Source organism: Geodermatophilus sp. URMC 63, assembly GCF_053502565.1.
The window spans coordinates 2,043,460-2,099,829 of the sequence record NZ_CP199956.1; the positions used below are offsets into that span (position 1 = coordinate 2,043,460).

Genomic DNA, 56,370 nt, shown 5'->3' on the forward strand with positions numbered 1-56,370 from the left:
CAGCCCGCCGGCCCCCTGCAGCTTCACCACGGCGAGGTCGGAGGTCGGGTCGGTGCCGACGACGGTGGCGTCGTAGAGCGTGCCGTCGGACGTGCGCACCTGGATGGTCGCGGCGTCGGTGCTGCTGTCGAGGGTGACCACGTGGTTGTTGGTCAGCACGTAGCCGTCGGCGGAGAGCACGACGCCCGAGCCGCTGCCGGCGCCCGAGCCGCCGGTCACGTACACGGTGACCACGCTGGGCGAGGCCTTCGCCGCCGCGGCGGTCACCGCGGTGGCCGACTCCGGGTCCTTGATGACCACGCTCTGCGCGGCGGCGGGAGCCGCCGTCCCGCTGCCGCTGCCGTCGTCGGTCAGGGCGACGACACCGGCCCCGGCGCCACCGCCGATGAGGGCCCCGGCGAGCAGGGCCGCGACCCCGAGGCGCAGCCGGCCCCCGCGGCGCGGGGCGGGCGCGGGCGCTGCCGCCGGCGGCGGCAGGGTCGCCGTCGCCGCGCCACCGGCCGGGTACCAGGTGCCGGGGGGCGGGGACGACGGCGGGGTCCACCCCGGGGTCGCACCGGTCGGCTGGTGGGCCGGGTTCGGGTACGGGGTTCCGTCGGTCACTGTCCTGCGCCTCCTCCGTGGGCGGCCGTCCGCCGCCCTGCACCCACGACGGTGCGCCGGGCGTCTGGCGGGGCCCTGGAGGATGCCTGTGAGGTCTCTGGACGGGGTCCCCGGACGGGTCGTCAGCGGGGCAGGTCGGGCAGCACCCGCCCCCGGGCGACCAGCTCGGTGACCAGCCACACCGCCGTCACCTCGGCGGCCAGCAGCCCCACGAGCACGAGCAGCTGGGCGGCACCGGCGGCCAGCGGGCTGCCCCCGCCGAGCAGCACGCCGACGAAGGCGCCGGGCAGGGTGACCAGGCCCACGGTGCGGGTCTGGTCCAGGGGCGGCAGGAGGGCGGTGGCGGCGGCCGGGCGGGCGATCTCCAGGACGGCGTCGCGGGGGAGCAGCCCCAGGGCGAGAGCCGCCTCGACCTCGCCGCGCCGGGTGGTCAGCTCCTCGCGCAGCCGCCGTCCGGCCAGGGAGGTCGCCGTCATCGCCCCGCCGACCAGGATGCCGGCCACCGGGATCACGGCCTCCCCGCGCAGCGGCACCGTCCCGCTGGCCAGCACCAGCGCCACGACCGGCCCGGCACCGCCGACCACCGCCAGCCCCGCCGACAGCACGCGGCGCGGGGCGCCGGAGGAGCGCAGCGGCCGGCCGCTGACCCGCCCGGCCGCGGTGAGCGCCGCGACGGTGACCATGAGGACCACGAACGCCGTCGACAGCCACAGCGAGCCGACGACGAGCAGCAGCACCGCCGAGACCACGCCGAGCTGCACGGTGGCCCGCAGGGCCGCGACGACGACCGGCCGCTCCTGCCCGAGGCCGGAGAGCCGGCCGGCCGCCGCGGCCAGTGCGGTGAGCAGCACCAGGACCACGGCGAGGGACGGGCCGAGGTCGACGACGGAGGTGCCCACGGACGCCGATCCTGCCGTGCGCGACCGAACGGTCCCGACACGCCCGGACACGGTGTGCGATCGAGTGGCCGCTGGGTAGGGTGCCAGCCCGGTCGCCCTCTCCAGCGGGACGGCCGGACCTCGTGCCCGGCCTGCGCTCTCTGGAGGCTGCTCGTGTCGACCCGCGGTCTGCCCGCCCGCCTGCTCCTCGGCCTCGCCGTCCTCGCCGGGACGGGAGTGGCCGGCGTCGGCGGTCTGGCGCTGCGGCCTGCCGGGCTGCTGGCCGTCGGCCTGGCCGCCGTCGTCACCGCCTGCCTGGCCGCGGGGGTGGCCCGCGAGTCCACCGGAGAGGGCACCCTCGCGCCGCTGGAGGCCGCGTGGCGGGCCGGCGCGGCCACGATCGGCGTGCTGCTGTTCCTGTCCGGCACGGCCGCGCTCGGGGGCCCCGCACTCACCGCCTCGGTCGGCGCGCTGCTCGTCGTCGCCGGGTCGGCCGTCTGGCTGGTGCGCGCAGGCCGGCGGACCGGGCGCCGGGCGGGGAGCGCGCCCGCCGGGTTCGCGCCGGCGTCCCCGCCGGGGGTGCCGCGGACGGTGACCGGGGAGCGCCCGGGGGAGTCGGGCGCGCGGGTGCTGGCCCTGCCGCCGGTGACCACGATGTCGACCGTCGCGCTGGGCCGGGAGTGGCTGGGCACGACGGCGGCCCTGGCCGGCCGGCTCGACCCCGCGTCGCGGCAGGCGGTGGTCCGCCGCCGTCAGGAGACCCTCGACGAGCTCGAGCGCCGCGACCCCGAGGGCTTCGGCCGCTGGCTGGCCGAGGGCCCGCTGCCCGGCAGCGACCCGGCCGACTGGCTCTGCCAGGGCCCGGCCGCCGGCACCGACGCCGCCTGAGCCCCGCACGGTGCCGCCGGCGGCACCTGGCCCGCGCGGGAGGTGGTTGACCGGTCCCGGCCCGGATCGGACACTGGCTGGGTCACGGAGGGGACCGGCCATGGCATGGAACCTCAGGGGCGGCTACGCCGAGACGTGCTCGTGTGAGCTGATGTGCCCCTGCAACCTCTCGCTCGACCACGGTGCCACCTACGACTTCTGTCGGGCGGCCCTCGCCTTCGACATCCGCGAGGGCCAGGTCGACGGCACCGACGTCCGGGGCCGCAGGGTCGTGACGATCATCGACACGCCCAAAGTCATGACCGACGGCAACTGGCGACTCGGGATGTTCGTCGACGACCAGGCCACCGACGAGCAGTTCGACAAGCTGGTCCAGGTCTTCGGTGGGCAGCTCGGGGGGCCGATGGCCGCGCTGGGCCCGCTCGTGGCGGAGATCGCCGGCGTCGAACGGGCGCCGATCGAGTTCCGCGACGACGGGCTGCGGCACAGCGTCCGCGTCGGCGACGCCATCGACTTCGAGATCGAGGACGTCGTGCCGTTCAACAAGGAGGACGGTCGGCCGGCCAGGCTGGAGGGTGGGGGCCACCCGGTCGCGTCGGACCTGACGATCGCCGAGGCGCGGCGCTCCCGGATTGACGCCTTCGGCATCCGCTACGAGGGCAGGAGCGGCGTCTCGACCGCGGAGTTCTCCTGGTCGGCGTGATCCGGTGAGCGCCCCGGCGCAGGAACGTCCCGGAGGCGGGGGCCTGGCTCCCGCGTTCGCCGCCGCCCGCGTCCGCCTCGGGCTGATCGCCGTGCTGTTCGCCCTCGCCGCCGCCGGCTGGTGGTGGACCGTGCGCCGGATGCGCGGCATGGACCAGGGGCCCTGGACCGAGCTGGGGACGCTGGGCTGGTTCCTCGGGACGTGGGTCGTGATGATGGCGGCGATGATGTTCCCGTCGGTGGCGCCGACGGTCGCGCTCTACGCCCGCATGACCAGGCGGCGGTCGCCGCTGTCGCCGCTGCTGTTCGCCGCGGGCTACCTGGTGACCTGGGCGGGCGCGGGGCTGGCGGCCTTCGCGCTGTGGGCGGTCGTGGGCCGGGTCGGGGGCGACGTCCTCGCCTGGGACCGCGCGGGCCGGTGGGTCGCCGGCGCCACGCTCGTCGTCGCGGCGGCCTACGAGGTGTCCCCGCTCAAGGACGTCTGCCTCGGCCGGTGCCGCAGCCCGCTGGGCTTCCTGCTCGGCGCCTGGCGGGACGGCCCGGGAGGAGCGGTGCGGATGGGAGCGCGGCACGGGGCCTGGTGCGTGGGCTGCTGCTGGGCGCTGATGGCGTCGCTGTTCGCGCTGGGGGTCATGAGCGTCGCCTGGACGGCCGTCGTCGCCGGGCTCATCGCCGTCGAGAAGACCCTGCCGTGGCGCCGGGTCGCGGTCTGGGGGACGGCGGCCCTGCTGCTCGTGCTCGGTGTGCTGCTGGTCGTCGCTCCCGACGCCGTCCCGGCGCTCCCCGTCCCCGGCGCGATGGACCCGATGGTCTGACCACCGTGCCCCCGCGGGGCGCCGGCGGACGACGCGGCGCCGCCCGATCCGAGGAAGGTGGTCGACTCCGCGCCGCTCCTCGGTGACACTGCGGCGTGCTCGTCACCCTGTCCACCACCCACGTGCCCGCGACCGACCTGGGCTTCCTGCTGCACAAGAACCCCGCGCGGGCCCAGCAGGTCGACGTCTCGACCGGCACGGCGCACGTGTTCTACCCGGAGGCGGACGAGCACCGCTGCACTGTCGCGCTGCTGCTCGAGGTCGACCCGGTCGGGCTGGTGCGCACCGCGCGCGCCGGCGGTGCCGAGGGCGCCGCGCTCGCCCAGTACGTCAACGACCGCCCCTACGCCGCCTCCAGCCTGCTCGCCGTCGCCCTGGGCAAGGCGTTCGCCAGTGCCCGCCGGGGCGTGAGCAGGGAGCGCCCCGACCTCGTCGACGTCGCCCTCCCCCTGGAGGTGCGCGTCCCCGCCCTCTCCTGCCGGGGCGGGGCGGAGATGGCCTCCCGGTTCTTCGCGCCGCTGGGGTGGCGGGTGGAGGCGACGGCGGTCCCCCTGGACACCACGTACCCGGAGTGGGGCGACTCCCGGTACGTGGACCTGCGGCTGACCGGGGAGCTCCGGCTCGCCGACGCGCTCAACCACCTCTACGTCGCCCTGCCCGTCCTCGACGACGCCAAGCACCACTGGATCGGCACCGACGAGGTCGACAAGCTGCTGCGCGCCGGCTCCGGCTGGCTGGCCACCCACCCGGACCGGGACCTGATCACCCGCCGCTACCTCAAGCACCGCGCCGCCCTCACCGGCCGGGCCCTCGAGCGGCTCGCGGAGGTCGACGACGCCGAGCCGGACACGCTGGACGACGCCACCGCGCCGCCCGTCGGTGCCGCCGGCGGACCGGCCACCGGGGACGAGGCCACCGGGGACGGGGGCACCGACCGGCCGGTGCCCCTCGCGGTGCAGCGGCACGCGGCGGTGCTCGCGGCGCTGCGCTCGGCCGGCGCGTCACGGGTCGTCGACCTCGGCTGCGGCGCCGGCGCCCTGCTGCCCGCGCTGCTCGCCGACCCCGCCGTCACCGAGGTGCTCGGCGTGGACGTCAGCGCCCGGGCGCTCGAGGTGGCCGCCCGCCGGCTGCGGCTCGACCGCATGCCCGAGCGGCAGCGGGCCCGCATCCGGCTGCTGCAGAGCGGCCTGACCTACACCGACGCCCGGTTGCGCGGCTACGACGCGGCCGTGCTCGTGGAGGTCGTCGAGCACCTCGACCCCGACCGGCTGCCCGCGCTCGAGCACGCCGTCTTCGGCGCCGCGGCGCCGGGGACCGTCGTCGTCACCACGCCCAACGCCGAGTACAACGTGCGGTTCGAGGGGCTGGCCGCCGGCGCGTTCCGGCACCGCGACCACCGTTTCGAGTGGACCCGCGCGGAGTTCGCCGCGTGGACCGCCACGGTGGGGGAGCGCCACGGGTACGCCGTCCGGCTGCTCGGGGTGGGGGACGAGGACCCGGACGTCGGCCCGCCCACGCAGCTGGCCGTGTTCACCCGCGGCGCCGCGGAGGTGGTCTCGTGACCGCCGGGGCCCGCACCCTCGCCGTCCCCGACCTGTCCCTCGTCGTGCTGGTCGGGGTGAGCGGCTCGGGCAAGAGCACCTTCGCGCGCCGGCACTTCCGGCCGACCCAGGTGCTCTCCAGCGACTCCTGCCGCGGCCTCGTGGCCGACGACGAGAACGACCAGTCGGCCACTCCCGAGGCGTTCGCGCTGCTGCACCACATCGCCGGCATCCGGCTGCGCGCCGGGCGGCTGACCGTCGTCGACGCCACCAACGTGCGGCCCGAGGACCGCGCGTCCCTGGTGCGGCTGGCGCGCGAGCACGACGTGCTGCCGGTGGCGATCGTCCTCGACGTCCCGGAGAGCGTGTGCCTCGCCCGCAACGCCGGGCGGCCCGACCGCGACCTGCCGCCCGGCGTCGTCCAGCGGCAGCGCGCCGACCTCCGCCGGGGGCTGCGCGGGCTGGGCCGGGAGGGCTTCCGCAAGGTGCACGTGCTCGACGGCACCGAGGAGGTCGAGCGCGCGGTCATCAGCTACGAGAAGCAGTACAACGACCGGCGCGAGGACACCGGCCCGTTCGACGTCGTCGGCGACGTGCACGGCTGCCGCGCCGAGCTCGAGGAGCTGCTGAGCGAGCTCGGCTACGCCCTGCGGCGCGACGAGCTCGGCCGCCCGGTGGACGCCGTCCACCCGGCCGGACGCCGGGCGGTCTTCGTCGGCGACCTCGTCGACCGCGGGCCGGACTCGCCGGGCGTGCTGCGCCTGGTCATGGGGATGGTGGCCGCCGGGCACGCCCTGTGCGTGCCGGGGAACCACGAGAACAAGCTGGTGCGCGCGCTGCGCGGCCGCACCGTGCAGGTGACGCACGGCCTGGAGCGCACCCTGGCCCAGCTCGAGGCCGAGGACGAGGACTTCCGGCGCGAGGTCGAGGCCTTCTGCCACGGCCTGGTCAGCCACTACGTGCTCGACGGCGGGGCGCTGGTCGTCGCGCACGCCGGGCTCCCCGAGTCGCTGCAGGGCCGGTCCAGCGCGCGGGTGCGCAGCTTCGCGCTCTACGGCGACACGACCGGTGAGACCGACGAGTTCGGCCTGCCGGTGCGCTACCCGTGGGCGACGGAGTACCGCGGCCGCGCGATGGTGCTCTACGGGCACACGCCGGTGCCGTCGCCGGAGTGGGTGAACGACACGCTGTGCCTGGACACCGGCTGCGTGTTCGGCGGGCGGCTGACCGCGCTGCGCTACCCGGAGCGGGAGCTGGTCAGCGTCCCGGCCGGGCAGACGTACTACGAGCCGGCCCGGCCGTTCCTGCCCGTGGAGGACGCCGCCCCGGCGGCCGGGGCGCACCGTCCCGACGGCGTCCTCGACGTCGAGGACGTGCTCGGCAAGCGGGTCGTCGAGACCCGCCTGGCCGGGCGGGTGACCGTGCGCGAGGAGAACGCCGCGGCGGCGATCGAGGTGATGAGCCGCTTCGCCGTCGCACCGGAGCAGCTGCTGTACCTCCCGCCCACGATGAGCCCCTCGGCGACGTCGGAGCGGCCCGGGCTGCTCGAGCACCCGGCGGAGGCGTTCGCGTACTACCGCGGCGAGGGCGTGACCGAGGTCATCTGCCAGGAGAAGCACATGGGCTCCCGTGCGGTGGCGCTGGTGCGGCGGGACGGCTCCGGGGTGCTGCACACCCGGACCGGACGCTCCGTCCTCGCCGGCGACCTGACCGGCGCGTTCTCCGCCCGGCTCTCGACCGCGGCGGAGGAGGCCGGGCTGTTCGAGGAGCTCGGCACCGACTGGCTGCTGCTCGACGCCGAGCTCCTGCCCTGGTCGGCCAAGGCCGGCGACCTCGTCCGCTCCCAGTACGCGGCGGTCGGCGCCGCCGCGCGGACGGCGCTCCCGGTCGCCGTGGCGGCGCTGGAGCAGGCGGCCGCGCGCGGCCTCGAGGTGGCGGACGTGCTCGACCGGCAGCGGCGCCGGGCTGCCGACGCCGAGGCCTTCACCGAGGTCTACCGGCGGTACTGCTGGCCCACCGAGGGGCTCAGCGGCGTCTCCTTCGCGCCCTTCCAGCTGCTCGCCTCCGCCGGGACCACGTACGCCGACCGGCCGCACGCCTGGCACCTGGCCGTCGCCGACCGCCTCGCCGCGGCCGACCCCGAGCTCGTCCGCGGCACCCGCTCGCTCCCCGTCGACGTCACCGACCCGACCGGCGAGGCCGCGGCGACGGCGTGGTGGGAGGAGATCACCGCGGCCGGCGGCGAGGGCGTGGTGGTCAAGCCCGCGGCCAACCTCACCCACGGCCGGCGCGGTGTGGTGCAGCCCGGGCTGAAGGTCCGGGGACGCGAGTACCTGCGGCTGGTCTACGGCCCGGACTACACCGAGCCGCAGCACCTCGAGCGGCTGCGGGAGCGCTCGCTCGGCCGCAAGCGCGGACTCGCCCTGCGGGAGTACGCGCTCGGGATGGAGGGGCTGGAGCGGCTGGCCCGCGGCGAGCCGCTGTGGCGGGTGCACGAGTGCGTCTTCGCCGTCCTCGCGCTGGAGTCCGAGCCGGTCGACCCCCGGCTGTAGGTCGGCCGGTCAGCGCCCGCCGACGGTCCTGGGCGCAGCGCGACGGTCGACCGTCGTCCGGTGCCGGTCCGGGGCCGCCGAGCTCTCCCCTGTGTTGTCCCTATCCTGGTCCCGGGGCTGGTCCCCGTGTCCCGCCGGCGTGGCGCAACTGGTAGCGCACCCGACTTGTAATCGGGCGGTTGGGGGTTCGAGTCCCCCCGTCGGCTCAAAAGTCCAGCTCAGAGGCGTGCGAGCTGAATATGGCCCAGCATGAGCCATGAAAAACCCCTGATCTACGCGCCAGTTCTCAGCACGAACCGCTCGACCTACGACGTCGCCGATCACAGGCTGCGCCGCCGGGATTCCGCGGTCGTCGACGACGATGCGGGCGGCCTCGAGTGCACTACAGCCAGGGCCCCGGTCGTCCGCCCCAAGGCTCAACCGGAGGTCGGTCAGGCCGCGCTGTTATTGACGCGGTCGAGGAGGGCGATGTGCCAGTCGACCTGCACGCGGCGGCCGATGTGCCCGCCGGGTCGGACCAGGTCGAAGCGGGTGAGGGTGGCGCCGGTGTCGGCCCACAGCAGCGCCAGGTGCCCGCGCGCCCTCCGAGCCCCGGTCGGGTCGTCGTCGAGGATCAGTTGCAGTTGTCGGCTGGGGGCCTGGCGGTAGAAGGCGCGTAGGCCGTCAGTGGCGGCGTCGGGCAGGCTGCCGTCGTCGGACCGCCAGACGCGCAGCACGTCGGTAGGCGTTCGCAGCAGCAATCCGCTCATCGGTAGGCCCAGGTTGGCCGTGCTGGCGTTGACGAGCTCCAGCTGTCGGACCATGAGTGGGTCGCTCAGCTCGTCGGCCAGGTCGTCGGGGGAGGCGCCCCAGGGCTTGAGTCGTTCCATCGCCTCGCGACGGACCAGCTGGTGGTCCAGGTGGCGGTCGGCTGCGGAACTCCAGCCGTGGGCGGTGTGGATGGCCGCACTGACGGCCACGCCGGCGGACAGGGCCCGGTGGACGGCGACCAACAGGGGCCACAGTCGAGCGGTCACGGCCGCGGGAGAGTGCTCCACGAGCGCCGAGTCTGCCGCCGACGTCCGACAACACCCGATGTGGGCTGAGCATCCCGGGCGCGGGGGCTCGTCGGCTCGCGGACGAGGCCTTCGGGGACCGTCCGGGCAGTAGCCGAGCGTCCTCCGGTTCCGCTCCTGTAGTTCTCTGGTTCGCGAGGTCGTGTCCGGCCGACGGGGCTCCCGGACGGGCGTGGGGATAGCGGCTAGGGTTCGACGTCACACGAGCGGGTGTCCACCGAACAGGTGACGTGGGGAGCTGCCATGGCGCGGCCACTGCTTCGCGGCGACCGCCTGCGGGCTGCCCGTGAGGCCATGGGGCTGACCCGGGACGAACTGGCGACGAGACTCGAGCTCTCGAGCCCCTCGCGCATCCGGGTGTGGGAGATGGGACTGGAGCGTCCGCGGCCCCGCTATGTCCCCCGGCTGGCGGCTGCGCTGGGTGTCGACCCGATGTATCTGCTCGACGTCGATTCAGGGGACCCGCCGCTGGCGGCTCTTCGCCTGGCCGCCGGACGCGCCACCAACGAGGTGACGGCTCCTGGCGTGTCCGTCATGACCTACGTGCGACTGGAGGACGGGCGCCCCAGTGTGGATCCCTCCGCCAAGGTGATCGCCGCCATCGCCGAGATCCTCGGGGTGGACGCCCCGCGGGTGGAGGCCGCCGTCCGCCGTTCGCGCAGCGATCACCCAACCTTGGCGTCCTTCGGAGGCTGAACAGGAGATTTACCGGAGGAGGGCCTTGCTCCCACGGGCGACTTCGGTGGTAATTTCCCGCAGCCGCTACCCGGGGAGGTGCCCATGGTCCGCACGACAGAGCCGAGGATGGCATGGGTCGGCGCGCCCTCGAGCTCCGTACACCGGCCGGTGGCGGACGTCCACGTGCTTGAGAGTGGCCTGTGGACCCGGCGAGGCACACGAGATGACTAGACGGCGGTGGACGGCTGGGGCGCTCCTCACGCTGCTGGCCGTCACCGGTTGCACCGAAGGTGAGGCCAGCTCGGACAACTTGCCGCCAAGCGCAACGGCGTCGTCGTCTTCGCAAACTTCGACGCCGGCTCCTGCGACGAGCAGCGCGCCAACCCCCGAGGAAGAGGCAGCAGAAGCTGCCACCGCGGTCGTCACCGAGATGCTGCGCGTCACCGACGCGGCCAAGAAGGACCCTGGTGCCAGGGACTGGGAAACCGAGATCCGGCGATTTGCGGGCGACCCCGCCGCCCTGCTCGCCGTCACGGCAGTACGGGACTACGCGACGATCGGCCTCCGCCAGGAAGGCGATACCGCGGTCGACCTGGAGGTCGCCGGCGTCGACCTGGCGTCTCCCGAAGGGCCGACCGTGAAGATCACGGGCTGCTACGACAGCCGGAGCACGCAGGTGGTGAAGGTGCAAACCGGCGAGGTCGTGCCACCCGGGACTCCGCCGCGGTACGTATGGGACATCACCGTGACCCGCTACGAGCCCGAACCGGGATCCCCGTGGCTGGTCAACCAACTCGATCCGCTGACGAACCAACCGTGCTGAGAGCGTCCCGCGTGGCCTTGGTGGCCGCCCTGATGCTCGCCATCTCCGGCGGGTCGGATGGCGCGATGGCGGCCCCACCCGTCGACTGCGCCAAGCAGGATGCGCAGACCGGCATCTGCTTGGTTGAAGCGACGTCCCCAGGGCAGACAGCGGGCGGATCGACTGACGTCGGCAGTGACGACGCCGGGGAAAGTCAGACGACGACCGGGGACGGCTCTGCGCCCGACCCATGTATGTACAGCGTGGCCGAGCCGCAGCCGCCACCGGACAGCGTGGTCTGGGCGGGCAAGACCGCGGCCGACGGGGTGGTCTATGTAAAGGCGTGTCCCCGCATCGACGGGTCGGGGATGGCCGCGGTCCTCGTCTTCGTCGGGAACGGCGCCGCCCTGCCGGCAGGTCCCCCCGTGGACCCGCGCGTCCTGGCGGAACAAGCGATCGCATCGCTCGTGATGCGCGCGCCGGAGATCCGGATGGCGCCGCCTCCAGGCTCAACCAGCGGGCTGGTCGGGCTGCCGGTGTGGATGTGGACCGAGCGCGGGGAGGCGTTCCTGGGGCCCACCCGGCAGTCGGTGTCGGCCGGCGGCGTCACGGTCACCGCCGTAGGCGAGGTGAGCCGCATCGTCTGGGACATGGGCGACGGGACAACGGTCGTCTGTGGCGCCGGGACGCCCTACACGCCAGGAAGTGAGAGGGAGTCGCCGGACTGCGGTCACGTCTACGCGCAGGCGTCGACCAGGCACGTCCCCGATGGCGCCTGGCCGGTCACGGCGACGAGCACCTGGACGATCACCTGGTCCGGTGGCGGCCTGTCGGGCACGGAGACGCTGGAGCTGTCGTCGTCGGCGGAGCTGCTTGTCGGTGAGCTGCACGTCCTCAACCAGGACGGCGGCAGCCGATGACCCGCACCCAGCCTCCGCGCACCGGCACGCCGGGTTCCGCCGCGGCACTCAACGGGTCGGCGGCGGCGCTGCTGCCACCGCGCCGCCGCCGTCGCCCGGCACTGCTGGCACTGGCGGTGGCGATGGTGGTGCTCGGTGCGCTCGGTGCCGCCTACCTGGCCACGTCGCTGGGACGGACCTCGCCGGTGATCGCGGTCGCCCGTGAGGTGCCCTGGGGGCAGTCGATCACCGCCGCCGACCTGGTGGAGGCGCGGGTGTCCGCCGACCCGGCGCTGGATCCGATCCCGTACGGCGAGCGCGACCGGGTGATCGGCATGGTCGCCGCCACCACGTTGACGCCGGGATCGCTGCTCACCCGCGAGGCGCTGAATGAGCAGCCGCTGCCGCCTCCCGGTCAGCAGCTCGTCGGTGTCGGCGTCTCGGCCGTCCAGCTGCCCGCGACGTCGCTGCGACCTGGAGATGACGTGCTGCTGGTGCCGGTGGCCGGCAGCGGTGCGACGGGGGCGCCGGACGCGGCGGGGACGCCCGGCCCGGTGGAGGCGACGGTGGTGCGGTCCGGGCCGCCGGGCACCGACGGGTTGCGGGTGGTCGACGTGCTCGTCGATGCCGCCGACGGTCCGGACGTCGCGGCCCGCGCGGCCGCCGGCCTGGTCGCCATCGTCGTCGTGGCCGGCGAGTAGGGGAGGGCGGCCGCCGTGTTGATCGCCCTGTGCTCGGCCAAGGGTGCGCCCGGCGTGACCACCGGCGGGTTGGCGCTGGCGCTGTCCTGGCCGCGCGCCGCGGTGCTGGCCGAGCTGGATCCGGCCGGTGGCGACGTGCTGGCCGGCTACGGACGGGCACGGTTGTCCGCCGGCGGGCTGGCGGAGCTGGAGCTGGCGGCGCGGCGCGGTGGGCTGGCCGGGCAGCTGGACGCCCATCTCGTGCAGCTGGACACCACCGGCCGGGCGCGGCTGCTGCCCGGCCTGTCCGAGGCGGCCATGGCCCGCCACGTGGACTGGGACCGGCTGGCCGCTGCGCTGGCGTCGGTGGAGGACGGCGCGGTCGACGTGCTGGCGGACTGCGGACGGCTGCGGGCCGAGCACTTCCCGGCCGCCGTGCTGCGGCGGGCGGCCGCCGTGATCGTGGTGACCGGGTCGACGCTGAGGGCGGTGCGCGCGGCGGCCCAGGCGGTCGCCGAACTCCGCGACGAGGGGACGGGGCCAGGGGCTGGAGCGCTGGCCGCGCTCGTCGTGGGGCCGGGGGAGCCCTACGGCGAGCGGGAGATCGGCGAGGCGCTGGGCGTGCCGGTCGTCGGGGTGCTGCCGCGGGACGCCAAGGCGGCGGCGGTGCTCAGCGACGGCGCACCGGCCGGCCGGCTGTTTGCACAGTCGGCCCTGCTGCGTGCCGCCCGGTCGGTGGCGGTCCGGCTGGCCGACCTCGCCGCCGCGCACGAGGACCGGCTGACGCCGCCGCCATCGATTTCAGTGCCGTTGCCCTCGTCCGCGTCGGCGATGACCGTCGGTGGCGGCCGTGGTCGCTGACCCCATGACCGGGAGCCGCACCGCCGGGCGCAGCTTCCGAGGGCTCGACGCGCCACCCGGCTCCCTGGACTGGGCGTTGGTGCGCCGGCTGCACGAGACGACGGCGACGGCGCTGGCCGGAGAGCTCAAGCGCCGCCCGACCCTGACGACCGTGGCGCAGCAGGAGCTGGCCCGCACGCTCATCCAGGACGGCATCGACGAGCTGGTCCGAGAGCGGATGCGGACCGGGCAGGCGGTACCCACGGCGGCCGAAGAATCCGCGATCGCTGAGGCGGTGTTCGCCGCGCAGTTCGGGCTCGGCCGGCTGCAGCCCTACATCGATCACCCGCAGGTGGAGAACATCGAGGCGCACGGGCACGACAACGTGTGGATCGGCTACGCCGATGGGCGCGATGTCCGGGTCGGCCCGATCGCCGACTCCGACGAGGATCTGGTGCGTCAGCTGCAGCACATCGCCGCCCGGCTGGGGCGCGCCGAGCGGACGCTGACCACCGCCAGTCCGCTGCTGACCATGCGGCTGCCGGACGGGTCCCGGCTGGCGGCGGTGATCGAGACCGTGCCGCGGCCGCAGCTGGTGATCCGCCGGCACCGGATCCGCAACGTCGACCTCGACGACCTGATCGGGTTGGCGGCGATCGACCGGCCGCTGGCGGAGTTCCTGCGGGCGGCGGTGCGGGCGCGCAAGAACATCGTGGTCACCGGGGGACAGGGCGCCGGCAAGACGCTGCTGCTGCGGGCGCTGGCCAACGAGCTTCCCCGTCGGCGAGAACCTCGCCACCATCGAGAAGCACCTCGAGCTGCTGCTGCACGAGCTGCCCGACCGGCATCCCCGGGTGGTGTCGTTCGAGGCGCGGGAGGGCACCGGCGAGCGCGGCCCGGACGGCCGCCGCCTCGGCGAGGTGACCCTCACCGAGCTGGTGGAGCACGCGCTGGTGATGAACGTCAGCCGGGTCTGGCTCGGTGAGGTCCGGGGCGAGGAGGCCTGGCCGCTGATCGAGGTGATGGAGGCCGGTGAGGGCGGGTCGGCCTGCACGCTGCACGCCCGCTCGGCCTTCCACGCCTTCGAGCGGCTGGCCAACCTGTGCATGCGCGGCCGCCCTGGGGTGACCCCGGAGCACGCCTACCGGTCGTGCGCGTCGGCGATCGACCTGGTCGTGCACATCAGCACCGTCGACGAGCGGTGGATCGGCGGGCAGCGCCAGCGGTTCGTCAGCCAGGTCGTGGAGTGCAACGGCGTCGGGGAGGGCGGGCGCCCGGCGCTCACCGAGGTGTTCACCCCGGGCCCGGACGGACGGGCGGTGGCCGAGCACGATCCGGTGGACCTGGCCGACTACGTGCGGGTGGGCTTCGACCCCGACTGGCTGCGGCCCGCGCGCGGGCCCTGGGCCGGCACGGCGGGAGGTCGGCGGTGAGCGGCCTGGTGCTGCTGGCCGGCGTGTGCGGGGTCCTGGTGGTGGGCGGCCTGTTGCTGGCCGCCCACGCGCTCACCGGCCCGGATGCGCCGGCTGGGCCGCCGCGCCGTCGGCGACGTGCCGTGGCGCAGGGCGATCCGCGCGGAGCGCGGCGCCGGAGGGTGCTGTGGGGCGCCGCCGTCGTAGTGGCGGCCGGTGTGTGGCTGGCGTCGGGGTGGCCGGTCGGCGGCGTGCTGGCCGGGGGAGCGGTGGTCGGTGTGCCGTGGCTGCTGGCGCAGTTCGCCGGCGGCAACACTGCGGTGGAGCGGCTGGAGGCGCTGCAGGAGTGGGTGCGCCGCTGCTCCGACGTGCTCGCCGCCGGGGGAGGGCTGGAGCAGACGCTGATCCGCTCGGCGCGCACCGCACCCGAGCCGATCGGAGCCGAGGTGGCGACGCTGGCCGCCCGGCTGCAGGCCCGCTGGCCGACGTCGCGGGCGCTGCTGGCCTTCGCCGACGACCTCGACGACGCCGCCGGGGACCTGGTGGTCGCCGCGCTGCTGCTCGGCGCGGAGCTGCGCGGGCCGGGGCTGGCCCGCGTGCTGACCGAGCTGGCGGGCAGCCTCACCGAGGAGGTCACCATGCGCCGCAAGGTCGAGGCCGACCGCGCCAAGCCGCGCGCCAACGCCCGCTGGCTGCTGCTGATCACCGTGGCCGCGTCCGGATTGGCCGCGCTCAACGGGGACTACCTGGCGCCCTACGGCACCGTGCTCGGCCAGCTGGTGCTGGCCGCGATCGCCGCGCTGATCGTCGGCTGCCTGCTGTGGATGCGCCGGCTCACCGCCCCCGCGCCGTCGGTCCGCTTTCTGGTCGACCCCGACCGCACCCGCCGCACCGAGGCCGAGCCGGCGGGGGTGCCGGTGCCGTGAGCGGCATCCAGGCGGCGCTGATCGGCTCCGGCGCCCTCGTCGGGCTCGGCGTCTTCCTGCTGCTGCGCGCTGTCGTGGTCGTCGAGCAGCCGCAGCTGGCCGACGCACTCGCCCGCCTGGACGGGCGGGCGGCCGCCGCGCCGACCATGGTCCTGCCGCAGCCGGGTGACCGGTGGGCGCGGGCAGTGGGCCGAGTAGGAGCATGGGCCGCGGCCCGGCTGCCCGCCGCCGGGCTGCGGGCACCGGCCCAGGCGTTGACGTTGATCGGTTGGACACCGGAGGGCTACGCCGCCCGCAAGCTCGGCCTGGCCGCCTTCGGCGCGGTGTTCGTGCCGCTGCTCACCGCCGTGCTGGGCGCGACCGGCGTCCGGCTCCCGGTCGTGGTCCCGGTGGCCGGGTCGCTGGCGCTGGCCGGGGTGCTGTTCCTCGTCGTCGACCTGGTCGTGCGCGATCAGGCCGCCGAAGCGCGTTCGCAGATGCGCCGGGCGCTGTGCTCCTATCTGGACCTGATCAGCCTGCGCCGCGACGCCAGCGAGGGTCCCACCATCGCCCTGGAGCGGGCCGCCGCGCTGGGGGAGGGCTGGGTGTTCCGGCGGATCACCGACGCGCTCATCGCGGCGCGGCTGGCCGGTGACCCGCCATGGGACGGGCTGCGCTGGCTGGCCGCAGACACCGGCGTCGCCGAGCTGGCCGACGTCGCCGACATCGCGGTGGTCGCCGCCACCGAGGGCGCGTCGATCGCCCCGACGCTGCGGGCCCGCGCCTCCTCGCTGCGGGTGCAGCTGCTGGCCGAGGAGGAGGCGGCGGCCAACACCGCCAGCGAGAAGCTCACCGCTCCGGTGGCGCTGCTGTCGATCGCGTTCTTGCTGCTGTTCCTCTATCCCGCCCTGGCCCGGCTGCTGGCCACCTGATCCGCCACCTGACCTCATGCCCCGACCGAGAAGGACAGCCCATGACGCCACTGATCAGCCTCCTGACCGCCCTGGCAGCAGCGCTGCGCGACCGGCTCCGCGCGGTGCGCGCCGCACCGGAGCGCGGCTCCCTGTCGGTGGAGCAGGTGATCATCACGGTGGCCCTGATCGGCATCGCCGTCGCCCTGGTCGCGGTGATCGCCAACGCCGTCACCTCCCGCTCCTCCCAGATCCAGTAGCCGCACGGTGACCGGGTCTGCGCGCCCCCGCGGCCGCACACGGCCGTCCCGGTCCGGCCGTGCCCAGGGCAGCCGGCCCGACGTCGGGGCGGGCAGGCGGCTGTCGGGGGACCGCGGCGCGGCGTCGGTCGAGCTGGCGGTCACCTTCCCCGTGGTGCTGCTGCTGGTCATGACGCTGATTCAGACGGCGCTGTGGTTCTACGCGCGCTCGGTCGCGCTCGGCGCCGCCCAGGAAGGGGCCCGGGAGGGGCGGGTGCAGCCGGCCTCAACCGCCCGCGCCTCGACGGCCGCCGAGGGCTTCCTCGACCAGACCGCCGTCGACTTGCTCACCGCTCGGGACGTCACGGTGACCGGCTCGGCGGCCAGCGTCACGGTGACCGTGACCGGCACCTCGCTCAGTCTGTTCCCCGGCCTGTCGGGGTGGTCGGTCACCCAGACCGCCGTGGGCCCGGTCGAACGGCCCGCCCCGTGACCGCCGGGGGAGGGGAGCGGGGGTCGGTGTCGGTGGAGCTGGCGCTGCTGGCTCCGGCGCTGCTGCTGCTGGTGTCCTTCGCCGTCCTCGCCGGCCGCACCCAGATCGCCGAGGGCGCCGTCGAGGAGGCCGCCCGCGCCGCCGCCCGGGAGGCCTCCCTCGCGCGTGACGCCGGCACCGCAGCCGCGCTGGCCGGCGCGCAGGCCGAGCGCACCCTGGCCGCCCAGGACCTGCGCTGCCAGCGCACCACCGTCGACGTCGACACCACCGGCTTCTCCGCGCCGCCCGGTGTGCCCGGCGACGTCACCGTCACCATCACCTGCGTCGTCGGCATGGCCGACCTGCTGGCCCCCGGCCTGCCCGGGGCGGTGACCGTCGAGGCGGTCTTCACCAGCCCCGTCGACGCCTACCGCGAACGATGACCGCCCGACACCGCCATCCGCGGGCGGACCCCGAGCGCGGCGCGATCAGCACGTTTCTCGCCGTCCTCGTCCCCGGCCTGCTGCTGATCATGGGGCTGGCCGTCGACGGCGGCGCCAAGGTGGCCGCCACCCAACGCGCCAACGCCATCGCCGACGAGGCCGCCCGCGCCGGTGGCCAGGCGCTCGACGTCTCCGCCGCCCTCGCCGGGCAGGTGCGAGTCGACCCGGCCGCCGCGGTCGCCGCGGCGCAGGACTACCTCACCCGCACCAGCGTCCGAGGCTCGGTGACCGTGGTCGACGGCGACACCCTGCAGGTGAGCACCATGATCACCCAGCCCACGACCTTCCTCGGCTTGATCGGCATCTCCACCCTGACCGTCGAGGGCTCCGGCACCGCCGACCTGATCAGCGCCACCGGCCAAGACGAGGGAGCGGGCCCGTGACGACTCCACCCCGGGAGCTCAACCTGCTGCGCCGGCTGCTCGCCGCCGTGGTGCTGGCCACCGCAGTCGCTGGCGTCCCGATTGCGCTGTGGCGGCTCGGCGGCGCCTACCTGCCCGACGAGCCGCCCTCCTGGGCGCAGGTCACCGCCGCGCTGAGCGGACCGGACACCGGTGCGCTCTTCCTCGGCCTGCTCGTCGTGGTCGGCTGGGCCGCGTGGGGGGTCTTCGCCCTCTCCGTGGCCGTCGAGCTCGCCACCCAGCTGCGCGGCCTCCCGCCGCTGCGACTGCCCGGCATGGCGGGCCCGCAGCGGCTGGCCGGCCTCCTGGTGGCCACCGCCGTCGGCGTCGGTGGCGCACCACTGCTGGCCGCTCCGGCCCTGGCCGGCCCGTCGGTCGTCGCCGAGCAGCCGGTTGGCCACGAGGAGCCGCCGCCGGTCCCCGCCCCAGCAGCGGACACCCGGCCAGCCGCGCCGGCCGCAGCCGGTCCCATCTACACGGTGCAGGCTCGTGACACCCTCGGCCGCATCGCCGCGCGGCACCTGGGCGACTGGGCACGATTCGAGGAGATCCTCGAGCTCAACCGCGGCCGGCCCCAGCCCAACGGCGCCGTTCTCACCGACCCGGGGCTGATCCGCCCCGGCTGGGTGCTGTTCCTCCCACCCGACGCCACCCTTGCTGAGGTTGGACCACCCGCTGCGGAGGTGACGGTGCGCCCCGGCGACACCCTCGCCGGCATCGCCAAGCAGCACAGCCTGGACGGCTGGCAGCCGATCTTCGACCTCAACGCCGGTGAGCCGCAGCCGGGCGGCGGCCGGTTCACCGACCCCGATCTGATCCGCCCCGGGCAGGTTCTCGACCTCCCGCCCGACGACCCTGCAACCTCCAACCCGCTTCCGCCGGCCGCTGCAGAACCACCGGCCGAAGCGCCACAGCCATCCCCGCCGGATGGAGGCCAGCCGCCGGGACCGGCCGACCTGTCGCCGGGACCGGCCGAGTCATCGCCGGGACCGGCCGAGTCATCGCCGGGACCGGCCGAGTCATCGCCGGGACCGGCCGAGTCATCGCCGGGACCGGCCGAGTCATCGCCGGGACCGGCCGAGTCATCGCCGGGACCGGCCGAGTCATCGCCGGGACCGGCCGAGTCATCGCCGGGACCGGCCGAGTCATCGCCGGGACCGGCCGAGTCATCGCCGGGACCGGCCGAGTCATCGCCGGGACCGGCCGAGTCATCGCCGGGACCGGCCGAGTCGCCGACATCAGCGCGTCCCTCCGAGGAACCGGAGCAACCGGCAGCCGACGCCCTCGACACGAAGGCGGAGCAGGTCCCGTCGGAGCTGGCGGCCGTCCTCGCCGGCAGCGGCGCCCTGCTCGCCGCAGGCATCGGCGCGACATGGCTGGCCCACCGCCGCCAGCGGCTGCGCCGTCGGCGTCCCGGCCGACGGCTGGCCACCGTGCCTAGTTCACTCTCCGTCACGCAGGCGGTCGTGACCTCGGCGGCCGACGCGGGCACGGCCGACTACGCCGCGCTTGACCGCGCGCTGCGCAGCCTCGCCGTCCGGACCTCCGAAGAGCCCGGCGGGCGGCTGCCCGATGTCGCCGCCGCCCGACTGGACGGCCGCCGGCTCGATCTCCGGCTGCACGCCCCCGCCGACCGCCCCCCGCCCGGACCCTGGACCGCCGACGACACCGGCCTGTGGTGGTCCCTGCAGCTCGACCAGGACACGGGCATCGCTCCCGAGGTGGCCCAGGCACGCCTGGCGCCGTACCCGACGCTGGTCACCATCGGCGCCGACGGCGAGCGACGCTGGCTGCTGGACCTCGAACGCATCGGCACCGCGTACGTGACCGGACCGGCCGACCGCCGAGAGGACTTCACCCGACACCTGGCCGCCGAACTGGCCGTCAACAGCTGGTCGGACCTGCTCACCGTCACTCCCGTCGGCTTCGGCGCCGAACTGGTCGACCTGGCACCGAACCGGATCCACCCGGTCGATGCCACCGACCCCGGCTTGCACACCACGCTGCGCGAATCCGCCGAGCGCGACACCGACGACGTGCTGGACGGGCGGCTCCGGGCCGAAGCCGGGGACGGCTGGATGCCCCTCGTCGTCCTCGCCCCGCACCAGCCGGATCAGGACGGCGAACTGGTCGAAGCGGCCGCCGTCCTTCGGGCCCACGGGCAGCGTGCAGCACTCGCGATGGTGGTCGGCGCCGAGCCGACGCAGGTTCCCGATGAGTGGCTGCTCACGCTCACCGACGACGGGTCGCTGCTCGTCCCGGCACTCGGGCTGCAGCTACCGGCCCCCGAGCTGACCGCCCAGCAGGCCCGTGACGTCGCCACGTTGCTGGCCTTTGAACGCGACTCCGATGACGAACCCATCCCCGCCGCCAGCGGCGACCGCCCCTGGCAGGTCCACACCGACGCCGCCGGCGCCCTCCGCGACGCCGTGTCCCCTCCGGAGGGCATCACGCCGCCGGCCTCCGCCTCTCCGCCCCGGCCGGTCCGACACCAGCCCTCCACGGCCACGGCACCCGACCTGACGCCGCCCGGGCCGACCGAACCACATCCCGGGACGACATCGGCGATCAGCGATGCAGCCGAGGCCCCCCGGCGGTCAGCGCCGGCCGACCTCCGCAGCCGGATCGAGGACGACCTCGAGCAACTCGATCGCGACCTCGCCGACTGGTGGGATCCCGACTGCACCCGGCCGCGGCTGACCCTGCTCGGACCGGTCACCCTGCGCGCGCACGGCGATGAGCAGGCCGTCGCCAGGTCCGGGTACCGCCGCCGCTACGAGGAGACGGTCGCCTACCTCGCCACCCGCCCACACGGCGCCACCGCCGACGAGGCCGCCACCGCCCTGCAGCCGGCCCGCGGCGGCAGGACCGACCCGGTCAGCGCCCGCGCCTACGTGCACCGGATGACCGCCGGCGTCCGCGCCTGGCTCGGCACCGACCCCGTCACCGGCACCAAGCACCTCAGCTCCGGTAGGAGCGGCCGGTACACGTTGACCGGTGTGCTCGTCGACGCGGACCTGTTCCGCCAGCTGCGCGCCCGCTCCGAGGTCCGCGGGGACGACGGTCTGCCCGATCTGCTGGCCGCACTGGAGCTGGTGTCCGGCCCGCCGTTCGCCCAGCGCCCCGCGGGCTACGAGTGGCTGGACGGCCTGGATCTCACGCTCACCGCAGGCATCTGCGACGTCGCCCACCAGGTCGTCACCGCTGCTCTCACTGACGAGGACCTGGCTGCGGCCCGCGCCGCCTCGGCGACTGCCCTGCTTGTCGCGCCGGACGACGAGAAGGTGCTCCTCGACGCGATGTGGGTCGCCTACTACGAGGGAAACCGCGCCGAGGCCGAGACTTACGTCGCGCGCATCGTAGCCATCCACGACGGCGAGGACGAGATGGATCTGCCCATGAGCACCGCGGAGACCATCAACCGCGCCCGCCGGCAGCTTCTGGACCGGGCCTCGTGAGGAAGAGCCGCAGCGCCCGCCGTCGACCTCACCGATCTGCTGCTGCACGCCGACCCCGCACCGGACCCGGCCGACGGCACCCCGCTGGAACAGCGCCTCGGGGCGCTGCTGATCGCCGGCCGCGGTCGCCGTCGGCCTGCTCGCCGAGGCCCTCGCAGTGACCACAGAGGAGGTCACCGCCGCGGCCGACGCCCTGCGCGTCCGGCTGGCCCCGGCCGGCCTGGTGGTCAGCACCGGCAAGCCCAGCGTCACCGTCGTGCCCGACCGCGGCTCGCTACGCGACGGAGCGGTCCGAGAGCTGCTGCACGCCAGCTGGGTCAGCCCGCAAACCGGTGACCAGGGCGGGCTGGCCACGGTACGGGTCCATCCGGACGTGCAGTTCTCCCTCGGCCTCGATGAGGGCTTCACCTGCTCCCCGGCGGTCATAACCGTCCAGCCAGGCCCCAAGCGGCGCAGCCCGCTGCCGTGGCTGGCCGACGCCGACGAGGAGACACCGTGACCGGTCGTGAGCAGGCCGCCGACGAGATCGCCCGGCTGCGTGTGCAGCTGGCGGCGACCCGCCTCGAGCGGGACGAGCTGGCTCGCCGGTTGGCCGCGGCAGTCGATGAGCTGCCGGCGATGACCGCCGGCCAAGATCCGCTGCCGCTGCCGGACCTGCCCGGCGGAGCGTAGCGGCGAGCACCTGGCCGCGCGGCGCTACTGGCCGCGTGGTCGCCGTCGCCGGTCACCCGGTGCGGCCAGTGTCGACATGGCCCACATCAGCGCGGTCACCGTATGTGCTGTTGGCCGCCCGATGCGCCGGCATCGCAGACCCCTGCAGATCACGCGCCGCGAGTGGCTCCGATGAAGCCACCGCCGGCCTCGTCCTGTGGGTCGTCGCCCTCGTGAGGCTTTGTGCGGGCGGGCGGTGGGGCCGAAGCGGCGCACCGGCTCGCGCGGATTCACGCGCATCACGCTGCGGTCAGCCGCCGACGTGGATGCCCGGACGGCAAGCGGGGTCGGGCTCGACCTCGCGGATGATCTCCCGCACGACCGGCGGGGTGTCGCCGCGGCCGAGCAGCAGATAGCGGAACAGGTGCCCCAGCGGGTTGCCCTCCGACCACTCGAAGTAGCAGTGCGGGCGCACCCCGGTGGCCTCCTGCAGGGCCAGCAGGATCGCCGCGATCGCGTTCGGCGCGGCCGGTGCGTCGGCGCGCAGGATGCGGTGGCCGTCGATCTCCACGCCTCGCACGCACAGCGCCCCGCTGAACTCCGACGGGTCGACCACGTCGATCTCGAGGAACAGGACGTCGGCGGGGCCGGGCACGGGGTTCATGCCCCGCTGGGCGCTCTCCTTGTCGTCGTACTCGGCCTTGTCCCCGGCCTGGCGGCGGTTGGCCACCAGGTGCAGCTGCCCGTCGTGGGCGAGGGAGTCGGTGATGAACCGGCGGGCGTGCTCGTCGAAGTCGATGTGGTCCGCGCGCAGTTCGGTGGTGCGGGTGACCCGGGAGATCAGCGAGATGGCGATGATGCCGAGGATGAAGAACGCCGAGATGGTGATGCCGTCGGGCTTCTCGATCACGTTGGCGACCAGCGCGTAGCCCAGCACCAGCGTCAACACGCCGAACCCGAGGGCGGACGGACGATGGTGCCGGCGGATCGCCGAGATGGTGACCGCCACCGCGCCGGAGACCATCATGGCCAGGATCCCGGTGGCGTAGGCGCCGGCCTGGGCGTTCACGTCGGCCCGGAAGACAATGGTGATCAGGATGCTGACGGTGGTGTAGACGAGGACGACCGGGCGCACAGCCCGGCCCCACTCCGGCGCCATGCCGTAGCCGGGCAGGTAGCGGGGCACGATGTTGATCAGGCCGGCCATCGCCGAGGCGCCGGCGAACCACAGGATGAGCACGCTGCTGATGTCGTAGACGGTGCCGAAGCTCTCGCCGATGCGTTCATGCGCCAGGAAGGCCAGCGCGCGACCGTTGGCCGCGCCGCCCTCCTGAAACTCCGCCGGCGGGATGAGCACGGTCGTGATGAAGCTCGTCGCGATCAGGTAGACGCTCATGATCAGCGCCGCGGCGGTCAGCAGCTTGCGAGTGTTGCGGACCCGGGCGGCGCGGCGCTCCTCGGCGGTGCGGCCCTCGACGGCGACCAGCGGCATCATGCTCACCCCGGTCTCGAACCCGGACAGGCCCAGCACCAGCAGCGGGAAGGCCGCGATGGCCGGACCGATGAGGGCGCCGGGCCCACCGCCACCGGAGGTGAGCCGGGCGGTCCAGCCCGACAGCGCGTCGGGGTCGGCGAGAACGTCGAGGAGGCCGACCACGACGACGACCGCGTTGAGGGTCAGGAAGACCCCGACCAGCGGAATCGCAACGAGCACCGCCTCGCTGAAGCCGAGCAGGAACACTCCACCCAGGACCAGCAGCAGCCCGACGGTCAGCGCGACGGCGTGGCCGTCGAGGAAATCGGGGAAGAACGGGTTCTCCAGCACGTGGACCGACGCGTCAGCCGCCGAGAGCGTGATCGTGATGATCCACGAGGTGGCGACGAAGCCCAGCAGGACGAGCACGAAGATCTTGCCCTTCCAGAACGGCAGCAGCCGCTCCAGCATCGCCACCGACCCCTGCCCGCTCGGGCTCTCCTTCGCCACCCGGCGGTACATCGGCAGCACGCCGAACAGGGTGAGCGCCACGATCAGCAGCGTGGCCAGCGGGGAGAGCGCCCCGGCGACCAGGGCCGCGATGGCCGGCAGGTAGGACAGCGTGGAGAAGTAATCCACGCCGGTCAGGGCGAGCACCTGCCACCACGGGTGGCCCTTCGAATGCCCCTCGGCACCGGCCGGCCCCTCCGGCTGCACCTGGTGCGCCAGCAGCCACCGGGTCACCCGACCCGACGGCTCGCTCGACCGGCCGGGACTGGGCACCCGCGCCGGGACGGCGTACGCGGACTCGGTTCCGCTGTCCTGATCGCCTGGATAGGGGAGGTCGGCGACGGCGTCGTCCACCGATGCAGCGTCGGGGCCGGTGGTCATACCGACCATCGTGCCGCCCGGGCCGTCTCGAGCAGCCGCCGGACGGGCAGCCGGCCAGCGGTGTAAGCCAGGCGGTGCCACGGCGCGCCCGTCGAGCGGTCAGAAGTCGCTCGCTAACGGCCAGGGAGGCGCTCATCGGGCCCCTGGCCGCTGCTCACGGAAACGGCCAGCACCGTCTCCGCACCTGTGAGGGTGACCCGCCGGCCGTCGTGGTGGCCGGCCGCGCCGCAGGCCCCGCCGTCCTCGCCGCCGCCGAGCTTCCGGCGATCGCCGACCGGCAGGCGCATCGCCGGTGGCCACGAGTCCGGCGCAGATGTGGACGTGGCCCAGGCCGCCGGCGACCACCTTCGATGAGCCGCCGGAGTTCGACGTCGGCGAGCGGGTCGTCGCCGTCGATCCGGTCGGCCCGGTGCTGCACCGGCTCCCCGGGGCAGCACCGGGATTGTGGTGGCCCGCACCGGGGAGCGGCTGATCGCGGTCCGGTTCGTCACCGGTCGGATCGAGCACGTGCACCCGCCCACCTGGCGTTGGAGGAGCCCGGCGGCCGCGGGTGAGCGCCAGGCCGCGCTGGGAGACCGCCCGCCCGACTGCCGTCGGCGGCCGGGGTGGCACCGTGGACGCGGCCCGGGCAGACCGCCGCGGGCGTCGACCACCCCGGCACTCCGCCGGGCGTGCAGAAGGACGGATCCACCCCTCGTATGACCGCTCACCCCCACCGCGCCGCCCGCCGCGGCTCCGCTCCCCGGCCAGGCCGCCGGTGACCGCGTGGCTGCTGCTGGCCGTGGCCGTGCTGCTCATCGCCGGCAACGCGGTGTTCGTCGCCGCCGAGACCGCGCTGGTCACCGTCGAGCGCACCGAGGTGGACGCCGCGGTCGCGGCCGGGATTGCCCGGGCGGTCCGGCTGCGCGGTGCACTGTCCAGGCTGTCCACCCAGCTGTCCGCGGCGCAGCTGGGCATCACCGTGACCTCGCTGGCGATCGGCCTGGTCGCCGAGCCGTCGATCGCCACCCTGCTGCACGGCCCGCTGACCGCGGTCGGCCTGCCCGAGGGCGCGGTCGAGCCGGTCGCGGTCGCGATCGGGCTGCTGCTGGCCTCGGTGGTGCAGATGGTGCTCGGCGAGCTGGTGCCCAAGAACCTGGCGCTGGCCCGCCCGTTCGCCACCGCCACTGCGGTGCTGCCGGCCCAGCTCGGCTTCGCCGCCGCCGCCCGGCCGCTGGTCGCCGTGCTCAACGGCTCGGCCAACCGGCTGCTGCGCGCCGTCGGCGTGGAGCCCACCGAGGAGCTGCGCAGCGCCCGCACCCCCGACGAGCTGTCGTTAGTGCTGCGCCAGTCCGCCGACCGAGGCGCGTTGGCCACCGAGACCGCGCAGCTGCTGGTCCGCTCGCTGTCCTTCGGCGACAAGCGGGCCTCGGATGTGATGACCCCGCGGGTGCAGGTTCGCTTCGTCGGCGCGAACGACCCGGTCACCGCGGTTCTCGACGCCGCCCGCGCGACCGGGCACTCCCGCTTCCCGGTCACCGCGGGCAGCCCCGACGACATCGTCGGCCTGGTGCACGTCAAGCACGCCGTCATCGTCCCGCTCGCCGAGCGGGTGGGCACGCGGGTCGCCGAGGTGATGGTGCCGCCGGTGCAGGTGCCGACCTCACTCGAGCTGGACCCGCTGCTCGACGTGCTGCAGCAGCGGGGCCTGCAGATGGCCGTCGTCGTCGACGAGTTCGGCGGCACCGCCGGCGTGGTCACCTTCGAGGACCTGGTCGAGGAGCTGGTCGGCGAGGTCGCCGACGAGTCCGACCGGCCCGCCGACACCGCCGCCCGCCGCCGCCGGGACGGCTCCTGGCTGCTGTCCGGGCTGCTGCGCCCCGACGAGGTCACCGCGCTGACCGAGGTCTACGTGCCCGAGGGCCACTACGAGACCCTCGGCGGACTGGTCCAGGCGTCCCTGGGCCGCATTCCCCGGGTCGCCGACACCGTCGAGCTGCCCCGCGGCGCCAGCGTGCGGGTGCAGCGGATGGACGGCCTGCGCGTCGACCGCGTCGTCCTCGTGCCACCGCCCGCGCGCACCGATGAGGAGGACGAGCGATGAGCACCCCGGTCGCGCTGACCCTGGCGGTGCTGCTGATCGCCGGCAACGGCTTCTTCGTCGGCGCCGAGTTCGCGCTGCTCGCCGCCCGCCAGACCAAGCTCACCGCCCTGGCCGAGACCTCCCGCCGCGCCCGCTCGGCGCTGCGCGCCAGCCAGCGGCTGCCGCTGATGATCTCCGGCTGCCAGTTCGGCATCACCATCTGCTCCCTGGGCCTGGGCGCCGTGGCCGAGCCGGCGGTCGCCGCGCTGATCGAGCCGGGGTTCGAGGCGGTGCACGTGCCCGCCGCGGTGCTGCACCCGATCGCGTTCGCCCTGGCACTGCTGCTGACCAGCGTGCTGCACATGATGCTCGGAGAGATGGTGCCCAAGAACATCGCGCTGGCCGGTCCGGAGCGCGCGGCGATGCTGCTCGCCCCGCCGCTGCTCGGGTTCATCCGGCTGTTCCGCCCGGTCATCGTCGGCCTCACCGCCGCCGCCACCGCCGTCCTGCGGCTGTTCAAGGTCGAGCCGGTCGACGAGGGCGGGCACGCCTACACCGCCGAGCAGGTCGCCGGCCTGGTCGCCGAGGCCAGCCAGGAGGGGCTGCTCGGCCGGGAGGAGCACGACCTGGTCGTCGACGCCCTCGCATTCGGTGAGCGCACCGCGGCCGCTGTGCTGCTGCCCACCGGGCGGCTGGTCACCGTGCCGCCGGGCGTCACCGCCGCGCAGGTCGAGCAGAAGGTGGCCGAGACCGGCTTCTCCCGCTTCCCGGTCGCCGACGACGGCCGGCTGGTCGGCTACATGCACCTGGCCGACGTGCTCAACGTCCCCACCGCCCGCCGCGACCGGCCGCTGGACCGGGGCACCATCCGCCCGCTACCGCAGGTCGCCGCCGGCACTCCGCTGCACGAGGTGCTCGCGCTGCTGCAGCGCACCGGCGCCCACCTGGCCCAGGTCGTCGACGGCAGCCGTGACGGCGGCCGCCTGCTCGGCGTGGTCGCGCTGGAGGACGTGCTCGAGGAGCTGGTCGGCGAGGTCCGGGACGCCACCCGCCGCACCGGACGCCGCTGACTCCTCGCCGGCGCCGCTCGCGGTGCCCGGGCAGGCCGGCCCCGCTAACGGGTACCAGCCGCGGCATGAGCGCTGAGGACAAGGCCGCCAACAAGGTCGACGAGCTGGCCGGCAAGGCGAAGGAGTCCGTCGGCCGGGCCACCGACGACCGCGACCTTGAGGCCGAGGGCAAGGGCGAGCAGGCCACCAGCAACCTCAAGCAGGCCGGCGAGAAGGTCAAGGACGTCTTCAAGTAGCCCGCACGGGCGCGTGGCGCGGCCCCGCCGGCAGGCGGCGCCGCGTCACGATCACGCCTGTTGTCACGACGCGCCGCGGCCGTCGGCCAACGGCGTTTCACCGATGATCACGGCGGGAAGTTCCTGGCGCGGTCGCGGAGATGCCGCAGCCCCGGCGTCCGGGACGCCGACACCACGGAGGTCCCCGTGAGCTTGCTCTGGAACATCATCGTTCTCATCGTCATCGGCGCGATCGCCGGCTTCATCGCCCGCGCCGTCATCCCCGGCAAGCAGCACATGAGCGTCGGCATGACCATCGTGCTCGGCATCGTCGGCTCCGTCGTCGGCAACCTGCTCGGCAGCCTGCTGTTCGAACCCCACCGGTTCGAGCTCGGCACCTCCGGCATCATCGGGTCGATCATCGGCGCGATCATCGTGCTGGGCATCTACGTCGCCGTGCAGGGCCGCGGCCACCGGTCGGTCACACGATGACGCCCTGCCCCCAGCGCCGACGCGCGCAGTGACAGACGGAGGGGCCCGGCCGATTCGGCCGGGCCCCTCCGCGCGTCCGGCGCCTACTCGGCCGCCCGGGCTCCGGGCTGCAATCGTGGTCGGCCTCAGCCGCGCCGTTCCGGGACAAGACGGATGGGAGTGACCCGCAACTCTTCGCGCTGCACCGTTTCGTCGCCCTGCGCCCTTCGCATCCGCCCAAGAGGTCCGGGGCGTCGGTGGGTCAGCGGCTGATTGCCTCGTGGGGCCGGTCGAGCGCGGTCGCCCTCGGCGCCGTCGCAGCCCGGTCACGGGGTGGGCGGCGGCACGTCCTGACCGCGAGCAACGGGGAGCACAGTGAGCGACACCGCCGGCGAGCTCGCCCGCGTCCAGGGCGCGTATGAGCAGCCCACGCTGACCATGCTGCACCAGCGGCGGGCGCCGGTCATCATCGCCATCTTCCGCACCTCATTCGGCCGGGACGTGCGCGCCATTCCCGCGCCGCGGCTGCACGACCAGGTCGAGTCCTACCTCGACGAGCTGCGCCTGGCCGGGGTCACCGGCGGCGACCTGCCCATCGGCTCCGGCCGTGACCTGTGACTGCGGTGGAGGCGCGGCCAGTGGCTGGTCCGCAGCACCGACGACGACGGCACCGAGGTCTACTCGCTGACCTCCCACGCCCAGGACGCGCTCACCCTGGTCACCGGCCTCACCCGGGAGCGGGCCAGCCTGTCCGAGCACGGCATCGCGACCATCCTCAACGCCGTCCGCCGGTTCAACACCGCGGTCAATCCCGACCGGGTCGCCCGCGTGGGCATCCTGGACAGCGAGATCGCCCGGCTGTCCGCTGAACGCGACCGCCTCCTCGACGGCGACGAGCTACCGCGGGTGCCGGCGGACTACCTGCTCGAGGGCTTCGGTGAGCTGATCTCCCTGGTCGCCGCGCTGCCCAGCGACTTCGCCCGCTGTATGTCGACGGCCTGGAGATCCTCGACGGGTTCCGCGCCGCCGGTGTGCCCGCCACCTCGATCCTGATGGACCCGGCCGCGTACGCCGCCTGGGAGCGGTTCGGCACCAACGTCGACCAGTACGGCAGCCGCTCGGGCCCCGCCCGGCCCGGCCGGTGCGGCACCTGACCGGCGCCGAGCGCACCCTGTACCACCAGCTCATCGCACCGGACTGGACCCGGGACCGCCGCGTCGAGCAGGAACGCATTCCACTCAGCGTCGCCCACGAGCAGGTAGGCGCCGTTCTGCTGGGACAGTGAGCCCGGCCGCCCGAGGCCTCGGCGCCGTCGGGCCGGCTCACCTGGCAGGTCGCCGGCGCGTTCCTAGTCCGACCGTGGCGCCGATTGCCCCGCCGAGCAGCACGCTGCCGGCCACGTCCGACGGATGGTGCCGCGCCGTGGCCAGTCGCGATCCGGCAACGAGCGCCGTCACGGGCGCGAGAACCGCTCCGACGGCTGGGGCGTGCAGAGCCGCGGCGGTCGTGAAGGCGGCCCCGTTGGCCGCATGCCCGGACGGGAAGGACCACGTCGACGGGGAGCGGCCGGCGCGGCGCGCGCCGATCCGGGTCCACCGCGGCGGCCGTTTGCGGCGGACCGCTGGCTTGAGCAGATGGCCCGCGGCCGCGGTCGCCGCGGTAGCGGCCAGCCCAGCCAGCCCCGCCCGCCGCCAGCGACCGGGCGCAGCGGTCAGGGCGGCGCCCAGCGCCACCCACAGCAGGCCACGGTCGGCGGCGACCGTCGCCGCCGACAGGGCGCCCCCGCCACGGCGCCGCCCGAGCCGCACCGCTCTCCGGGTCCCCCGCCGGTCGGTAGCGCGCAGCGCCCCGTGGGCACGGCGGCCGCCGTGCCGGCTCACGGCCGTGCGTCCCCGGTCACCGCGTTCTCGTCCCGCGCCGCAACGCGGCCGGCCAGCTGCCGCCGCAACCGCTGAGCGATCGCCCGGCGCTCGGCGGCGCGCCGGCGCAGCAGCTCGACCTCGGCGGCCGGGGTGCTGGCCCGTGCGGCGCGCAGCTCGAGCAGCGCGGCGGTCTCCTGGTGCAGCGCAATCCGGCGCAGCTGCTCGGCCAGCTGCGGGTCCTGCCGCGGCGACCGGCCGGCGCCTGGTGAGGAGCTGCACGTCGAAAGGGTGCGTCGGCGCAGCTCAGTCCGCGAGTCGGGCGGCGGGCGACGGGGTTACGCTCGCACTGGACGGAGCGCTGATTCGGCTGCCGCCCAGCAGCGGATCTGGTCGGTGTTCGCTAGGACGCGGGGCCCGAGCCGCAAGGTCGGCCCGCCGGTGCACGACGCCTTAGTCGACCGCCAGTTCACCCCCAGCGGCCCCGAACACCGTCTGGCTGACCGACATCACCCGAGCACCCCACCGCCGAGGGCAAGCTCTACCTCTGCGCGATCAAGGACGTGCACTCCAGCCGGATCGTCGGCTACTCCATGGACGCCCGGATGACCTCGTCACTGGCCGTGACCGCGCTGCGCAGCGCCATCGCTCTGCGGGCACCGGCCGGCACGATCGTGCACTCCGATCGCGGCAGTTCCGCTCGAACGCCTTCGTCACCGCGCTCAAGAACAACGGCCTGATCGGCTCGATGGGCCGCGTCGGCGCCTGCGGCGACAACGCCGCGATGGAGTCCTTCTTCGTCCTCTTGCAGCGCAACGTCCTCGACCGGCGGCGCTGGACCACCCGAGAGGACCTGCGGCTGGTCACCGGGGCGGCCTCGAGCGCTTGGCGTCGCCGGCGACCGCCCGACCACGCTCGTCGACACCGCACCGACGCTGATGGCGGGGTTACTGCCCTGTGAAGTAGCCCGGTCGCCCTCCGGTGGACCCCCTGTGAACCTCCGGTAGTCCTCCGGTAGCGCGCGCCGAGGCGTCTGCTACCGCCTGCAATGCCCACCCCATGCCTGAGGTCGGTGAGGGACCACGGTGCCGTGGCCGACCGGAGGATCCCCGGAGGTCGGGGCGGCACGGTCGGCGCATGCAGACCACAGCTCCACATCGGCGATCACCGCGCGGCCCCGGCGGTACAGCGCCGCCGTCGGTGTCGACGGCGGTCGCCACCCCCAGGGATCCCCTGGGGGTGCGGCCGATGACGGTCCAGGCGATGCGAGCGGCCGTCACCGCGATCCGCGCCGGGATCTTCGACGACAGCAGCGAGGTCGACGTCACCGGCGCCGGGCGGATGCCCGGTGCTGCGGCCGCCGGCCGGCCGGATCACGGTCGTCTTCCCTGGGCGCGCGCGTGCACGGGCGGCTCTGCTGTCCTGGTCGTGGCCGGTCACGCCGGGGCCGGTGCGTCCACGGTCGCCTTGGCGGTCGCCGAGGGGTTGGCGGAGAGCTGGCGGGTGCAGCTGGCCGATTACGCCAAGCCGGTCCGGTCCGGGCTGGCGGCAGCCTCGGCCGTCGAACTGGGCACGGACGGTGACGGCTGGCGACGTGGTCGTCGCGGTCGCGTCGCCGTCTTCCGTCTCGCTCACGATCCGGCCGACGCGGAGTTCCCCCTGCTCCCGGATGCCGACGGCGCGGATCGACTGGTGCTGGTCGATGCGGGCTGGTCCCTGACCACCGCGCTGCTCGATGCGCCCGGTCCGCTCGTCTGCGGCGCGACGGTCGTCGTCACCCGGGTGACGGTGCCCGCGGTCCGCCAGACCGAGCACGTGCTGGCCGCCGTGGACGGCGAGGCGGTGGTGGCCGCGGTGGGGCCGGCGCGGTGGCCCCGGCTGGTGGAGGCCAGCTGCGGACCCCGGCTGGCTCAGTTGCGGTCGCAGGGGCGGGTGGTCCGGGTCCCGATCGACCGGCGGCTGCAGAGCGCCGGGCTGACCGCAGACCCGCTGCCGAGGCCGGTGTCAGCTGCCGGCCGGTCGCTGGCCGCGCTGCTGCTTCCCGCCGCCCCGCCGCTCCGCCCTCGGCGCCGGGCGGCGCAGTCCCCCACGGGTTCAGCGGGGCAGGCTCGATGAGCGGCAGTCACAGGACCGCGCCCACGGCGGCGCGGGCTGCTGCGACCGTCGCGCTCGCCCTGGCCGAGTTGGTCGTGCTGGGTGCCGGGCCGGCGACGGCGGTGCCGGCGGAGGTCACCGCGGCGGTCTGCCCAGAGGCGCCGCCGGGGATGCAGACCTTCGCCGACGACGTGACCGCCTGGGTGAAGTGGGGCGTGCTGGCGCTGATCGGCATCGGCGCGGTGATGTCGCTCGGCTCGATCCTGCTCGGGCGGATCTTCTCCCACCCGCACGCGTCGCGGTACGGGGCCATGGGCGTCGCCGTCGTGGTCATGGTGGCGATCACCTACACGGTGATCCTGACCATCCTCGACTCGATCACCGGCAGCGGGTGCACCTGATGCGCCGCCGGATGCAACGACCCGTCGACGAGTCGCAGTGGGGACCGGCCCGGCTGCTCGCCGTCGCGGTCCTGAGCGCGCTGGCCGCGCTGGCGGTGCTGGCCGGAGCCGTCCTCGCCGTCGTCGCAGCGCTGACCGACGACGAGGACGCCGGCGCAGAGCGCTCCGCGAGCCCTGCGCCACCGTCGATCGAACGCTCGCAGCAGGACGTCGTGGCCGCCGCGCCGATGCCGACCGCGAGCCCGGAGCAGGCGCTGCCCGGTCCGCTGTCCACCCGCGGTCCTGAGGTGATCGAGCTCCCGCGACCGACCGGGACCGGGCCGGCCGGAGTGCCGACCGGCTTCCCACGGACGCCGGAGGGGGCGCTGGCCCAGCTCGCCGCCATCGACGTGACGGCGATGGGAACCGCCTCGCTCGACGGCGTGCGGCAGGTCATCACCGACTGGGCCGCGCCGGGCGGACCGACGCCGCAGACGTGGACCGGAGTGCACGCCATGGCCGACCTGCTGTCGGCGGCCGGGGTGTCCGGCGTGGGCTCTGCGCAGCTGAGCGTCGTCGTCCGCCCCGTCATGGGACTGATCAAGGGCACGGATGGTCCGGACTTCGCCGTGGTGTGCGTGGACCTCGAGTTCACCGTCACCGTCGCGCGGACCACCCGCGCCGCGGTCGCCGACTGCCAACGCATGACCTGGTTGGGGGACCGGTGGCTGATCGGAGCGGGGCCGGAGCCGGCCCCGGCCCCGTCGGTCTGGCCGGGCACCGAGGCGGCCCTCACCGCGGGCTACCGGGAGCTCCGCTATGCCTAGGCCACGTCTGCGACCGAGGAGTCACCCGCTCAGCGCCCAAGCGCTGATCACCGTGCTGGTCCTGGCCATGTCGGTGTGGGTCGCGTCGGCCGGCCCCGCCGCGGCGGACACGACGCTGGGGGCGTTCCCCGCCCCTCCCGACGATCCCGCGGACGGCGGCGCCTCGTGCCTGCCGGTCGATCCGCTGTGCGTGATCGGAAACGCGGCCCAGGCGGCGGTCACCGACGTGTGGGTCGCCGCGATGCTCTCCCTCTGGGAGGCCGGGCTGTGGCTGCTCGGCCTGGCCTTCTCGGTCGTCGACGCGCTGACCACCCCGGACCTGTCCGCCGGCGGCCCGCTGGCCGGGATCTACCCGGTGACCTTCGGCATCGGCGCGGCCGTCGCCGCGGTGATGGCGCTGGTGCAGCTGGGTGCGGCGGCGATGCGCCGGGACGGGCAGACGCTGGGCCGGGTGCTGGTCGGGCTGGTGCAGTTCGGCCTGGTGTGGGCCGGCTACGTCGGCGTGGCCGCGCTGTTGGTCACCGGCGTATCCAAGCTGACCACCGGCCTGCTGCGAAGTCTGCTGGGCATCGACACCCTGGCCGCGTTCGACCCGTCGGTCGGCGTGGCCCGCGACCTGGTCGACGGCGCGGCCGCGACGGTGCTGGGCGTCTCGTCGGTCTTCCTGTTGCTGCCGGCCAGCATCGCCTTCCTGCTGGTGATGCTGGTCCGCGAGGCGGCGCTGATCGTGCTGGCGGCGACCTCGGCGATCTCGGCCGCCGGGCTGCTCGCGCAGTCCTCGAGCGCCTGGTTCTGGCGCAGCCTGCGCTGGTTCCTGGCCGCTCTGCTGGTCTCGCCGGTCGCGGTCCTCGTCCTGGGCGTGGGCGTGACCGTCACCGAGGGCCTGCTCACCGGCGCGGAGGGGACGAGCACCGAAGCGGCGGTCGGCATGGCGGTGGTCGGCTGCCTGCTGATCCTGCTCGGCGCGATCTGCCCGCTGGCGCTGTTCCGGCTGCTGGCCTTCGTCGACCCGGGCACCTTGAGCGGGGCGGCGCTGCGGTCCTCGCTGGCCGCCTCCGGCGGAGTGATGGGCGCGCTGGGCAACCTCGGCGGTGCAGGTGGACGGGCCGCGGGAGTTGCCGCTGCTGCCGGCTCCGGTGGCGTGGCCGCCTCAGGCGCGGCGGCGCAGCTGGCCGGGGACCGCGCGCAGGGCGAGTCGACCGCGGACACCGCGACCAGTGGACGCTTCGCCGGCGCGCTACACACGCTCACCGCCGGCACCGCCACAGCCGGTCGACTGGCCGCCGGGGTGGCCGCCTCGGCCGCCGACGTCCTCTCCGGCGCCGGCGTCGGTCACTCCGCGCCCTACTACGGGCAGCCGGCATCCGGCGGGGCTCCGGGCGGTCAGGGGTCCGGCCCGGGGGCGCCGCGGCCGCCCCGGCTCGGACGGCCAACCCGCCAGGAGGACAGCGCCCGCCCCTCAGGTCCCCTGGGGCCGGCTCTGCACGCAACCGCCGCCAACGGGAACGACGGTCCGGTCGCCGTGACCTGGCCCGCGCAGCAGATCGACGGCACCGAGCCCGGCGGACCCGACGAGGTCGATCCGCCGGCTCCCCGGAGCCCGCAGGCCGAGGATCCCGGGGCCGAGGATCCCGGCGGCGGTGCCCGGTGAACGCCGCCCGCTACGGCGACTACGCCCGCGACGTCTCCGGCTGGTTCCTCGGCATGACCGGCGCCCAGCTGGGCCTGGTGACCCTCGCCGGGCTGCCGGCGTTGCTGGCCCTCAACGCACGGGCCTGGGTCGCCCTCGTCGTCTACCTGCCGGTGTGGGGGGTGCTGGCTGCGGTGCTGCTGGTGCCCGTCCGCGGCCGGGCGGCCGGCCGCTGGTTCGCCGACCTGTGCCTGCACGCGATCGGAGTGGCGATGGGCTGGTCGGAGTTCGGCTCGCGGGCTGCGGCCGGGACGGCCGAAGACTTGTCCGCGGCGGACCTGCCGGGCGTGCTGGCCGGCGTCCGCACCCACGACGGGCCGCCGTTCGGGCAGCTGGCCGGTCGCCCGGTGATCGTCCAGGACTGCGCGGCCCGCACCTGGGCGGCGGTGGCCCGGATCTCCCATCCCGGCATCGGCCTGGCCGAACCGGCCGAGCGCGACCGGATGGGCGCCGGGCTGGCCGAGCTGTGCGAGCTGGCCACCCGCACCGAGCTCGTCGACGTCCTCGCCCTGCAGGTGCGCACCGTGCCCGACGACGGCGCCGAGCGCGCCGCCTGGGAGCGCGCGCACACCCAGCCGGGGGCGCCGGAGCTGGCGGTGCAGGTCAACGCCCTGCTGGGCGCGGCGCTGACCCCGGCCGCGGTGCGCACCGAGGCGTTCGTGACCGTCGTGGTGGGCGAGCGGCGGATCGGGCGTGCCGCGCGGGAGGCCGGCGGCGGGGTGGACGGCCGCGCCCGGGTGCTGCACGGCGTGATGGCCGAGGTCGAGGCGGCGCTGCGCGGGCCGGTCGGCTGCACCGCGGTGGCCTGGCTGGACTCCGCCGGGCTGGCCGCCGCGGTGCGCACCGGCTTCGCCCCCGGCGACCGCGGCCAGCTCATCGCCGCCGACCTCGCCGCACCCCAGAACCCGGACATGGCGACCGGGGTGTCGATGGCCGCCGCCGGCCCCACCCGCGCCCGCGCCGAGGTGCGGCACTACGCGCACGACGCGTGGGCGTCGGTCACCGACACCGTGCTGCTGCCCGACTCCGGGGCGGTGCTCGGCGCGCTGGCCCCGGTGCTGGTGCCCACCACGGCGGGGGAGCGGCGCTGCCTGACGGTGTTCCTCGGCCCGCTGCCCCTGGAGCGGGCCACCCGGCTGGTCGGCCGGGAGCAGATGAGCGCCACCACCGGCAGCGAGCTGCGCGCCCGCATGGGCTTCCGGGAGCGGGCCCGGCAGCGGCGCGACAGCGAGCGGGTCGGCGCCGCCGACGAGAAGCTGGCCGTCGGGCGCGCACTGGTCCGCCCCGCGGTGGCCGCCTGCGTCACGGTGCCCGCCACCTGGCCGGTCGACGAGCACGGCCGGCGGCTGTCGGCGTCGGTGCGTGCCGCCGGGTTCGTGCCGCTGCGGCTGGACCTGGCGCAGGACTGCGGGTTCGCCGCCGCCGCCATCCCGCTCGGGATCGGCCTGCCCGACCGGCGGGGCCGGCGGTGACCCGCCGCCTGGGTTCCCGGGGGCGGGACGTGGCCGTCCTGCTCGACGACTTCGGCCACCGGCTGCCCGCCGCCCCGGCGCCACCGCCGGCCGCCCGGGAGCGCGGGCCGTTTCCCGCGCTGGTGCCCCGCCGCGGTCCCCGGGGGCGCGGCCGGGGGAGGGCGGCGACCCCGGCGCCGCTGTCGGTGTGGCGGATGACCTCGGAGCAGACACCGGTGTGCTGGCCGCTGATCGCCGCACCCGGTCTGCCGCCCACCGGCGCACAGATGGGACTGGATCTGCTGTCGGGTGGGGCGTTCTACTGCGATCCGGTCGGCTGGGTCACCGACGACGCCATTCCGGTCACCAATCCCAACGTCGTCGTCTTCGGCAAGCCCGGCCGCGGCAAGTCCGCCACGGTTAAGGCGTTCGCGCTGCGGATGCTGGGCTACGGCTACCGCACCCTGGTGCTGGGCGACACCAAGGACGAGTACGAGCCGCTGTGCCGGGCGCTGGGTGTGGAGCCGTTCGTCATCGGCCCCGGCCTGCCGGCCCGGGTCAACCCGCTGGCCTTCGGCCCGCTCGGGCACGGCTGGGACGCGCTCGGCGCCGCCGAGGCCCGCCGCCGGGAGGCGCTGGTGTTCGCCCGCTGGCTGGTGCTGCTGCGCGGCCTGGTGGGCTCGCAGGCGGTGCCGTTCGGCCCGGTTGAGGAGACCGCCGTCGCCGAGGCGCTGCGGCTGCTCACCGGCCACCGCGCCGGCGCCACCCGGCTCACCGAACCCACCGTGCCGCAGCTGTGGCACGCGCTGGACGAGCCGTCCGACGAGCTCGTGTCCGGCTGCCGCTACGCCGACCGGCGGCACTTCCTCGACGCCACCCGCACCCTGCGCGACGCCCTCGGCTCGCTGGTCACGGGCTCGCTGGCCGGGCTGTTCGACGACCACACCACCCTCGACGTCGACTGGCGCGCCCCGATCCAGTCGCTGTCGCTGTCCCGCCTCGAACCGCTCGGCGACTCCGCCGTCGGCATCGCCCTAACCTGCCTGAACTCCTGGGGGCAGGCGATGCGGGAGATCGCCGACCCGGGGGACCTGCGGATCGTCGTCCGCGACGAGACCTGGCGGCAGATGCGCCTGGGCGTCGAGGCGATGAAGAGCCTGGACGCCAACCTGCGGCTGTCCCGCCGGGACGCCGACGTGCAGGTGCTGCTGGCGCACAAGCCCTCGGACCTGCTCACCGCCGGCGACGCCGCCTCGCAGGCGGTCGCCATCGCCCGGGACCTGCTGCACCTGTGCGACGTCAAGGTGCTGCACGGCCAGGACCAGGCCGTCGCCGGCGAGCTGGGCGCCCTGCTCGGGCTGGCGCCGATCGCGCAGCGGGTGGTCACCGGCTGGGCGGTCGCCGGCACGGGCCGGGCGCTGTGGCTGGTCGGCGACCGGGTCTTCCAGGTGCAGACCGTCCTCACCGCACCCGAGCTGCGCCTGACCTACACCAACGACGCCCTCACCGCCGGCGGTCCGGCATGACCGGGACGGCGCAAGGCGCGGCCCGGGCGTGGCTGTGGACGGCCGCCGTCCCTGTCGCGGTGCCGGTGTTCGCCGCACTCTTCCTCCTGCTGGTCCCGCTGACCGTGCTCGCCGCCCCGCAGCCACCAGCGGCGTCGGCGGCCTGCTCGATCGGCGGCACCGGCGCCACCGTGGCCGGCGTCGACCTGGACGCCGTCCAGATGGGCCACGCGCAGACGATCGCCGACGTCGCCGCCGCACGAGGGCTGGACCCGTACGCGGTCACCGTGGCGCTGGCCACCGCCTACCAGGAGTCCGGCATCCGGATGCTGGCCAACGACGGCAGCAGCCCCGATCTCACCGCCGAGCAGGCCGCCGTCACCGCCACCAGCCTGAGCCATCCGCACGACGGGCTCGGGTCCGACCACGACAGCGTCAATCCCTTCCAGCAGCGGTGGGTCGCCGGCTGGGGCACCGTCGCTGAGCTGATGGACCCCGTCTACGCCGCCGAGGCCTTCTACGCCCGGCTCGTCGCGGTACCGAACTGGCAGGTCATCCCGCTCACCGAGGCCGCGCAGGCCGTGCAGGTCTCGGCCTACGGGAATGCCTACGCCCGCTGGGAGCCACTCGCCCGCGAGCTGACCGCGATGCTGTGGCCGGCCGCCCGGGCCGCCGCGGGCGCCCCGGCCGGCGCTGCGGCCGCCGTCTGCCCGGGGCTGCCGGTGGCCGCGGGGTCGTGGATCCGGCCGACCGCCGGCACCGTCACCTCCGGCTTCGGCCCCCGGTGGGGCACCCTGCACGCCGGCGTCGATCTCGCCGGCCCCCGTGACAGCCCGGTCTACGCCGCGTCCGACGGCACCGTGGTGCGTGCCGAGTGCACCAGCGCCTACTGCGACCGCGACGGCGGTCTCGGCCTGGGCGGCTACGGCAACCTCGTCGAACTGGGCCACGGCGGCGGCGTGAGCACCCGCTACGGGCACCTGTCGGCCTACACCGTCACCGCCGGCCAGACCGTCACCGCCGGGACGCTGATCGGCTTCCAGGGCTCCACCGGCAACAGCACCGGCGTCCACCTGCACCTCGAGGTCCGCATCGAGGGCACCCCGGTCGACCCCGTCCCGTGGCTGGCCGACCGCGGCGTCGACCTGCTCGCTGCCAATCCCGGATGAACACCCCACGCCGCACGAACGGAGGAGTCATGCACGAGACGAGCACGGGGCGGCAGCGATGAGCGTCGGCCGGTCCCAGCCCGACGTCGGCCCCACCGGCTGGGAGGTGCCCGCCGCCGTCGCTGTCGTGTGGCTGACCGCCGGCGCGCTGTTGCTGCCCGCCGGCCGCGCCGCCGCGGCACTGCTGACCGGCGGTGGCTGGGTGTGGCCGCACGGGTCGACCGCCCTGGTCGCCTCCGTCGGCGGGCTGCTCGCCGGCGACCCCGCCGCCGGCCTGGAGTCCGCACAGGCTGCGGCTCTGCCGACGTCGCCGGTCGTGTACGCCGTCACCGCAGCAGCGCTCGGACTGTTCCTGGCCGGCAGTGGGGCAGCGGCCTGGGCCGCGCGCCGGCTGCTGGGCGGGCGGTCCGGGATGGCCTCCCGTGCCCACGTCGCCGACGTCCTCGGCCGCGCGCGGCTGCGCCAGGCCGCTCCTGTCGTCCGCCCCGACCTGACCCCGGCCCGCCGGCGCGAGGACCGTCGCATCCCGGGCACCGAGGTGGGGTGGCGACTGGGCCGCGCCGCCGTTCCCGCCGCCGGAGGACTGTGGGTGCCCTACGACCGCACCACCGGCGTCTACGGCCCCCAGGGCTCCGGCAAGACCCTCGACCTGCTCGCCCCCGCGCTGCTCGACGCGCCGGGGGCGGCGTTGGTGACGCTGACCAAGGCCGAGGACCTGTTGCTCACCGTCGACGCCCGCGCCGACGGCGACCGCCCGGTGGCGGTGCTCGACCCGTTCGGCGCCGTGCCCGGCCTGGCGGAGCTGGTGTGGGACCCGGTCGCCGGCTGCGCGGACCCGATGGTCGCCGAGCGCCGCGCCAAGGCGTTCACCGCCGGCACGGTCGCCGGCGCGGTCACCGGCGGCGTCGCCAGCAGCGCGGCCCGGTTCTACGCGTTCGAGGCGGCCAAGGTGCTGCAGGCATTCCTGCACGCCGCGGCGCTGACCGGGGGCACCGTCGAGGACGTCCTCACGTGGGCCGCCCACCCGCAGGCGGCGACGCAGCCGGCCGACGTCCTGCGCGGCCACCCCGGCGCCACGCCGTTCTGGGACGGGCTGCTGCACGGCGCCCTGCACGGCGACCCGCGCGCCGCGGGCAACACCGCCACCACCGTGCAGCAGGCCCTGGCGCTGTTCTTCCAGGCCGACATCCGCCGCCGCTGCACCCCCGCACCCGGGCGGCCGGCGACCGACATCCCGGCGCTGCTCGCCGCCGGCGGCACGATGTACCTGCTCGGCCGCGAGGACCCCTACGCCTCGGCCGCGCCGCTGATGACCGCGGTGGCCGAGCACGTCCTCGACACCGCCCTGCAGCTGGCCGCCACGGCGCCGACCGGGCGGCTGTGCCCGCCGCTGCTGGCCTGCCTGGACGAGCTGCCCTCCACCGCGCCGCTGCCCACTCTGCGCACCCGGATGGCCAACGACCGCGCCCTGGGCGTCGGCTTCCTCTACGCCGCGCAGACCTGGCGGCAGCTGGTCATCGTCTACGGCGAGGACGAGGCCCGCACCCTGTTCGGGCTGACCAACGTGCTCGTCGCCTTCGGCGGCGGCAAGGACGGCGCCTTCTACCGCGAGCTGTCCGACCTGCTCGGCACCACCCGGGTGCGGCGCACCTCCTACAGCCACCGCGGTGCGGGGTGGTCCCGGGCCACCCACGGGGAGACCGTGCCGGTGCTGCGCGGCGAGGAGATCCGCCAGCTGCCGCCCGGCCGGGCGCTGGTCGTCGCCGAGAACGCCCCGCCGCTCATCGCCGCGCTCACCCGCTGCCTCACCGGACCCCGCGGCCCGCAGCTGCTGGCAGCCCAGGCCGCCGCCCGCGCCCGGGTCACCGCCGCCCGCGTCGGTGACCCGCCCCGGGCAGGAGGCACCGGAGCCGCCCACCACAGCGCGCGGCCCGCAGGCCGGGCACCGGCGCAGAGTAGCGCCCGGTGAGCGACGCCCGGATCGCCAGGCCCTTCCCCGGACCGCCGCCGGAGGTCCGCCGCGCCCTCGACCACCTCCGGGGGGCCGACGCCATCGGCCTGGACCCCGCCGGCCTGACGGAGCTGCACCGGCCCTGGGACCCGGCCGCCTGCCCACCGGGCCTGCGCGCCGACCTGTGGCCGTGGCTGGACGACGTCGCCGCCTGGCTCAACCACACCTACGCCTGGCAGACCGCCTCCGCCGTCCCCTCCTGCTGGCCGGCGCACCCGCACCTGGTGCACGAGCTGGCGGTGCTCGCCTGCCTGCGCGTCAGCGCCGCCGAGGCCACCACACCGCACGCGCTGGAGGAGTGGCACCGCTACGCGCTGCCGGGCTTCACCGGCCGGATGGGCGAACGGCTCGGCATCGGCTGTCCCCCGGGCCGGCACACCGACTGGCCGGCCCGCTCCTGGGCCACCGAGTACACCAGCCCAGCCGCGAGGGAGGCCCGGCAGGCGCTGCTCACCGGCGACCTGCGCGCCGGCACCGCTGCAGGCCCCGCGTCGGGCTCCGCCGGACGCCGGAGCGGGGGAACCCCGTGAGCACCCCGGCCCGCGACGGGGACTGGATGTCCCTCGTCGACGGCGTGCGGGTCAGCCGCCGCTGGATGACCCGGCACACCCCGCAGCTCCTGGTCGCCTGGTGCGCGGCCACCTCCGCGGCGCAGCGGCGCAGCATCGCCGCACGCATCCTGCAGGTCGCCGCCGACCTGGAGAGCGAACCCGACGACGACCACGCGTCACCCGCCGCCCTCGCCTGGTACGAGACGGCCGAGCGGATCGGCGCCCACCTCGTGCACGGCCCGGACTGGCTCCCGCTGGCCGCCGCACTCGCCCGGGCCCACGCCGCCGGCCACGACGTCGCCGCCCGCCTGCCCGCGCTCGCCGCCGCCGCTCCGCTGCCCGACCGGCACCCGGCGCGGGAGCTGCACTGGCGGCTGCTCGAGGACTGCCCGGCCGCCCTGCCCCCGACCGACGCCTCCGCCCGGACCGGCGACGACGCCGCCGCAGTGCACAGGCCGGCCAGCCGTCCACAGGGCCGCCGCGACCGCCCCCACACGCTCCCCGACGACCGACCGTCGACCCACACCGCACCCGGAGGAGAGCAGCCATGACCCTGGACACCACCACCGATCCGCTCGGCTACGCCGCCTCCCTGCTCGACGCCGTCGGCGCCGACCGCGAGCAGGTACCCGCCGAGGTCGCCCTCGCCTGCCTGTACGCCGCCGAGCTGCTCGAGCTGGCCGGCGCGCGGGCCGAACCCACCCCGCTGATCGACGGCAACCCGCGCATCACCCTGCGGGTGACCCTGGCCGCCCTGGCCGACCTCGACGAGGACACCTTCGCCAGTACCCCGGTCCTCGACGCCGCCCGCACCGTTCGGCGTGCCCTGCGACGGCTGGGCTGACCGGTGGCCACCACCCTGCAGCAGCTGCTGGACGCCCTCACCGACCGGGCCACCGCCCCGGCGGCGTCGGCGACCATCGAGGACGTCACCGGCGCGCTGGCGCACCTCGGCCGGGCGCTCACCGGCCTGACCGACGACGGGCTCACCCCGACCGACAGCCCGCGGCAGCGCACCGCCACCGCACTGGGGGCGGCGTGCGCCACCGCCGGTCGGCTGTGGCCGCGTACCGGCGGGCCGCTCACCGACCTCGCCGGCGCCGCCGCCGACCTCGTCGGCCGCGACCGCCCCGTCCTGGGCCGCGGCCACCGGTGGGCGGTCACCGTCGAACTCGCCGAGGCGGCCGACCACTGCGCCGGGCTGGCCTCTCGGCTGCTGCCGCAGGCGGCGGTAGTCGAGATGGCGGCTGTGAGCCGGCTGGCTGCCGCCGTCGAGCGCGACGCGCTGGCCGATCCGCCGACCGCTGCCGGCGTCGTGGTGCTCGACCGCCTGGTGCCCCCGCCCGCCCCGCCACACCGGGACGCCGCACCGAGCGCACTCGACGCGTCCGCGGCGCTCGTCGCGGCACTCGACCGGGCCCAGCGGGACGGCGCCGACCTGCCCCTGCGCGACTTCCGCGCCGCCGTCGCGGCCGCCGAGATCGCCAGCCGCTGCGCCGCCACCATCACCGCCGCGGCGACCGGGGACGACGTGGGCCCGCTGCTGGTCACCGGGCTGGCCTGGCAGCTGGCCGGACGCACCAGCACGGCCTTCCACGACGGGCACCGCACCGGCACCGCCGGCCCGCGCGGCGTCGTCGCCTGGGCGCAGGCGCTGGCCGGCGCGCTCCGCGCCGAGGCCGCACCTCGCACCGACATCTCAGCGCTACGCGACCGCAGCGACCTGCCGAGCACAGCCGACAGGGTCCGGCAGGTCACCGCCCAGCTGCCGGCGCTCGGCGACCAGCTGGCCGCGGCCGTGGAGCGGTGGTCGCGCACCGGGCGGTTGGTCATCTCCGCGCGGGACCTGCCCCCTGTCGAGAACATGCCCGCCGACCGGATAGACGCGGTCATCGCCGGTCGTCACGTGATGGCCCGCGGCACCGACCTCGACCACCTCCGACGGGTCGTGGACCGGGCCGCAGACCTGTCGACCGGACTCACCGGTGCACTGCACCGCGCCTCGACCGACCCCAAGCAGCGGCACCAAGCCGACGGGCGCGCCCGAGGAGTGCAGACACCTGACACGGCCGAGCGTCTGCTCGATCGGTCCCAGACGACCGAGCACGCCGTCACCGCGATCCGGTCCCCGCGTCACGTGGCGCGGGAAGCTCCACCGTCCCGGTAACCGATCGGTGGCCGGTAGGGGGAGCCGCAGCAGTGCCGCCACGTGCGCGTCACAAGAGGACCTCGCGCAGTGGGTCACCTCCGTCGACGAGAAGGCGGCCGTCGGGTGCCAGCGCAGCGCGCCGGCGCGCCAGGGCCCGCCGGCCGACTTCCGGATGGCGGCCGTCGAGAGCACCAACGCGCACGGCGAAGGCGAGGTCGAAGGGCGCCTCGTCCTGCTCGAGTGCGAAGTCCTCGACCCTCACCCCGACGGAAGCTGAGCACACCGGCGTCAATCTCAGCGCGCGAACCGACCAACGCCTGGGCGATGGCAGCGGCCGAGCGGTCGATGCCCAAAACGTGACCAGGACCGACCCGGCGGGCGACCTCGCGTGCGGCTGCACCGGGGCCGCAGCCGACTTCCAGGACGCGGAAACCCCGGTGCAGGGGCAGGGCATCGACGACGGCCCGTAGGCGGTCGGACAGTTCGGGCACGTGTGACCTCCTGACGGCAGGACGAAGGTGCGTCACCTCCGCTCGCGGCTCACCGGTCCCGTAGAGGATCGTCGTCCGAGATGCTCGAAGTGCGCCGCTGACGGTTCGGCTTGCGGTACGGCCTGCCGGTGGCCGGTCGTCCATCGGTACGGCCTGCCGCGAGGTCGGGCCAGGATGGGTGACCAGCATTACGCGCGGGTCTGGGTGACGGGCGAACCGCACACACGCATACTGCGTCCCATCCCACCTCCGATCCCCAGTCACATGACCGCGAGGCAGTCAGAGCAATTCACGTCGCTCTCGTTCGAGGTCCACACGTCGCCGCTGCGCTTCCCGCACGCAGTGCGTGTCCCCGAGCTGCCCACGTCGTCATGGATGAGGGCGGTGTCCGGGTCAGGCCACTGCCGGCAGTTGGGGGACGTGAACGGGGAGCAGACGCCCGGTCGTGGCGTTCCGCGTAGTTGTCCCCGTCAGCGTAGGACGGCCGCAGTTTGGACAGTCGTTGGTGGCCATATTGACCCCGTGAGTGAGGAAGATGTGACGGTCCGCCCGCGCACCGTCGGAAGGGTAAGTGCCGGTAGCCGATCCCCTGAGCGGTGACGGCGGCTACGGTCTCCGACCTGTCCCTGAGGGCGGCCCTAGGGACGTTCCGGCCAACGCCCCGAACGATCCCTCTCGTCACCGACGACGGTGGGTGGATGTCTGTGCCCGGACGGACGCGGGATCGCGAGGACTGCCAGGGGCGGTCAGCCGCGGAGCCGTGCCAGCCAGACCTCCTCGGGCGGCCAGCGACGCGGCCAATCGGGCGTGTCAGCCCACAGCTCGTGTACGTCGACGTCCGGGTCGGCGAGCAGGTGCTCTAGCCGCTCGACCTCGAAGCCGTATCCGCGCAGCAGCGCGATCCACTCACCGGGCGGCCGCTGGAACTCGATGCTGCCGTCGTCGGCCCACTCGATGCGCCGGGGCGTCCGCCAGTCGCGGCGCAGCCGGTCGGACATGCCACCGACCTCGTCCTGGCACAGGACGGCCAGCCAGGCGTTGACGAGGAACACCAGCCGACCGCCCGGGCGCAGCACGCGCGCGGCCTCGGCGAGCCAGCGGTGCGGGTCGCACCAGATGCTCGCGCCGTACTCGGACACGATCAGGTCGACACAGCCGTCGCGCAGCGGTATCGCCTCGCCGTCGGCCTCCAGCAGCGGGAAGCGCTGCCCGTGCACTGCCTGCATCCGGCGGGCGGTGGCCAGCTGCGCGCGGGTCAGGTCCAGCCCGATCGGGCGGGCGCCCCACCGCTGCAGCCACGCCGACCAGTACGCCGTCCCGCAGCCGAGCTCGAGGACGTCGAGCCCGCGCACGTCGCCGAGCAGACCGAGTTCCCGTTCCGGCCGGCCCGCTGTTCCCCAGGTCGGTTCGGTCGCGGCCCAGTGCCGCTCGGCCGCCTCGGCATAGGCGGGTGCGAAGCCGGTCCACGCGGCCCGGTTGGCCGCCTGGTGCGTCCCCATGCCGCGCAGCATGCCCGGCGCCGCCATCCCCTGAGAACCTCGAGGAGGCCGGCGTGCTCGTCCTCCACAACAAGACCGCGGAGGGCTACCGGCCTGGCCCCCACTGGCCCGAACAGTGCGCGGACCCCACGCTCGGAGCTCGCCGGACACGTAGGTGCTGAGGCAGCATCTCCGCCGCGCCCGGCGGCGACAAGGATGTCCCAGAGCGGGCCGCTCACAGACACCAACGCACGTTCGCCCGCGACGGCGGCGTCGGGGACGGCTGATTGATGTGCGCGGCATGCTTCACGCGGCATGGTGAACGGAACGGTCCCGCGACCACCACCAACGTAGGTTCAGGCCCATGAGCCACAAACCGAGTGGCACCACCCGCAAGAAGCCGCGGTGGCTCTACTCGGGATCACGCCGGGCGGCGTACGCCCTCTCAGGGCTTTGGGTGGTCGTCTCTGCCTTCGCCGTGGCTCAACTGATGCTGACCGACACCCAAACGGTGCGCTGGGCCTCGGCAGGGCAGCTCATCGCTGCACTGGTCCTGGCAGTCTCCTACTTCCGCTCGGCCAGGTACGACGGTCCGAGAGAGGTTCGGCCGTCAACGAGCCGCTGGGGAGGAGGTCGACCGAAGGAACGATGGCAGTAGCGAACGGCCTCGTAGGCGGTAGCCCCGAGTGGGCCGCTATGGGGCACACCGCCTGCCACACTCCGCATGTGCGCCGCGCGGATGAGCCGGACGATCGACGGACCCTCGAACGACTTGCTCTCGCCGAGTGGCCAGCGCCGGCCGGTGTCCAAGTCCGGTCAATGACTGTTGCTGGCGACCGCGCCGAGGTCACTCTCACCGTGAACGGTCACCACGACTACTGGGTGCACTACCAGCGGGACAGGGACGGTTGGGAGGAGAAGGTGTCCGGCAACGGACCCACGCTCGGCTGGGAGAACGCGAGCGCCATCGAGTGATGAGTCGTTACCCCCGAGTCGCGCCCGTGTGAGGTGGACCCAAGTGGGCCGCTCAGCAGCTGTTGGCCAGGCGAGCCCAGAGCGCGGCTCAGGGGCAGTCCCAGAACGACGCGACGATCGACAGCGGTAACGACAGGCTCCGCGGTAGGTCAGCCGAGAGGAACATCGACCTCCGCCTCCATCGGCCCGCCACACTCCTCGGTACCGCCGACGCGCTTCCAGTCGAGTGCTGCGTCGACCCGGGTCTGGTGCCCGTCCGGCTCGACCACAGTCACTTCCACGAAGCCGGGCGTGGCCATCGTCGCCAGATAGGCCGTCGAGTCCACCAGCGCGCCGGTCACCTCGGGGGCCGCGGTCTCTCGACTGAGTTGGACGGCCCCGCACGGGGATGAGCATCGGGCGACCACCGTGCGGCCTTCCGCCGCCGGCCAGTCGCCGGTCAACCGAACGATGAGGGTGCGGCCGTAGTCGACCGCAGGACAGGCCTGCCCGGCATCGCCGTCCAGCGATCCGGTTCCGCACGCTGTCAGCGTTGGAACGAGTGCCGTCGCGCCCAAGGCGAGGATGAGTGAGCCCGTCCACGAGGTGAAGCCGTGCATGAACGCGGTCGGCCACGTCTCGCGACTCCATCGCCGTTCGCGCGCCATGACGCGATCATGCACTTCGCCACCAGGGTGTGTCCCTGAGTGGGCCGCTATGGGCGACGTCCGACCTCGCGCCTGAAGTAGACGCCCAAGCCGACCGACAGCATGACTGCACCGACGCCGGCAAGGAGCGCCGCCCACATCGGCGGCACGCGACCCACGCTCTCGATGACCCCGAGGATCAAGAAAGACAACCCGAGGCCGACGAGCAGCACGACCCGCGCGGACGGGGCCGGGTAGGTCACGCCTCTGCTCCTCATCGCCGCAGCCTCGCCGTGCACGGCGGTCTCGACAACTCGCGCACTGTCCTCAAGTGGCCGCTCAGGGGACACGGGGCGGCAGCGACACGATGGGACCGGCGGCTCACGAAACTGGAGGCGATGGATCGATACCGCGTGGGGACGCGGCCGAGCCGGCGCGGTCGCCTGCTGCCCGTTCAGCAGTTCTTCGGTCGTCGGGTCAGGATTCCCGAGCAGCGCCGACGATGACATACACCATCAGCGCTGGCTTGTCGCTGCGGTTGTGCCACGCGTGGCGGGTGCCGCGCTGCACGACACAGGTGCCGGGGGTGAGGTGCACCTCTTGGCCGTCGTCGAGTTCGAGCCACATCTCGCCTTCGACACACAGGCCGTAGTCGATCGTGTCAGTGGTGTGCATGCCGGGGTTGTCCGGTTCGAACGCTCCGAACAGCCCGGGCAGCTTGTCCTCGAGCTCTGCGGAGAGGTCCTCCGGCGAGGCGATCGAATGCGGAGCAGAGGAGTCCGGGGCGAAACGCAGGAGCACGAACCGGGTGCCCCCTGAGCCGGGGAAGAACGGGAGGACTTGAGCGCCCTGCGCCCTGGTGCCGACCGTGGCGCCGCCGTCCTCGGTGCCCCACACCAGGTAGAACTGCGCACCTGGAATGGCTCCCACCTCAATCGCGGGCGTCGCTTCATCGGACACGACGACCGACTTGCCGTTGACGTCATGACCGGTGATCACCTGACGTACCTGAACACTCATGGGCCCTCCTCTGGCGCGGCGGGGCGTCGGCAGGTGCAGCCGAGGCCATGACGTCGACCCCGCCATGCTCAACCGGTCTGGCCTGGGCCGGAAGCCTCGGCTCCGCGGCGTGCCGGAGCTGTTGCCAGCGGCGGGCCCGTTCCAGTCGGTGTTGCACAATCGGCCGCCCGGGGCGGCGCGCGGGCTCGCCTGTTCCGTGAGCTCGATGAGGCGCTGCACGATCGTGCCCGGAGGGTCCTTGTGGGCGTCTCGGAGTCCCGACTCGGCACGAAGCCGACCAAGCCGCCCTGGCTGAGTCCAGGACCGAACGGAGGTCAGATGCCGCCCCCACCCGTACTCGTGGAGCTGCGCCACGTCACCGCGGCGCGCCAGCCGAACCCGTCGTCGCACAGCCGCCAGGCGGTCTGCTCGCTGGGCCACCACTGGCCGTCGTTGAGGACGAGGGCCTCGCGAGGCGGGCCGAACACCTGCTCGTGGATGACGCGATGGGGCGAACACATGTTCGATGTAGCCGCCGCAGTGGGCGGATACGCGACGGGACGTGCGGCTGGCCTCACTCCTCCGGCGCCGTGCCGCAGGCTGAGCCATCCCTTCGCGACTGGGGTATCCGCTCGCTCGCCAGGGTGATGCGGGCCGTCCTTGGGTGGATCGCCGGCTCTCCTGCCCGGATCGTCACCTCCCCACGGGCGGAAGGAAACGGCAATGTGGCTGTGGAATGACTGGACCGACGCGCTGCAGTTGTGGCTGGCGATGACCGGGTTGGCGGTCCTCTTGCTGGCCCTGATCGCGACCGTGGATCGGTACGCGCGTCACCGGGCCGCAGCAGGTGACGACGACGCAGACCTGACTGCCGAATTGCAGAGTTGAGGATGGCCACCTACCGCGCCACCACTGCGCTGCCCTACGACAACCACGAGCGGGCCACTCTGGGGCTCCGGGGGCAGCTGCGGCTTACGGCCATGGCGAACGGCGCAGTACCGGACTGGACGACGCTGTCCGTCAACGGCCCCACGAAAGCGCCCGGCCTGTACGGCGCGGTGTGGTTCGAGTGGTCAGCGACCGTCAAAGCGCGGCTCGGCTAGGTCCTAGCCTGCGGACTTCCGGCGCCATCACCTACGTCCCTAAAGGCGGCCTTTGGGACATCCGGCCCTCCCTGCTGCGCAAGTCGCATCGGCAGGCGCCGTGAAGGCGATTTGGGAGGTGGGATGGCTTGCGGGGCCTGCAAGCATCTGCTGGATGACGACACTGATCGGCGCTGAAGCGCTGCGACCCAACCCCGCACTCGAAACGCTCACGCAGTTGCTGGGCACCTGGCGCACGACCGCGAGGCATCCGCACGTGCCAGGGACGACCTTCCACGGCCGAACGTCGTTCGCACGGCACGAGGGCGGCGCCTTCGTCCTGATGCGCTCTGAGATCGATGAGCCGGAGATCCCGAGCGCCGTGGCGGTCATCGGCTCAGACGACGCCGCCGGCACCTTCACGATGATCTACTTCGACGAGCGGAACATCTCCCGCCGGTACGTCGTCGAGGTGGGTGACGGCGAAGTGTCGTGGCACCGCGACGAGGCAGGCTTCGCACAACGCATGGTCCTGACGATCGCCAGCGACGGCAGCCGGCTCGATGCCAAGGGGACCATGTCGCACGACGGCGGCCCCTGGGAGGACGACCTGCAGCTGACCTACGAGCGGATCGACTCGTAGGACTGATTCACAACGCACAGCCGGAACCTAATGCCAGTGACCGCCGAGCGGTTCAGAGGTATCCCGTAGTGGGCCGCTTTGGGACATTCCGCGGCGCTGCCGCCGTCACCTGTCTGACCGTCCCGCCAGCCGAACCCGCTGCGGCGACGTCCGAGACTCATCGGCGACCTGAGCCACCATGTCCCGCAGGACGATCGATGAGCGGCACGGGCTGACAGGGGTCAGACTCGTTTGAGAGGCTCATGAGGACCGTCGGGCAGCTCGACCTTGATGAGATCGTTGGGGGCAACGTCCCCTCCGGTGGCCACGACACCCATGATTCCGGCCTTGCGAACGAGCGATCCGTCCGCGGCGCGATGGACAACCTGTCTGAGCAGTCCTGGCCGGAACGCGTCGATCTGTGCGCACGGGTTGCGCAGCCCGGTCACCTCGACGACGGCCGTCGCGCCGAGCTGCAGCCGGGTACCGCGGGGAAGCGCGAGCAGATCGAGACCACTGGTCGTGATGTTTTCGCCGAGCTGGCCCGCGCGGACGTCGAACCCTTGCTCTCGCAGCTCATCGAAGAGCTCGGCATGCAGCAGGTGGACCTGGCGGAGATTGGGCTGCGTGGGATCAGTATCCACTCGTGAGCGGTGCTGCACGGTCACTCCAGCATGAGCGTCACCAGCGACACCGACGCCGGCCAGCAGGGTGACGACATCGACAGGCACCTTGCTGAACTGATGCTCACCGTCGCGGCTGACTGCGATCACCTTGGGCGTCACCCCGCCATCTTCGTCGAGGATCAGCGCGCCGACGAACGCGTCACGGTAAACGAACCCCTTACGGCGACGTCCGCGCGGTCTCGATAGCCCGGCGCCCGTGTCCCGCAGGGGATCGCTCTGCGGGCTGTCGCCGCAGGATTTGCGTCTGTCGTGACCATACCGATCATCTGTCGTCGGGATGGCTTTCGATCTCGCACTGGTCGAGCAAACGGGCGAGGTGACTATAGGCGCCGAGACGCTCCATGCCGTCCTGCTCGGAGATCTCGTCGCGGCTATGGGTGGCCACATTTCGCACCGCCAGATTCAGCCCCTTAGCGAGTCCCATCAACCCTTCGCGCATCGACTTCACGGTGTTGTCGGTGTCCCGTCCCGGCCAGCGCAGTCGTGGCACGCCCGGCCGGGCAGGCGCGGCCGCAAGCGTCTGGCCCCAAAAGTCGGTGTCCTGCACGTTCACGAGAGTTAGACGCTCCTTCCAGTACAGGTTGAGCGCCTCTCCGGCTTCTCGGACGGCGACGCGGTACTGGTGGATCGTCCAGTGGGGAGCTGCAGCTGTCCAGATCACCGGATGGAAGGCTGACGGCGTAAAGGCCGGCATGCCGTCGTCGTGGTCGATCATGGCGTCCAGTTCAAGAGCCTCCAGCCTTCCCCGGATCGACGCGCAGGTGGCGCGCACCTCGCCAGGCGTTAAGAACGCCTTCGGCTGGGTCATATTGCGCCAGTTGGAGATTGGGTCGATCGGCCTTGAGAGGCCCTGCACCATGAGATACGAGCCTGTGACCGAGAGAGCTCTGGCGGCTAGGCCAGCAGCTTCCGCGACGGCAGTTTGCGGCGCTGAATCTCTGCCGAGTCGAAGCCGTCCTTGGGGAAGGTTCGCTGGACGAGCCCCGGCATGAACATCGCGTCCGTCTCGGACTGCGTCTCCATCTAGGATTCAAAGGCGACTTCAAACCGCTCAACGCCCGCGCGGAGGGCGGCGAGATACTTGGGCGTGTGCTGACTGGCCACGAGCCCGATCCTCGCAACAGCGTCCGACAATTGGGCGATCACGGCAGCTTTCGACCGTGCGCGGCCGCGTCCGATGACGATCCTCTGCTGGAACGCGTCCTCCCTGGCGGACGAAGATGTCGCCATTAGCGGGCCGGCCGGATAGTGCCGACCTGGACCCAGTTCGTCGTCGCACTCCAGACAACGATCCGTGCTGGCCGGGTCGCCTCCGGCGCGACCCAGACGTGGGTGAGCTCCTCCGGTAGCTGGGGCGCCCGGAGAGGTAGCTGCGGCACGTCGAGTTCCAAGGCGCGTAGAGGGACCCAACCGGTCGAAAAGACCCCGCCCCAAATGAAGAGGTGGCGTTCGGCGGTGGCCGCCCGACCCAACTTCGCAATGTCCGAGGGACGCGACGCGACGAAATCTTCGACGAAGGTGACCACGTCGTCGGGGTCCTGGCTCAGAAAGCCCACTTGCATGGGACCGGTCAGGATGACCGTGCCGGCCGGGCCATCAGTGGTCTTCGCGGTCTGCACCTGAGACCTGGCCAGTCGCTCCGGTAGCCAGGCATGATCGTGATCGTCGTCGAGGCCACCGACGCTGAAGGCACTCGCCTCCTGCAGGCCGACAGCCTCCAGTTGCAGCAGAAGCCTCGGCAAGTGCTCCCGAGCAACGTTCACCCGCGCTGAATCGCTAAGGACGACCAGCCACGCATGGGCCAGTCGATCGTCTTGCAGGAGCGCGCGGCGGCCGGCGAGAGCACCCTGCCGCGCCGCCAGGTCCTGGTCCTCTGCGGCGGTCACCTCAACGGCACCCACCCGGCCGTCGGGGTACTCGATCTTGAGGTCGTACATGCCAGCAGCCGACTGGTCATCATGCTGGACCACGGGCACCTGAAGCTGAGCTCGGACGACGGCCATGGCCGCCGCTTCTCGACGCGAGAGCTGCTGTGTCACTTAGCCAGTGTGGCCGGGCGGTGGTCTCGTTGGGCGTCTCGCAAGCGGAACGCCTAACGAGAATGGTGCAGGTCAGCTCGTGTGCCAGGCGACGGCTGCCCCGTATGACCCGTCCGGTGATCGCTCTCCCTCGGGGGCGTCAACCGGGACGCCTGGTCGGTGCCGGTTGTGGTCCTGCGAGGCGCCGCTGTGACCGGTTCAGTGTTGAGCACGGCTCTGTGGACGGTGCCGGGCGGCACGCCGAGGGCCTTGGTGACCCGGTCGATGTGTGTGAGCCACCGGCCCGGTGGCAGAGCGACGATGACGGCGGCCGCTTCGCGCAGTGCGGCGTGGATGTCTGAGGTACTCCGGTCGTGCGCAGCCGGGGTGAGCCGTGCGTCGAGCAGGGCGGCGGCGAGGCCGCTCGAGGTGTCGATGGCCGTCTTCAGCGCAGTGGCGCCGTCGCGGTGGGCGAGGTCTGCGGGGTCGAGCCCGTCGGGGAGGTCGAGTTGGCGTGGGTCGTCGCCGCGGATGGTGAGTTGCCAGTAGATGCGTTCGGCGGCTTGCCGTCCGGGCTGATCGTTGTCGGTGGCCACGAGGATGCCGGGGTCGCCGCCGCGGATGTAGGAGCCGAGGAGGTCTGCCTGCCGGTCGGTGAGGGCCGTGCCGAGGGTGGCCACGCCCGCGGTCTGCCCGGCACCGGCCAGCGTGATGGCGAGGGCGTCCAGCGGTCCCTCGACGAGAGCTGGCGCGGCCCCGGCGGCGAGTGCGTCTCGGGCCTCGTGGAGCCCGAACAGATGCTCGCCTTTCCGGTACAGGTCGGTGCCTGGGGTGTTGAGGTACTTGGGCCCGGCGTAGCCGTCCTCGGGTGTCGTGGGGTTGCGGCGGGCGATGAAGCCGACGACGGCGCCCTCACGGTTGTGGATGGGGAAGGCGAGCCGGTCGCGGAACCGGTCGATCAGCGCGCCGGTGCGGGCGCGCTGGGCCAGGCCGGCGGCGAGCAGCTCGTCGTCGGTCACGTCGAGGCCGCGCAGGTGGTCGACCAGCGCGGTCCAGCCGGCGGGGGCGTAGCCGGGGGCGAACCGCGGATCGGCGGTGAGGTCGGTGCCCAGCCGCTCGCGCAGGTAACCCTGTGCCCACGACGCGACGTAGTGCTCGGTGAAGAAGGCGGCGGCCCGGGTGTTGAGTTCAATGAGCCGGTCGCGGGAGACGGCGGCGGTGGCCCAAAAGTGCTGCTCGAGCAGGTAGTCCGCGTCGTCGCCGGCATCGACTGCGCCGGTGGAGGTCAACGGGTCCGATGTGCGGTACCGCGGCACGGCTGCCGGGGGAGAAGTGTCGTAGTCGGGGTCGAACGGCGCGTCCTCGTCACCGGACAGCAGGTCCGCCGGGTGGGCGGTGGCGGTCGTGGAGACGTGCACGGGCGGCACCAGGTGCGCGTCCTCGGGTGGCTGCAGGTCGGCCGGCAGCGGCTCGGGGACATCGATCGGTGCGGGGTCGGTGAGTGCGGCGACGCGGAACACCAGGGCCTCGGCGATCCCGTCACCGGCCGGGTCGGCGGTCACCGTCGCAGGCAGGCCGGCGACGGCGGCGGCGAGCAGGTCGGCGGGGGTCCAGCCGGCGCGGAGGCCGGTGGTGACCGCGGCGACCAGCGCCGGCCAGGCCGGGGCGCCGAGTACGCGTGGGGTGTGTTCGGCGGGCAGGAGCCCGAAGAGGACGGCGCACCACTCCGGGCGCAGCGCCACCGCGGCGGGGCCGGTGGGAGGCACGGTCGCAGGCGACAGGTGGGCTGCGAGCCGCCACCACAGGGCGGCGGCGGGCAGGTCGTCGGGCAGCGGCCGCTGGGCGGCGACGGCGGCGAGCAGGCCGGCGGCGTCGAGGCCGGCGCGGTCGGCGGCGGCTAGCCGCTCGGCCAGGGCCGGCCAGTGGGTGTCGTGGCGGATGCGGGGGTCGAGGCTGTCGGCCAGGGCCGCCCACACCGGCCGGCCCGCGGTGGGGGTGACGGCGAGGGCCTGGTCCAGCCAGGCCTGGTGCTGGCGTTCGGCGGTCGGGAACCGCGGCGGTCCGGTGGGACGGCGGTCCTCGGCCGGGATGCCCAGGGCGGCCCGCCAGACGGCGAGGTCCGCACGCAGGGAGGCCTGCCCGGCCAGTAGGGAGCGGGCCCAGCCGGGTGCGGTGGCCGGGGTCATGGTTGCGGCCGTGGCGGCGACCCGGGCCGCGCAGTCGGTGAGGTGGGTGGCGCGGGCGGCCAGGTAGGGGCCCCAGTGCGGGTCGTCGGCCAGCGCGGCGGGGATGGCGGGCAGCCACGGCAGCGGGCCGGGTGGGCCGGTGGCGGGCAGCCGCCAGTCCAGGACGGCGGCGGGGTCGGCGGCGCTGTCCAGCTCACGCAGTTCTGCAGCCCGTGCCAGCGCGGCGATGGGGTCGGTGCCGGCGAGGGCCAGCAGCGCCAGGTGCCCGCGCAGCGCCGGCCAGGCCGGCGCCGAGGTCAGCCCGGGCCGGAGAATCTCGGCGGCGTTCTCCAGTTTTTCTCCGGGTGCCGGTCTGAGGCGGTGCTCGGCGGCGAAGCGCAGCGCGTCGGTGTAGCGGACGGCGGCGGTGTGCAGTTGCCCGGCCGGGTCGGCCAGTGCCCGGCGGGCGCCGGTGGCCGAGGTCTGGTCGTCGTCGCGGGCCAGCATGGCCATCAGCAGGTCGGTCGCGGTCGGCGGGTGCACGGCGGCGGGGGTGATGATGCTGTGCGGGTCGCCGTCCCCGACGGTGGCGAGGTAGAGGTGGTTGGCGCTGCGGCCGCGGGAGAGTGCGACGTAGAGCAGCCGTCGGCTCTCGGCCCCGGTGAGCACGGTGTGGCAGGTGTCGGCGGTGACGCCCTGGGCGCCGTGCACGGTGGCCGCGTAGCCCAGCTGCACGTGCTCGCGGACGTAGGTCGCCGGCAGGGTGAGTCGTCGCTTGGTGCCGGGGTGGACGACGTCGAGGGCGCCGTCGTCGTTGACGGTCTGCACGGTGAAGCGGTCGCCGTTCTTCACCCAGTCGGTGACACCGAGCGGCAGGGTCCGGTCGTTGCGGCGGGTGATCACGGCGTCGCTCGCGCTCGCGCGGGTGCCGTCGGCGAGAACGACCTCGGGGCCCGGTGGGCCGGGGGAGTGGGCCAGCCGGTCGGCGCGGGCCCGCTGGTTCAGCCGCGCCACGACCGCGCGGGTGGCCGCCAGCAGCAGTGCGTCCTTGCCGGCGGCGCGGTCGGCGGCCCACGCGGCATAGGCCTGCTCGGCGCAGGAGGCCAGATCGCCGACGTGTACCCGGCCGGCGTCGAGGTGAAAGCCCAGCCCGGTGGTGTCCCCGTCGCGGACGGCGACGGTGGCCGCGGCCTCGGCCGGGTCGGCGAAGCGCACCAGCTGGGTGAGCGTGACCGCGCCGTGCGCGGCGGCGATCTCGCTCAGCACTCCGCCGGCGGCCACCGCGGTCAGCTGCCGCGGGTCACCGACCAGGCGGACGCTGCCGCCGCGCCCCAGCACGTAGTCGACGGCGCGGGCCAGCTCCACGGTGCCAGCCATACCGGCCTCGTCGACGACGACCAGCGTGCCCGGCCCGATACCGGCCACCCAGTCGGGCGGCGTGCCTGCGTGGAGGGACCAGGCCAGCTTGGCCAGG

58 protein-coding genes, 1 tRNA gene and 3 pseudogenes (2 of these 62 cut by a window edge) are annotated in these 56,370 nt (G+C 74.4%); 44 read left to right on the forward strand and 18 right to left on the reverse strand.

The annotated features are described in order from the left end of the window. Together ACWIZO_RS09880 and ACWIZO_RS09885 are read right to left on the reverse strand one after the other, a co-directional pair. On the reverse strand, positions 1-603 hold the 5' end (the start) of the coding sequence (locus ACWIZO_RS09880) for a S1C family serine protease (RefSeq protein WP_448642297.1). The gene continues 669 nt to the left of window position 1, outside the view; the window shows 603 of its 1,272 coding nt (coding positions 1-603); it begins with the start codon at positions 601-603; the stop codon falls past the left edge of the window. Positions 604-725: 122 nt separating this feature from the next. Next, positions 726-1,502 carry an ABC transporter permease gene (locus ACWIZO_RS09885; protein ID WP_448642298.1) on the reverse strand — a complete coding sequence of 259 codons (777 nt, stop codon included), beginning with the start codon at positions 1,500-1,502 and terminating at the stop codon, positions 726-728. 153 nt (positions 1,503-1,655) lie between these two features. Between ACWIZO_RS09885 and ACWIZO_RS09890 the strand changes: the two genes are divergently transcribed. From ACWIZO_RS09890 to ACWIZO_RS09915, 6 genes are all read left to right on the forward strand, one after another. Then, positions 1,656-2,369 (forward strand): hypothetical protein, encoded by a 714-nt coding sequence (locus ACWIZO_RS09890; protein WP_448642299.1) that lies wholly within the window; start codon positions 1,656-1,658, stop codon positions 2,367-2,369. A 100-nt stretch (positions 2,370-2,469) separates the two neighbouring features. Beyond that, entirely contained in the window at positions 2,470-3,072 is a 603-nt protein-coding gene (locus tag ACWIZO_RS09895) for a DUF1326 domain-containing protein (RefSeq protein ID WP_448642300.1), read from the forward strand. Positions 3,073-3,076: 4 nt separating this feature from the next. Then, a complete protein-coding gene (locus tag ACWIZO_RS09900) occupies positions 3,077-3,886 on the forward strand; it encodes a DUF2182 domain-containing protein (RefSeq protein ID WP_448642301.1) in 810 nt (269 codons plus the stop codon). A gap of 95 nt (positions 3,887-3,981) precedes the next feature. Beyond that, complete coding sequence (locus ACWIZO_RS09905) at positions 3,982-5,448, forward strand: 3' terminal RNA ribose 2'-O-methyltransferase Hen1 (protein WP_448642302.1); 1,467 nt, start codon at positions 3,982-3,984, stop codon at positions 5,446-5,448. Next, positions 5,445-7,979 (forward strand): polynucleotide kinase-phosphatase, encoded by a 2,535-nt coding sequence (locus tag ACWIZO_RS09910; protein ID WP_448642303.1) that lies wholly within the window; start codon positions 5,445-5,447, stop codon positions 7,977-7,979. The genes ACWIZO_RS09905 and ACWIZO_RS09910 overlap by 4 nt, the downstream gene beginning before the upstream one ends. A gap of 133 nt (positions 7,980-8,112) precedes the next feature. After that, a tRNA-Thr gene (locus tag ACWIZO_RS09915) sits at positions 8,113-8,185 on the forward strand. A gap of 225 nt (positions 8,186-8,410) precedes the next feature. Here the strand turns inward: ACWIZO_RS09915 and ACWIZO_RS09920 are convergent. After that, complete coding sequence (locus tag ACWIZO_RS09920; protein ID WP_448642304.1) at positions 8,411-8,995, reverse strand: hypothetical protein; 585 nt, start codon at positions 8,993-8,995, stop codon at positions 8,411-8,413. A gap of 249 nt (positions 8,996-9,244) precedes the next feature. Between ACWIZO_RS09920 and ACWIZO_RS09925 the strand changes: the two genes are divergently transcribed. The 13 genes from ACWIZO_RS09925 (at position 9,245) to ACWIZO_RS09985 (ending at position 17,758) form a co-directional block, all read left to right on the forward strand. Then, entirely contained in the window at positions 9,245-9,730 is a 486-nt protein-coding gene (locus tag ACWIZO_RS09925; RefSeq protein WP_448642305.1) for a helix-turn-helix domain-containing protein, read from the forward strand. A gap of 205 nt (positions 9,731-9,935) precedes the next feature. Then, positions 9,936-10,535 carry a hypothetical protein gene (locus ACWIZO_RS09930; RefSeq protein WP_448642306.1) on the forward strand — a complete coding sequence of 200 codons (600 nt, stop codon included), beginning with the start codon at positions 9,936-9,938 and terminating at the stop codon, positions 10,533-10,535. Positions 10,536-10,555: 20 nt separating this feature from the next. Beyond that, positions 10,556-11,434, forward strand: a complete 879-nt coding sequence (locus ACWIZO_RS09935) for an ATP/GTP-binding protein (RefSeq protein ID WP_448642307.1) — start codon at positions 10,556-10,558, stop codon at positions 11,432-11,434. Beyond that, positions 11,431-12,114, forward strand: coding sequence for an SAF domain-containing protein (locus tag ACWIZO_RS09940; RefSeq protein WP_448642308.1), 684 nt, complete (start codon positions 11,431-11,433; stop codon positions 12,112-12,114). Before ACWIZO_RS09935 ends, ACWIZO_RS09940 begins: the two co-directional genes overlap by 4 nt. Before the next feature lie 15 nt (positions 12,115-12,129). Further along, positions 12,130-12,954 carry a hypothetical protein gene (locus tag ACWIZO_RS09945; RefSeq protein ID WP_448642309.1) on the forward strand — a complete coding sequence of 275 codons (825 nt, stop codon included), beginning with the start codon at positions 12,130-12,132 and terminating at the stop codon, positions 12,952-12,954. Next, on the forward strand, positions 12,944-13,918 hold the full coding sequence (locus tag ACWIZO_RS09950) for an ATPase, T2SS/T4P/T4SS family (RefSeq protein ID WP_448642310.1): 975 nt from the start codon (positions 12,944-12,946) through the stop codon (positions 13,916-13,918). The genes ACWIZO_RS09945 and ACWIZO_RS09950 overlap by 11 nt, the downstream gene beginning before the upstream one ends. Then, the gene (locus tag ACWIZO_RS09955) at positions 13,854-14,366 is read left to right on the forward strand and encodes an ATPase, T2SS/T4P/T4SS family (protein ID WP_448642311.1); all 513 of its coding nucleotides are present in this window, start codon (positions 13,854-13,856) and stop codon (positions 14,364-14,366) included. The genes ACWIZO_RS09950 and ACWIZO_RS09955 overlap by 65 nt, the downstream gene beginning before the upstream one ends. Further along, positions 14,363-15,271, forward strand: coding sequence for a type II secretion system F family protein (locus tag ACWIZO_RS09960; RefSeq protein WP_448642312.1), 909 nt, complete (start codon positions 14,363-14,365; stop codon positions 15,269-15,271). The genes ACWIZO_RS09955 and ACWIZO_RS09960 overlap by 4 nt, the downstream gene beginning before the upstream one ends. Next, positions 15,268-16,182, forward strand: a complete 915-nt coding sequence (locus tag ACWIZO_RS09965) for a type II secretion system F family protein (RefSeq protein WP_448642313.1) — start codon at positions 15,268-15,270, stop codon at positions 16,180-16,182. The genes ACWIZO_RS09960 and ACWIZO_RS09965 overlap by 4 nt, the downstream gene beginning before the upstream one ends. A 41-nt stretch (positions 16,183-16,223) precedes the next feature. After that, a complete protein-coding gene (locus ACWIZO_RS09970; RefSeq protein WP_448642314.1) occupies positions 16,224-16,421 on the forward strand; it encodes a hypothetical protein in 198 nt (65 codons plus the stop codon). A gap of 7 nt (positions 16,422-16,428) precedes the next feature. Next, on the forward strand, positions 16,429-16,893 hold the full coding sequence (locus tag ACWIZO_RS09975; RefSeq protein WP_448642315.1) for a TadE/TadG family type IV pilus assembly protein: 465 nt from the start codon (positions 16,429-16,431) through the stop codon (positions 16,891-16,893). Continuing rightward, complete coding sequence (locus ACWIZO_RS09980) at positions 16,890-17,315, forward strand: TadE/TadG family type IV pilus assembly protein (protein WP_448642316.1); 426 nt, start codon at positions 16,890-16,892, stop codon at positions 17,313-17,315. The genes ACWIZO_RS09975 and ACWIZO_RS09980 overlap by 4 nt, the downstream gene beginning before the upstream one ends. Continuing rightward, on the forward strand, positions 17,312-17,758 hold the full coding sequence (locus ACWIZO_RS09985) for a pilus assembly protein TadG-related protein (RefSeq protein ID WP_448642317.1): 447 nt from the start codon (positions 17,312-17,314) through the stop codon (positions 17,756-17,758). The genes ACWIZO_RS09980 and ACWIZO_RS09985 overlap by 4 nt, the downstream gene beginning before the upstream one ends. Positions 17,759-18,574: 816 nt before the next feature. Here ACWIZO_RS09985 and ACWIZO_RS09990 read toward each other — a convergent pair. Beyond that, positions 18,575-19,150, reverse strand: a complete 576-nt coding sequence (locus tag ACWIZO_RS09990) for a hypothetical protein (RefSeq protein WP_448642934.1) — start codon at positions 19,148-19,150, stop codon at positions 18,575-18,577. A gap of 2,241 nt (positions 19,151-21,391) precedes the next feature. On the opposite strand from ACWIZO_RS09990, the gene ACWIZO_RS09995 reads away from it, so the two are divergent. Together ACWIZO_RS09995 and ACWIZO_RS10000 are read left to right on the forward strand one after the other, a co-directional pair. Further along, the gene (locus ACWIZO_RS09995; RefSeq protein WP_448642318.1) at positions 21,392-21,733 is read left to right on the forward strand and encodes a hypothetical protein; all 342 of its coding nucleotides are present in this window, start codon (positions 21,392-21,394) and stop codon (positions 21,731-21,733) included. Continuing rightward, positions 21,730-21,906 (forward strand): hypothetical protein, encoded by a 177-nt coding sequence (locus ACWIZO_RS10000; RefSeq protein WP_448642319.1) that lies wholly within the window; start codon positions 21,730-21,732, stop codon positions 21,904-21,906. Before ACWIZO_RS09995 ends, ACWIZO_RS10000 begins: the two co-directional genes overlap by 4 nt. Before the next feature lie 289 nt (positions 21,907-22,195). Here ACWIZO_RS10000 and ACWIZO_RS10005 read toward each other — a convergent pair whose 3' ends face one another. Continuing rightward, the gene (locus ACWIZO_RS10005; protein ID WP_448642320.1) at positions 22,196-24,250 is read right to left on the reverse strand and encodes a hypothetical protein; all 2,055 of its coding nucleotides are present in this window, start codon (positions 24,248-24,250) and stop codon (positions 22,196-22,198) included. Positions 24,251-24,542: 292 nt separating this feature from the next. Here ACWIZO_RS10005 and ACWIZO_RS10010 point away from each other — a divergent pair, with 292 nt between their 5' ends. From ACWIZO_RS10010 to ACWIZO_RS10040, 7 genes and pseudogenes are all read left to right on the forward strand, one after another. Beyond that, positions 24,543-24,722 (forward strand): hypothetical protein, encoded by a 180-nt coding sequence (locus tag ACWIZO_RS10010; protein ID WP_448642321.1) that lies wholly within the window; start codon positions 24,543-24,545, stop codon positions 24,720-24,722. Between the two features lie 285 nt (positions 24,723-25,007). Then, positions 25,008-26,333 (forward strand): hemolysin family protein, encoded by a 1,326-nt coding sequence (locus tag ACWIZO_RS10015; protein WP_448642322.1) that lies wholly within the window; start codon positions 25,008-25,010, stop codon positions 26,331-26,333. Further along, a complete protein-coding gene (locus ACWIZO_RS10020) occupies positions 26,330-27,382 on the forward strand; it encodes a hemolysin family protein (RefSeq protein WP_448642323.1) in 1,053 nt (350 codons plus the stop codon). Before ACWIZO_RS10015 ends, ACWIZO_RS10020 begins: the two co-directional genes overlap by 4 nt. 65 nt (positions 27,383-27,447) lie before the next feature. Further along, positions 27,448-27,618 carry a CsbD family protein gene (locus ACWIZO_RS10025; protein ID WP_448642324.1) on the forward strand — a complete coding sequence of 57 codons (171 nt, stop codon included), beginning with the start codon at positions 27,448-27,450 and terminating at the stop codon, positions 27,616-27,618. A gap of 186 nt (positions 27,619-27,804) precedes the next feature. Beyond that, on the forward strand, positions 27,805-28,089 hold the full coding sequence (locus ACWIZO_RS10030; protein ID WP_448642325.1) for a GlsB/YeaQ/YmgE family stress response membrane protein: 285 nt from the start codon (positions 27,805-27,807) through the stop codon (positions 28,087-28,089). Between the two features lie 354 nt (positions 28,090-28,443). After that, positions 28,444-29,121 (forward strand): annotated as a pseudogene (locus ACWIZO_RS10035) (DUF3375 family protein). Positions 29,122-29,209: 88 nt separating this feature from the next. Beyond that, the gene (locus tag ACWIZO_RS10040; protein ID WP_448642326.1) at positions 29,210-29,353 is read left to right on the forward strand and encodes a Wadjet anti-phage system protein JetD domain-containing protein; all 144 of its coding nucleotides are present in this window, start codon (positions 29,210-29,212) and stop codon (positions 29,351-29,353) included. A 37-nt stretch (positions 29,354-29,390) separates the two neighbouring features. Here ACWIZO_RS10040 and ACWIZO_RS10045 read toward each other — a convergent pair whose 3' ends face one another. Further along, on the reverse strand, positions 29,391-30,209 hold the full coding sequence (locus tag ACWIZO_RS10045) for a phosphatase PAP2 family protein (protein ID WP_448642327.1): 819 nt from the start codon (positions 30,207-30,209) through the stop codon (positions 29,391-29,393). A 93-nt stretch (positions 30,210-30,302) separates the two neighbouring features. On the opposite strand from ACWIZO_RS10045, the pseudogene ACWIZO_RS10050 reads away from it, so the two are divergent. The 13 genes and pseudogenes from ACWIZO_RS10050 to ACWIZO_RS10110 all read left to right on the forward strand — a co-directional run. Beyond that, a pseudogene (locus ACWIZO_RS10050) lies at positions 30,303-30,828 on the forward strand (IS3 family transposase); the annotation flags it as partial. Positions 30,829-31,064: 236 nt separating this feature from the next. Beyond that, the gene (locus tag ACWIZO_RS10055) at positions 31,065-32,042 is read left to right on the forward strand and encodes a hypothetical protein (RefSeq protein WP_448642328.1); all 978 of its coding nucleotides are present in this window, start codon (positions 31,065-31,067) and stop codon (positions 32,040-32,042) included. Beyond that, on the forward strand, positions 32,039-32,422 hold the full coding sequence (locus ACWIZO_RS10060; protein WP_448642329.1) for a hypothetical protein: 384 nt from the start codon (positions 32,039-32,041) through the stop codon (positions 32,420-32,422). The genes ACWIZO_RS10055 and ACWIZO_RS10060 overlap by 4 nt, the downstream gene beginning before the upstream one ends. Positions 32,423-32,433: 11 nt before the next feature. After that, on the forward strand, positions 32,434-33,228 hold the full coding sequence (locus ACWIZO_RS10065; RefSeq protein WP_448642330.1) for a hypothetical protein: 795 nt from the start codon (positions 32,434-32,436) through the stop codon (positions 33,226-33,228). A gap of 52 nt (positions 33,229-33,280) precedes the next feature. Continuing rightward, the gene (locus tag ACWIZO_RS10070) at positions 33,281-34,879 is read left to right on the forward strand and encodes a hypothetical protein (protein WP_448642331.1); all 1,599 of its coding nucleotides are present in this window, start codon (positions 33,281-33,283) and stop codon (positions 34,877-34,879) included. After that, complete coding sequence (locus ACWIZO_RS10075; RefSeq protein WP_448642332.1) at positions 34,876-36,390, forward strand: SCO6880 family protein; 1,515 nt, start codon at positions 34,876-34,878, stop codon at positions 36,388-36,390. Before ACWIZO_RS10070 ends, ACWIZO_RS10075 begins: the two co-directional genes overlap by 4 nt. Beyond that, positions 36,387-37,895 (forward strand): ATP-binding protein, encoded by a 1,509-nt coding sequence (locus ACWIZO_RS10080; protein ID WP_448642333.1) that lies wholly within the window; start codon positions 36,387-36,389, stop codon positions 37,893-37,895. The genes ACWIZO_RS10075 and ACWIZO_RS10080 overlap by 4 nt, the downstream gene beginning before the upstream one ends. Continuing rightward, positions 37,892-39,043: a M23 family metallopeptidase gene (locus ACWIZO_RS10085; RefSeq protein ID WP_448642334.1), complete on the forward strand. Its 1,152-nt coding sequence runs from the start codon at positions 37,892-37,894 to the stop codon at positions 39,041-39,043. Before ACWIZO_RS10080 ends, ACWIZO_RS10085 begins: the two co-directional genes overlap by 4 nt. Positions 39,044-39,101: 58 nt before the next feature. Beyond that, entirely contained in the window at positions 39,102-41,012 is a 1,911-nt protein-coding gene (locus ACWIZO_RS10090) for a type IV secretory system conjugative DNA transfer family protein (RefSeq protein ID WP_448642335.1), read from the forward strand. Beyond that, the gene (locus tag ACWIZO_RS10095; RefSeq protein ID WP_448642336.1) at positions 41,009-41,584 is read left to right on the forward strand and encodes a hypothetical protein; all 576 of its coding nucleotides are present in this window, start codon (positions 41,009-41,011) and stop codon (positions 41,582-41,584) included. The genes ACWIZO_RS10090 and ACWIZO_RS10095 overlap by 4 nt, the downstream gene beginning before the upstream one ends. Continuing rightward, positions 41,581-42,156, forward strand: coding sequence for a hypothetical protein (locus ACWIZO_RS10100; RefSeq protein WP_448642337.1), 576 nt, complete (start codon positions 41,581-41,583; stop codon positions 42,154-42,156). The genes ACWIZO_RS10095 and ACWIZO_RS10100 overlap by 4 nt, the downstream gene beginning before the upstream one ends. Beyond that, positions 42,153-42,449: a hypothetical protein gene (locus ACWIZO_RS10105; RefSeq protein ID WP_448642338.1), complete on the forward strand. Its 297-nt coding sequence runs from the start codon at positions 42,153-42,155 to the stop codon at positions 42,447-42,449. Before ACWIZO_RS10100 ends, ACWIZO_RS10105 begins: the two co-directional genes overlap by 4 nt. Positions 42,450-42,452: 3 nt before the next feature. Further along, complete coding sequence (locus ACWIZO_RS10110) at positions 42,453-43,772, forward strand: hypothetical protein (protein WP_448642339.1); 1,320 nt, start codon at positions 42,453-42,455, stop codon at positions 43,770-43,772. Between the two features lie 49 nt (positions 43,773-43,821). Here the strand turns inward: ACWIZO_RS10110 and ACWIZO_RS10115 are convergent, their stop codons facing one another. The 7 genes and pseudogenes from ACWIZO_RS10115 to ACWIZO_RS10145 form a co-directional block, all read right to left on the reverse strand. Further along, entirely contained in the window at positions 43,822-44,016 is a 195-nt protein-coding gene (locus ACWIZO_RS10115; RefSeq protein ID WP_448643023.1) for a hypothetical protein, read from the reverse strand. 100 nt (positions 44,017-44,116) lie between these two features. After that, positions 44,117-44,434, reverse strand: a pseudogene (locus ACWIZO_RS10120) (class I SAM-dependent methyltransferase); the annotation flags it as partial. Positions 44,435-44,991: 557 nt separating this feature from the next. Continuing rightward, positions 44,992-45,744: a class I SAM-dependent methyltransferase gene (locus tag ACWIZO_RS10125; RefSeq protein WP_448642340.1), complete on the reverse strand. Its 753-nt coding sequence runs from the start codon at positions 45,742-45,744 to the stop codon at positions 44,992-44,994. Between the two features lie 1,103 nt (positions 45,745-46,847). Then, positions 46,848-47,345, reverse strand: a complete 498-nt coding sequence (locus ACWIZO_RS10130) for a hypothetical protein (RefSeq protein ID WP_448642341.1) — start codon at positions 47,343-47,345, stop codon at positions 46,848-46,850. A gap of 47 nt (positions 47,346-47,392) precedes the next feature. Continuing rightward, positions 47,393-47,587 carry a hypothetical protein gene (locus ACWIZO_RS10135; RefSeq protein ID WP_448642342.1) on the reverse strand — a complete coding sequence of 65 codons (195 nt, stop codon included), beginning with the start codon at positions 47,585-47,587 and terminating at the stop codon, positions 47,393-47,395. Positions 47,588-47,801: 214 nt separating this feature from the next. Continuing rightward, positions 47,802-48,344 (reverse strand): cupin domain-containing protein, encoded by a 543-nt coding sequence (locus ACWIZO_RS10140; RefSeq protein ID WP_448642343.1) that lies wholly within the window; start codon positions 48,342-48,344, stop codon positions 47,802-47,804. Between the two features lie 314 nt (positions 48,345-48,658). Then, positions 48,659-48,811 carry a hypothetical protein gene (locus tag ACWIZO_RS10145; RefSeq protein WP_448642344.1) on the reverse strand — a complete coding sequence of 51 codons (153 nt, stop codon included), beginning with the start codon at positions 48,809-48,811 and terminating at the stop codon, positions 48,659-48,661. A 235-nt stretch (positions 48,812-49,046) separates the two neighbouring features. Here ACWIZO_RS10145 and ACWIZO_RS10150 point away from each other — a divergent pair, with 235 nt between their 5' ends. The 3 genes from ACWIZO_RS10150 (at position 49,047) to ACWIZO_RS10160 (ending at position 50,048) form a co-directional block, all read left to right on the forward strand. After that, the gene (locus ACWIZO_RS10150) at positions 49,047-49,211 is read left to right on the forward strand and encodes a hypothetical protein (protein WP_448642345.1); all 165 of its coding nucleotides are present in this window, start codon (positions 49,047-49,049) and stop codon (positions 49,209-49,211) included. 2 nt (positions 49,212-49,213) lie between these two features. Continuing rightward, complete coding sequence (locus tag ACWIZO_RS10155; RefSeq protein WP_448642346.1) at positions 49,214-49,426, forward strand: hypothetical protein; 213 nt, start codon at positions 49,214-49,216, stop codon at positions 49,424-49,426. A gap of 154 nt (positions 49,427-49,580) precedes the next feature. Beyond that, entirely contained in the window at positions 49,581-50,048 is a 468-nt protein-coding gene (locus ACWIZO_RS10160) for a hypothetical protein (protein WP_448642347.1), read from the forward strand. 221 nt (positions 50,049-50,269) lie between these two features. Here the strand turns inward: ACWIZO_RS10160 and ACWIZO_RS10165 are convergent, their stop codons facing one another. From ACWIZO_RS10165 to mobF, 5 genes are all read right to left on the reverse strand, one after another. Further along, positions 50,270-50,812: an MOSC domain-containing protein gene (locus ACWIZO_RS10165; RefSeq protein ID WP_448642348.1), complete on the reverse strand. Its 543-nt coding sequence runs from the start codon at positions 50,810-50,812 to the stop codon at positions 50,270-50,272. A gap of 163 nt (positions 50,813-50,975) precedes the next feature. After that, positions 50,976-51,572 (reverse strand): TIGR02391 family protein, encoded by a 597-nt coding sequence (locus ACWIZO_RS10170; protein ID WP_448642349.1) that lies wholly within the window; start codon positions 51,570-51,572, stop codon positions 50,976-50,978. A 35-nt stretch (positions 51,573-51,607) separates the two neighbouring features. Next, complete coding sequence (locus tag ACWIZO_RS10175) at positions 51,608-51,736, reverse strand: hypothetical protein (protein WP_448642350.1); 129 nt, start codon at positions 51,734-51,736, stop codon at positions 51,608-51,610. Positions 51,737-51,942: 206 nt separating this feature from the next. Then, positions 51,943-52,752: a hypothetical protein gene (locus ACWIZO_RS10180; RefSeq protein ID WP_448642351.1), complete on the reverse strand. Its 810-nt coding sequence runs from the start codon at positions 52,750-52,752 to the stop codon at positions 51,943-51,945. A gap of 53 nt (positions 52,753-52,805) precedes the next feature. Then, positions 52,806-56,370: the 3' portion of a MobF family relaxase gene (gene mobF, locus ACWIZO_RS10185; RefSeq protein ID WP_448642935.1), read on the reverse strand. The gene runs 1,940 nt beyond the window's last position; only the last 3,565 of its 5,505 coding nucleotides appear in the window; its start codon lies beyond the right edge, outside the window; the stop codon is at positions 52,806-52,808.

Coding starts and splice junctions, on each gene's coding strand:
- ACWIZO_RS09930 (WP_448642306.1), top strand. CDS start 9,936: ATGACTAGACGGCGGTGGACGGCTGGGGCGCTCCTCACGCTGCTGGCC.
- ACWIZO_RS10055 (WP_448642328.1), top strand. CDS start 31,065: ATGCAGACCACAGCTCCACATCGGCGATCACCGCGCGGCCCCGGCGGT.
- ACWIZO_RS10105 (WP_448642338.1), top strand. CDS start 42,153: ATGACCCTGGACACCACCACCGATCCGCTCGGCTACGCCGCCTCCCTG.
- ACWIZO_RS10065 (WP_448642330.1), top strand. CDS start 32,434: ATGCAACGACCCGTCGACGAGTCGCAGTGGGGACCGGCCCGGCTGCTC.
- ACWIZO_RS10150 (WP_448642345.1), top strand. CDS start 49,047: ATGTGGCTGTGGAATGACTGGACCGACGCGCTGCAGTTGTGGCTGGCG.
- ACWIZO_RS10160 (WP_448642347.1), top strand. CDS start 49,581: ATGACGACACTGATCGGCGCTGAAGCGCTGCGACCCAACCCCGCACTC.
- ACWIZO_RS10140 (WP_448642343.1), bottom strand. CDS start 48,344: ATGAGTGTTCAGGTACGTCAGGTGATCACCGGTCATGACGTCAACGGC.
- ACWIZO_RS09940 (WP_448642308.1), top strand. CDS start 11,431: ATGACCCGCACCCAGCCTCCGCGCACCGGCACGCCGGGTTCCGCCGCG.
- ACWIZO_RS10125 (WP_448642340.1), bottom strand. CDS start 45,744: ATGGGGACGCACCAGGCGGCCAACCGGGCCGCGTGGACCGGCTTCGCA.
- ACWIZO_RS10005 (WP_448642320.1), bottom strand. CDS start 24,250: ATGACCACCGGCCCCGACGCTGCATCGGTGGACGACGCCGTCGCCGAC.
- ACWIZO_RS10155 (WP_448642346.1), top strand. CDS start 49,214: ATGGCCACCTACCGCGCCACCACTGCGCTGCCCTACGACAACCACGAG.
- ACWIZO_RS10085 (WP_448642334.1), top strand. CDS start 37,892: ATGACCGGGACGGCGCAAGGCGCGGCCCGGGCGTGGCTGTGGACGGCC.
- ACWIZO_RS09895 (WP_448642300.1), top strand. CDS start 2,470: ATGGCATGGAACCTCAGGGGCGGCTACGCCGAGACGTGCTCGTGTGAG.
- ACWIZO_RS10170 (WP_448642349.1), bottom strand. CDS start 51,572: ATGGTGCAGGGCCTCTCAAGGCCGATCGACCCAATCTCCAACTGGCGC.
- ACWIZO_RS10175 (WP_448642350.1), bottom strand. CDS start 51,736: ATGGAGACGCAGTCCGAGACGGACGCGATGTTCATGCCGGGGCTCGTC.
- ACWIZO_RS10025 (WP_448642324.1), top strand. CDS start 27,448: ATGAGCGCTGAGGACAAGGCCGCCAACAAGGTCGACGAGCTGGCCGGC.
- ACWIZO_RS09970 (WP_448642314.1), top strand. CDS start 16,224: ATGACGCCACTGATCAGCCTCCTGACCGCCCTGGCAGCAGCGCTGCGC.
- ACWIZO_RS09990 (WP_448642934.1), bottom strand. CDS start 19,150: ATGTCGCGCCGATGCCTGCGGCGAGCAGGGCGCCGCTGCCGGCGAGGA.
- ACWIZO_RS10130 (WP_448642341.1), bottom strand. CDS start 47,345: ATGGCGCGCGAACGGCGATGGAGTCGCGAGACGTGGCCGACCGCGTTC.
- ACWIZO_RS10090 (WP_448642335.1), top strand. CDS start 39,102: ATGAGCGTCGGCCGGTCCCAGCCCGACGTCGGCCCCACCGGCTGGGAG.
- ACWIZO_RS10060 (WP_448642329.1), top strand. CDS start 32,039: ATGAGCGGCAGTCACAGGACCGCGCCCACGGCGGCGCGGGCTGCTGCG.
- ACWIZO_RS10020 (WP_448642323.1), top strand. CDS start 26,330: ATGAGCACCCCGGTCGCGCTGACCCTGGCGGTGCTGCTGATCGCCGGC.
- ACWIZO_RS09985 (WP_448642317.1), top strand. CDS start 17,312: ATGACCGCCCGACACCGCCATCCGCGGGCGGACCCCGAGCGCGGCGCG.